This window comes from Streptomyces sp. NPDC085481, assembly GCF_044541845.1.
Lineage (GTDB): Bacteria > Actinomycetota > Actinomycetes > Streptomycetales > Streptomycetaceae > Streptomyces.
The window spans coordinates 1-50,458 of sequence record NZ_JBITTJ010000024.1 but is presented as its reverse complement, the minus strand read 5'-3'; the positions used below and the strand labels follow the sequence as shown (position 1 = coordinate 50,458).

Genomic DNA, 50,458 nt, shown 5'->3' with positions numbered 1-50,458 from the left:
ACGCCCGGTTACATTCCGAACCCGGAAGCTAAGCCTTTCAGCGCCGATGGTACTGCAGGGGGGACCCTGTGGGAGAGTAGGACGCCGCCGAACAACCCGCCCTTTTAGCTCAGTCGGTAGAGCGTCTCCATGGTAAGGAGAAGGTCAACGGTTCGATTCCGTTAAAGGGCTCAGAGAAAAGGCCCCCGCCTCATGGCGGGGGCCTTTTTGCGTTCCCGGAGAGAAGGATCGGGAACGGCCCCCCGAAGGGGGCCGGCTTCCTCACTGGTGGTGCGGCTCCGGGATGCGGAGGGCCAGGATGGCCATGTCGTCGGAGGCCGGTTCCTGGGCGAAGCGCTCGACGGCCCGCAGGACGCGGGCGGCGACCGCGCCGGCCGTCAGGCCCGTACAGGACTTGAGGACCTCGGTGAGCCCGTCGTCGCCCAGCATGCGGGTGCCCTCGCGGCGTTCGGTGACGCCGTCCGTGACGCACAGGAGGACGTCGCCCGGGTCCAGGGTGATCGTCTGCTCGTAGAGCTCCAGGTCCTCCATGACGCCGAGGAGGGGCTGCGGGTCCGCCGCGGGGCGGACCGTGCCGTCCTGGCTGAGGCGGAGCGGGAGGGGGTGGCCGGCGCAGACGACCTTCAGGACGGCCGAGCCGTCCTCCTGGGGGCGCATCTCGCCGTACAGGAGGGTGAGGAAGCGGCTGCGGGCGCCCTCGTCGAGGATGGCCGCGTTCAGGCGTTCCAGGACCGCGGGGCCGCCGAAGCCCTCGCGGGCCAGGAGGCGCAGGGCGTGGCGGGCCAGGCCGGTGACGGCGGCGGCCTCGGGGCCCGTACCGCAGACGTCGCCGATGGCGAAGCCGTAGGCGCCGTCGCGGATGGGGAAGAGGTCGTAGAAGTCTCCGCCGACCTCGTTGCCCTCGCCGGCCGCGCGGTAGATCACGTCGACCTCGACGCCCGGGATATCGGGGAGGCCGGGCGGCAGGAGGCTGCGCTGGAGGGAACGGCTGATGGCCATGCGCTCGGAGTAGAGCCGGGCGTTGTCCAGGGCCAGGGCGGCTCGGCGCGAGAGGTCCTCGGCGAGCTCCAGGATCTCCTGGCGGAAGTGGTCGTCGGAGGGCTTGCCGAGGGTCAGCATGCCGATCACGCGGTTGCGGGCCACGAGCGGCAGGACCACGGTCTCGCCGCCGACGGCCGACGCGGTGGCGAGAGTGGTGTTGATGCCGGAGGACAAGGGGCCGGGGCCCTCGCCGAGTTCGCGCACCGAGGCGCTGAGCGCGGCTCGGTGGGCGGCGTCGCCGGGTGCGGTCCAGACGCGGGCACCTGGAGTGGTCACCGGGTCGGGCGGGGAGATCGAGGAGAGCAGGGCCTTCAGGCCGTCGATGAGGTCCTCGTCCTCGTGCAGGACGTAGGAGAGGTACGGGTCCGAGGTCTGGTCCGCGATCGTGTAGACGGCGCACCAGGTGGCCAGGGTCGGGACCGTCATCTGGGCCATGAGGGCCAGGGTCTGGTCGCGGTCGAGGGTGCCGGCCAGGAGGTCGGAGGCCTCGACGAGGAAGCTGAGGGAGCCGCGGCGGAGGCGTTCGAGCTCGCCGAGGCGGGCGGACTCGACGGCCAGGGCGATGCGGTCGGCGGCGAACTGGAGGCGCAGGGCCTCCTCGTTGGAGTAGCGGTTGGCGCCTTCCGCGGCGACGCCGAGGGAGCCGGTGAGGCGGCCCTCGACCTTGAGGGGGACGGTGACGACCGAGCGCATGCCGGTGCCTTCGAGGAGTGGTACGGCGCCGGGGACGGCGGCCAGGTCCTCGTGGACGGCGGGCATGCGGGCGGAGCCGTAGCGGCTGGCGCCGGTCTCCACGGGCACGCGGGCGAAGCGCTGGCGGGCGGAGGGCAGGCCAGTGGTGGCCCGTACCTCGAGTTCGGTCTCGTCGTCGGTGGCGAGGAGGAGGAAGGCGGAGTCGCCGTCGAGCATGTCGCGGGCGCGTTCGACCGTGCGCTGGAGGAGGCCGTCGAGGTCGTCGGGGGCCGGGGAGCCGATGAAGACCTCGAAGGGGTCGGCCGTGGTGCGGTTCTCGTTGCCGGACTCGGAGGAGGCCGGGCGCTGCGGGGTCTGCAGGACGGCTCGCTCGTACTCGCGTACGAGGAGGCAGACGGTGGACGGCTCGCCCTGGGCGTCGCGGACGCGGAGGTGTGAGGCGTACACGGGGATGACGCGGCCGTCGGCGCAGCGGATGCCGTAGCTGCCCTCCCAGCGGGACAGGCGCAGGGCCTCGGCGAGGCCGGTGCCGATGCCGGGGGTGTGCGGCCAGGCGGCGAGGTCGCCGAGGGGTTTGCCGGTGACCTGCTCGGCGCTGTAGCCGAAGAGTTCCTCGGAGTCCTCGTTCCAGGCGGTGATGGCGCCGGTGCGGTCGATCTGGGCGACGGCCACGCGGACGCGGGTCTCGGTGAGGGGGAGGAGCGGGTCGGGCAGGACGGGGCCGGCGGAGCGGGTGCCGACGGGCCGGTCGGGAAGGTCCAGCTGGAACCAGACATGTTTGCGGGTGGGGCTGTACTCGACGCCCCAGCGGCCCGCGAGGGCGGCGCAGAGCAGCAGGCCCCGGCCGTTCTCGCGGTCGGGGCTGCCCATGCTCCGGCCGTGCTGTACGGGGATCTCGCGCTCGGGGTAGCGGTCGGCGACCTCGATGCGGACGCCGTCGTCGGCTCGCAGGCACAGGACGTCGGCGGCGGTGCCGGCATGGATGACGGCGTTGGTGACGAGTTCGCTGGTCAGGACGACGGCGTCGTCGACGACCTCGGCGTATCCCCAGCCCTGGAGGGTGTCCCTGACGAAAGCGCGGGCGGTCGCCACGGACCGCCCGACGGGGTCGAATGTGGCAGCCGCCCGCGCGGTGATCACTGAACTCCTCGTACGCGTCTCGACGCCCGGCTCTGCCATGGTCGGTCTGCCCCTCCCGCTGTCCTTGCTCTTGTCGCGCCTTTCGCGCCGTCGCCCCCGCCGGGCGGACCGGGGCGGTTGGACAGCCGGATGCCAGGTTACTTACCTTCGCTGTCCCAGCGGATGCCGGTCGCCGCTGTTTCCGTCCTTCGGACGTGGGGACCTTGTGCGAAGCTGCCGAACTGTTATGGCCTGGTTCGGCGGCGGTGAAACACTGGGCAAGCTGGTAGCGAGAGACCGAGCGGTATGGTCGACCCCTTCGGGAGGGACACGGTGGAGTCTGGCACGACGGCGCGGCGCGGCGGCGGTTCGCGGGCGCGGGGGTCCTCCCGGGCGGAATCCCAGGGAGGGCGGTCCCGAAACGGTGGGACGGTGCAGGTGGACGCGGCCGCGCTGGAGCGGCTGCTCGCCGCGCTGGTGTCGATGCGGGACGGGAACTTCCGTAAGCGGCTGACGGTCTCGAGTGACGGGATCATGGCGGAGATCTCCGCCGTGTTCAACGAGGTCGCGGACCGGCAGACGCATCTGACCGGTGAGCTGTCGCGGGTGCGCCGGGTGGTGGGCCGCGAGGGCAAGCTGTCGGAGCGGCTCGAGACCGGGGCCGGCGAGGGAGCCTGGGCGGCGGCCGTCGAGGCGGCGAACGCGCTGGTGGACGAGCTGGCGCGGCCGGTGTCCGAGGTCGGGCGGGTGCTGTCGGCGGTGGCCGAGGGTGACCTGGGGCAGCGGATGGAGCTGCGCTCGGAGGGTACGGACGGGACGACGCGGCCGTTGCGCGGGGAGTTCCTGAAGGTCGCGCGGACCGTGAACAACCTGGTCGACCAGCTGTCGGTGTTCGCCGACGAGGTGACGCGGGTCGCCTTGGAGGTGGGGACCGAGGGCAAGCTGGGCGGTCAGGCCCAGGTGCGCGGAATGTCCGGTTCGTGGAAGGATCTCACGGACTCGGTGAACACCATGGCGAACCGGCTGACGGCCCAGGTGCGGGACATCGCGCTGGTGACGACGGCGGTCGCGAACGGTGATCTGTCGCAGAAGGTCACGGCGAACGTGGCCGGCGAGATGCTGGAGCTGAAGAACACCGTCAACCGGATGGTGGATCAGCTGTCCTCGTTCTCGTCCGAGGTGACCCGGGTGGCCCGCGAGGTGGGCACGGAGGGCGAACTGGGCGGTCAGGCCGAGGTGGCCGGGGTCGCCGGTGTGTGGAAGGACCTCACGGACTCCGTCAACACGATGGCGGGAAATCTCACCAATCAGGTGAGGGGTATCGCGGAGGTCACCACCGCGGTCGCCAACGGCGACCTGTCGCAGAAGGTGCGGGTGTCGGCGCGCGGTGAGATCGCGCAGCTCGCCGACACGATCAACCAGATGACGGAGACGCTGCGGACCTTCGCGGACGAGGTGACCCGGGTCTCCGGCGAGGTCGGTGCGCAGGGTCTGCTCGGCGGTCAGGCGCAGGTACCGGGTGCGGCGGGCACGTGGAAGGACCTGACGGACTCGGTCAACACCGTCTTCCGGAACATCACCACGCAGGTGCGGGACATCGCGCAGGTGACGACGGCGGTCGCCAACGGTGATCTGTCGCAGAAGGTCACGGTGGACGTGGCCGGCGAGATGCTGGAGCTGAAGAACACCGTCAACACGATGGTGGACCAGCTCTCCGCGTTCGGTTCCGAGGTGACCCGGGTGGCGCGGGAGGTCGGTGTCGAGGGTCTGCTCGGCGGTCAGGCCGAGGTGCCGGGCGCGGCCGGTACGTGGAAGGACCTCACCGACTCGGTGAACACGGCGTTCCGCAACCTGACGGGTCAGGTGCGGGACATCGCGCAGGTGACGACGGCGGTCGCCAACGGTGATCTGTCGCAGAAGGTCACGGTGGACGTGGCCGGCGAGATGCTGGAGCTGAAGAACACCGTCAACACGATGGTGTCGCAGCTGTCCTCGTTCGCCGACCAGGTGACGCGGATGGCCAGGGACGTGGGCACGGAGGGCCGCCTCGGCGGTCAGGCCCGGGTGGACGGCGTCTCGGGGCGGTGGCGGGAGCTCACCGACTCGGTGAACTTCATGGCCGGCAACCTGACCTCGCAGGTGAGGCAGATCGCCCAGGTGACGACGGCCGTGGCGCGCGGCGACCTGTCGCAGAAGATCGACGTGGACGCCCGTGGCGAGATCCTGGAGCTGAAGAACACCATCAACACGATGGTCGACCAGCTGTCGGCGTTCGCCGACCAGGTGACCCGGGTGGCCCGTGAGGTGGGTACGGACGGGCGGCTCGGCGGTCAGGCGCAGGTGCCGGGCGTCGCCGGTGTGTGGCGCGACCTGACGGACTCGGTGAACGGCATGGCCGGGAACCTGACGGCCCAGGTGCGCAACATCGCGCAGGTCGCCACCGCGGTCGCGAGGGGCGACCTGTCGCAGAAGATCGACGTGGACGCGCGCGGCGAGATCCTGGAGCTGAAGAACACCCTCAACACGATGGTGGACCAGCTGTCCAGCTTCGCGGAGCAGGTGACCAGGGTGGCCCGTGAGGTGGGCACGGAGGGCATCCTGGGCGGTCAGGCCGAGGTGCAGGGGGTCTCCGGCACCTGGAAGGACCTGACCCAGTCGGTGAACTTCATGGCGAACAACCTGACCTTCCAGGTCCGTAACATCGCCGAGGTCACCACCGCGGTCGCCCGTGGCGACCTGTCGAAGAAGATCACCGTCGACGCCAAGGGCGAGATCCTGGAGCTGGTGACGACCGTCAACACGATGGTCGACCAGCTGTCGAACTTCGCCGACGAGGTGACCAGGGTGGCCCGCGAGGTGGGCACCGAGGGCATCCTCGGCGGCCAGGCCCGGGTGCGCGGGGTCACCGGCATCTGGAAGGACCTGAGCGACAACGTCAACCTGATGGCCAACAACCTGACCAGTCAGGTGCGCAACATCTCCCGGGTCTCCGCGGCCGTCGCCAACGGCGACCTCACGAAGAAGGTCACGGTCGAGGCGCGCGGCGAGGTCGCCGAGCTCGCCGACACCGTCAACACCATGGTGACGACGCTGTCGTCGTTCGCCGACGAGGTGACCCGAGTGGCCCGTGAGGTGGGCACGGAGGGCGAACTGGGCGGCCAGGCGCGGGTTCCCGGCGTCTCGGGCACCTGGAAGGACCTGACCGAGTCGGTGAACTCGATGGCCTCCAACCTGACCGGTCAGGTGCGGCAGATCGCCGCCGTGACCACGGCCATCGCCAAGGGCGACCTCACCAAGAAGATCGACATCGACGCGCGCGGCGAGATCCAGGAGCTGAAGAGCACCATCAACACGATGGTCGACCAGCTGTCGAACTTCGCCGAGGAGGTCACCCGGGTGGCCCGCGAGGTGGGTACGGACGGCCAGCTGGGCGGCCAGGCGCGGGTCCGCGACGTGGACGGCACCTGGCGGGACCTGACGGAGTCCGTGAACGAGATGGCCGGGAACCTGACCCGCCAGGTGCGGGCGATCGCGGCCGTCGCCACGGCGGTGACCCGCGGCGACCTCAACCTCAAGATCGACGGTGTGGACGCGGCGGGCGAGATCCAGGCCCTCCAGGAGAACATCAACACCATGATCGCCAACCTGCGCGACACCACCCTCGCCAACGAGGAGCAGGACTGGCTGAAGGGCAACCTGGCCCGTATCTCCGGTCTCATGCAGGGCCGCCGGGACCTCGAGGACGTCGCCTCGCTCATCATGAGCGAGCTCACGCCGGTCGTGTCGGCGCAGCACGGGGCCTTCTTCGTGGCGATGCCGACCGGCTCGTCCAACAGCGACGCCGAACCGGTGGGTGAGGGGGAGGGCTCGTACGAGCTTCGGATGCGCGGTAGTTACGGCTACTCGTCCGGCTCGATGCCGACCTCGTTCCGGCCGGGTGAGACGCTGATCGGGACGGCCGCGGAGGAGAAGCGGACCATCCAAGTCAACGTGCCGCCGGGCTATCTGAAGATCTCCTCCGGTCTCGGCGAGGCCGCGCCGGCCCATGTGATCGTGCTGCCGGTGCTGTTCGAGGGGCGGGTGCTGGGCGTGATCGAGCTGGCCTCGTTCCAGCCGTTCACCCAGATCCAGCGGGACTTCCTCAACCAGATCGCCGAGCTGATCGCCACCACGGTCAACACCATCAGCGTCAACACCCGTACCGAAGTGCTGCTCCAGCAGTCGCAGGAGCTCACCGAGCAGCTGCGCGAGCGGTCCGCGGAGCTGGAGCACCGGCAGAAGGAGCTGCAGAACTCCAACGCCGAGCTGGAGGACAAGGCCGAGCTGCTGGCCCGTCAGAACCGGGACATCGAGGTGAAGAACACCGAGATCGAGGAGGCCCGGCAGGTCCTGGAGGAGCGCGCCGAACAACTCGCGGTCTCCATGCGCTACAAGTCCGAGTTCCTGGCCAACATGTCGCACGAGCTGCGCACCCCGCTCAACTCGCTGCTGATCCTGGCCAAGCTGCTGGCGGACAACACCGACACCAATCTGACGCCCAAGCAGGTCGAGTTCGCCGAGACCATCCACGGCGCCGGCTCCGACCTGCTCCAGCTGATCAACGACATCCTCGACCTGTCGAAGGTGGAGGCGGGCAAGATGGACGTCTCGCCGACCCGGATCGCGCTGGTGCAGCTCGTCGACTACGTGGAGGCGACCTTCCGGCCGCTCACCGCGGAGAAGGGGCTCGACTTCTCGGTGCGGGTCTCGCCCGAACTGCCCGCCACGCTGCACACCGACGAACAGCGGCTCCTCCAGGTGCTGCGCAACCTGCTGTCGAACGCGGTGAAGTTCACCGACACCGGCGCCGTGGAGCTGGTGATCCGCCCGGCCGGCGCGGACGTGCCGCAGTCGATCCGGGAGCAGCTCCTGGAGGCCGGGACGCTGCGCGACCCGGAGGCGGACATGATCGCCTTCTCGGTGACGGACACGGGCATCGGCATCGCGGCCGGGAAGATGCGGGTCATCTTCGAGGCGTTCAAGCAGGCGGACGGCACGACCAGCCGGAAGTACGGCGGTACGGGCCTGGGCCTGTCGATCAGCCGGGAGATCGCCCGGTTGCTCGGCGGCGAGATCTACGCGGCGAGCGAGCCGGGCCGCGGCTCGACCTTCACGCTGTACCTGCCGCTGAGCCCGAGCGAGCCCGCGCAGTCCGGGTACGGGCCGGAGCAGCACGACCAGACCGGTCACCCGGAGGGCTACGGGGAGGGTGGCCTGGAGTCCGGTGACGGTCTGGTGCACTTCGCACCCGCACCGCCGCACACCGAGGCCCGCTCCGGGGCAGGCGCGCTGTTCCGGCACCGGCGCAAGGCGGTGGAGCAGCGGGCGGCGGTGCCCGGACAGTCCGTACAGCACGATCAGTCGGCCGGGGAGGACCGGGCCGAACCCGAGCCGCGGCGGACCTTCGCCTTCGCAGGCGAGAAGGTGCTGATCGTCGACGACGACATCCGTAACGTCTTCGCGCTCACCAGCGTCCTGGAACAGCACGGCCTCGCGGTGCTGTACGCGGAGAACGGCCGCGAGGGCATCGAGGTCCTGGAGCAGCACGACGACGTGTCGGTGGTGCTGATGGACATCATGATGCCGGAGATGGACGGGTATGCGACGACGACCGCGATCCGGCGCATGCCGCAGTTCGCCGGGCTGCCGATCATCGCGCTGACCGCCAAGGCGATGAAGGGCGACCGCGAGAAGGCCATCGAGTCCGGGGCCTCGGACTACGTGACCAAGCCGGTGGACCCCGACCACCTGCTGACGGTGATGGAGCAGTGGATGCGCGGGGAGGGGCGCTGACCGACGGTCGCCAAACGGGTGTGAGAGGCCGGAGGACGGGGAACCTTCTGGTCTCCCGCCGCGTTCGGACTACGGGCACGAAGCTGCGTGCTCCGTGACAATGCGGTGACAGGGTGTGGCGACGGGCGGGGTGCGGCTACGATGACCGGCACAAGGACGGACGGCGCATGGGAGTCGTCTTCTGGGGCGGCGCCCGGTGCTTCCCCCGGCTCGCCGAGCCGGAGCGAACCAGTGCCGGGGCGAGGAGGACGGGGCATGGTGCAGAAGGCCAAGATCCTCCTGGTCGATGACCGGCCGGAGAATCTGCTGGCGCTGGAGGCCATTCTCTCGGCGCTCGATCAGACGCTGGTGCGGGCATCGTCCGGGGAGGAAGCGCTCAAGGCGCTGCTGACCGACGACTTCGCGGTCATTCTGCTGGATGTCCAGATGCCGGGAATGGACGGTTTCGAGACGGCCGCGCACATCAAGCGGCGCGAGCGGACCCGGGACATCCCCATCATCTTCCTCACCGCCATCAACCACGGCCCCCACCACACCTTCCGTGGGTACGCGGCGGGCGCGGTCGACTACATCTCCAAGCCCTTCGACCCGTGGGTGCTGCGCGCCAAGGTCTCCGTGTTCGTCGAGCTGTACATGAAGAACTGTCAGCTCCGTGAGCAGGCCGCGCTGCTGCGGCTCCAGCTCGAGGGCGGCAGCCCCGGCGGCCACGCCAAGGAGTCCCCGGGCCTGCTCGCCGAGCTCTCCGCCCGCCTCGCCGCGGTCGAGGAGCAGGCCGAGGCGCTGTCCAAACAGCTCGACGACGACTCCGCCGACGCGGCCGCCGTCGCCACCGCCGCGCACCTGGAGCGCAAGCTCACCGGACTGCGCCGGGCGCTCGACGCCCTGGAGCCCGGCACGGGCGGCGCGCCCACGCTTCCCTCGCAGAACTGACCGCAGGCCATGCAGGCGCCCGCCGTGAGCGGGCGTCAGTTCGGCGCCCCACAGGGGCGACACGAACGGGTGAGCTGTTTTCCCGGCGGCCTGCACCGGTAACCTCAGCATCATGGCCTCACGTACGTCCGGCAAGGGTTCCCAGGGCACGGCGGGCACCGCGAAGCCGCGCGCCGGCCGTACGACCGGCACCGCGAAGAAGGCGGCGCCCGCCAAGTCCCCCGCCAAGCCTCCCGCGAAGAAGGCGCCGGCCAAGAAGGCCGCGCCCGCCAAGCGCGCGCCCGCGCGCAAGGCCGCGGCGAAGAAGGCCGCACCGCGCCCGGCGCCGTCCCCGACCGGGGGCGTGTACCGGCTCGTACGCGGCCTGTGGCTGGGTCTCGCGCACGGCGTGGGCGCGATGTTCCGGGGCATAGGGCGGGGCGCCAAGGGCCTCGACCCGGCCCACCGCAAGGACGGCCTCGCGCTGCTGCTGCTCGGTGTGGCCCTGATCGTGGCCGCCGGGACCTGGTCCAGTCTGCGCGGGCCCGTCGGCGACCTCGTGGAGATGCTGGTCACCGGCGCCTTCGGGCGCCTCGACCTGCTCGTACCGCTGCTGGTCGGCGCGATCGCCGTGCGGCTGATCCTCTACCCGGAGAAGCCCGAGGCCAACGGCCGGATCGTGATCGGCCTGTCCGCGCTCGTCATCGGCGTCCTCGGGCAGGTCCACATCGCCTGCGGCTCGCCGGGCCGCGGCGACGGCACCGAGGCCATGCAGGACGCGGGCGGGCTCATCGGCTGGGCGGCCTCGAAGCCGCTGGTCTTCATGATGGGCGAGGTCCTTGCGGTGCCCATGCTGGTGCTGCTCACGATCTTCGGGCTGCTCGTCGTCACCGCGACCCCCGTCAACGCCATCCCGCAGCGGCTGCGCGCCCTCGGCGCCCGGCTCGGCCTCGTCGAGCCGGAGTACGAGCCCGAGGAGGGCGCCGGACGCGAGGGGTACGACGGGTACGGCGAGGACTGGCGCGACGAGGGCCCCCGGCCGGCCCGGCCGGGCCGCCGGCGCGCGCCCGGCCAGGGGCAGGAGTACGACCCCGACCGGGCGGAGGCCGCGGCCCTGCAGCGGCGTGGCCGCCCCCGCCGTACGCCCTCCTCGTCCGCCTTCGACACCAGCGGGCTCGACCCCGTCGACGTGGCCGCCGCGGCGGCCGCCGCGCTCGACGGCGCGGTACTCAACGGCATGCCGCCGTCCCCGCTGGTCGCCGACCTGACCCGGGACGTCACCGCCGAGCGGGCCGCCGCCGTGGCCGCCGCCGCGGCCGGGGCCGCCCCCGAGGCGCCCCAGGCCCCGATGGCCCCGGTGCCGACCGCACGGGGCGCCGCCAGGGACCGCTCCGGCGGGGGAGTGCCGGACCTGACGAAGCCGGCGCCCGAGCCCACCGACCTGCCGCCGCGGGCCGAGCAGCTCCAGCTCTCCGGCGACATCACGTACTCGCTGCCCTCCCTGGACCTCCTCGAGCGCGGCGGCCCCGGCAAGACCCGCAGCGCCGCCAACGACGCGATCGTCGAGTCGCTCACCAACGTCTTCGCGGAGTTCAAGGTCGACGCGGCCGTCACCGGCTTCACGCGCGGGCCGACGGTCACCCGGTACGAGGTCGAGCTCGGCCCGGCCGTGAAGGTCGAGAAGATCACGGCCCTGACGAAGAACATCGCGTACGCGGTGGCCTCACCCGACGTCCGGATCATCTCGCCGATCCCCGGCAAGTCCGCCGTCGGCATCGAGATCCCGAACTCCGACCGGGAGATGGTCAACCTCGGCGACGTGCTGCGTCTGGCCGCCGCCGCGGAGGACGACCACCCGATGCTGGTCGCGCTCGGCAAGAACGTCGAGGGCGGCTACGAGATGGCCAACCTGGCGAAGATGCCGCACGTCCTGGTCGCCGGCGCCACCGGCTCCGGCAAGTCCTCGTGCATCAACTGCCTGATCACGTCGATCATGATAAGAGCGACCCCCGAGGACGTCCGGATGGTGCTCGTCGACCCCAAGCGGGTCGAGCTCACCGCGTACGAGGGCATCCCGCACCTGATCACGCCGATCATCACCAATCCCAAGCGGGCCGCCGAGGCGCTGCAGTGGGTGGTGCGCGAGATGGACCTGCGCTACGACGACCTGGCCGCATTCGGCTTCCGGCACATCGACGACTTCAACCAGGCGATCCGCGACGGCAAGGTGCAGCCGCCGCTGGGCAGCGAGCGCGAGCTGCAGCCCTACCCGTACCTCCTGGTGATCGTCGACGAGCTGGCCGACCTGATGATGGTCGCCCCGCGTGACGTCGAGGACGCGATCGTCCGCATCACCCAGCTGGCGCGTGCGGCCGGCATCCACCTGGTGCTGGCCACCCAGCGGCCCTCCGTGGACGTCGTCACCGGTCTGATCAAGGCGAACGTGCCCTCCCGGCTCGCCTTCGCCACCTCCTCGCTCGCCGACAGCCGGGTCATCCTCGACCAGCCCGGTGCCGAGAAGCTGATCGGCAAGGGCGACGGGCTGTTCCTGCCGATGGGCGCCAACAAGCCCGTCCGCATGCAGGGCGCCTTCGTCACCGAGGCCGAGGTCGCGGCCGTCGTGCAGCACTGCAAGGACCAGATGGCGCCGGTCTTCCGGGACGACGTCACCGTCGGCACCAAGCAGAAGAAGGAGATCGACGAGGACATCGGCGACGACCTCGACCTGCTGTGCCAGGCCGCCGAGCTGGTCGTCTCGACCCAGTTCGGCTCCACCTCGATGCTCCAGCGCAAGCTGCGCGTGGGCTTCGCGAAGGCCGGCCGGCTGATGGACCTGATGGAGTCGCGCAACATCGTCGGGCCGAGCGAGGGGTCGAAGGCGCGGGACGTGCTCGTCAAGCCGGACGAGCTGGACGGGGTACTCGCCGTGATCCGCGGGGAGCCGGAGAGCTGACGGGGCCGCCGGATCGAGACCGGGTCGAGACTCACTCGTAAGGGAACACGGGCAACCGTTTCCCTTGGGCGTACGTCAAGTTGGAGGGAGGGACGGGTCGATGTCCCAGCCTCATGGCGTACAAACGACACCCGCCCGGTTGCCCCACCCTTTCGTACCACCCATAGACTGAACGTCCAGCAGGTGGCTACACGCTCGAAAGGCGCTCTCGTGTCCATCGGCAACTCCCCCGAATCCCCCGAGGACGACCGGAACTTCCCGGCAGATGACCGGGATTCGATCGGTCGTGCCCTCCAGCAGGCCCGTGTCGCCGCTGGTCTCACCGTCGAAGAGGTCAGCGCCTCCACCCGTGTGCGCGTCCCGATCGTGCACGCGATCGAGGAGGACGACTTCTCGCGCTGCGGCGGCGACGTCTACGCCCGCGGGCACATCCGCACGCTCGCGCGCGCCGTCGGTCTCGATCCGGCATCGCTGATCGAGCAGTACGACGCCGAGCACGGTGGTCGTCCCGCCCCGACCCCCGCCGCCCCCCTCTTCGAGGCGGAACGCATCCGCCCCGAGCCGCGCCGCCCCAACTGGACCGCCGCCATGGTGGCGGCCATCGTGGCCGTCGTCGGCTTCGTCGGTTTCACGATGTTCAACGGGACCGACGGCCAGAACGGGACCGCCGCGGTCGCGGAGGGCCCGGCGCCGGCGACCAAGACCACCACCCCCAAGCCGGTCAAACCGGCCGACCCCAAGCCCGTGCCCTCCGAGAGCGTCATCGCGGCGGTCCCGCAGGACAAGGTCACCGTCAAGCTCACCGCGACCGACGACAAGAGCTGGATCTCGGCCAAGGCGCACGACGGCAAGCTGCTCTTCGACGGACTGCTCCTCGCGGGCGAGTCCAAGACCTTCCAGGACGACGAGCGCATCGATCTGGTCCTCGGCAACGCCGGGCCGATCGAGCTCTACGTCAATGGCAAGAAGGTCGAGGACTCCTTCGAGTCCGGCCAGGTCGAGCGCCTGTCGTACACCAAGGGAGACCCCGAGGCCGGCTGAGCCGTGTGACGGCCGTCGCGCAGGTGAACCCTGCGCGACGGAGGTACGGCCGGGACAAAGTAGTCTTGAGTCCATGCCCGAACGCCGTACCGTCGCCCTTGTCACTCTCGGCTGCGCCCGTAACGAGGTGGACTCGGAGGAGCTCGCAGGCCGCTTGGCAGCGGACGGCTGGGAGCTCGTCGAGAACGCCGAGGACGCCGATGTCGCCGTCGTCAACACCTGTGGGTTCGTCGAAGCCGCCAAGAAGGACTCCGTCGACGCCCTCCTCGAAGCCAATGACCTGAAGGACCACGGCCGCACCCAGGCCGTCGTCGCCGTCGGCTGCATGGCCGAGCGCTACGGCAAGGAGCTCGCCGAAGCCCTGCCGGAAGCCGACGGAGTGCTCGGTTTCGACGACTACTCCGACATCTCCAACCGCCTCCAGACCATCCTCAGCGGCGGCAGCGTCGAGGCGCACACCCCGCGTGACCGGCGCAAGCTGCTGCCGCTGTCCCCGGTGGAGCGCCAGCAGGCCGCCGCGTCCGTGGCGCTGCCCGGGCACGGGGCAGTGGACGCCCCCGAGGCGCCCGCGGCCGAGGCCCCCGAGAACGTGCCGGCCGACCTGCCCGAGGGCCTCGCCCCGGCCTCCGGCCCGCGCGCGCCGCTGCGGCGCCGGCTCGACACCAGCCCCGTCGCCTCCGTGAAGCTGGCCTCCGGCTGCGACCGGCGCTGCTCCTTCTGCGCCATCCCGTCCTTCCGCGGCTCCTTCGTCTCGCGCCGCCCCTCGGACGTGCTGAACGAGACGCGCTGGCTCGCCGAGCAGGGCGTGAAGGAGATCATGCTGGTCTCCGAGAACAACACCTCGTACGGCAAGGACCTCGGCGACATCCGCCTCCTGGAGAGCCTGCTGCCCGAGCTCGCGGCGGTCGACGGCCTCGAACGGGTCCGGGTCAGCTACCTGCAGCCCGCCGAGATGCGCCCCGGCCTGATCGACGTGCTCACCTCGACCGAGAAGGTCGCCCCGTACTTCGACCTGTCCTTCCAGCACAGCGCGCCCGACGTGCTGCGGGCGATGCGCCGCTTCGGCGACACGGACCGGTTCCTGGAGCTCCTGGAGACCATCCGCTCCAAGGCGCCGACCGCGGGTGCCCGCTCCAACTTCATCGTCGGCTTCCCCGGCGAGACCGAGGCGGACTTCGCCGAGCTGGAACGCTTCGTCACCCACGCCCGCCTCGACGCGATCGGCGTCTTCGGCTACTCCGACGAGGACGGCACCGAGGCCGCCACGTACGAGCACAAGCTCGACCAGGAGGTCGTCGACGAGCGTCTCGCGCACCTGTCCCGGCTCGCCGAGGAGCTGACCGCCCAGCGCGCGGAGGAGCGGATCGGCGAGACCCTGGAAGTACTGGTCGAGTCGCTTGACGACGAGGACGGCTGGATCGGCCGGGCCGCCCACCAGGCGCCCGAGACCGACGGCCAGATCGTCCTCACCGCCGACTCGACCGAGGGCCTCGAGCTGGTCCCGGGCCGGATGGTCAGGGCCAAGGTCGTCGACACCGAGGGCGTCGACCTGGTGGCCGAGTGTCTTTTCGAGGAGGCGGGCAGATGACCGGAGTCCCGGCATCCGCGACGGGCGGGACCGGTAGGCCGGCGCCGCCCCGCGGCAAGCTGGGCGCTGCGGCCGTCAACCAGGCCAGCCTGTGGAACATCGCGAACATCCTCACCATGATCCGGCTGGTCCTCGTGCCCGGCTTCGTGGTGCTGCTGCTCATGGAGGGCGGGCACGACCCCGCCATGCGGGCCTGGGCGTGGGCCGCGTTCGCCGTCGCCATGATCACCGACGTCTTCGACGGGCACCTGGCGAGGACGTACAACCTGGTCACGGACTTCGGGAAGATCGCCGACCCGATCGCCGACAAGGCGATCATGGCGGCCGGTCTGATCAGCCTGTCCGCGCTCGGCGACCTGCCCTGGTGGGTGACGGGAGTGATCCTCGCCCGTGAGCTCGGAATCACGGGGATGCGGTTCTGGGTGATCCGGCACGGGGTCATCCCGGCCAGCCGCGGCGGCAAGATGAAGACCCTCGCGCAGGGCACGGCGGTCGGGATGTACGTGCTCATGCTCACCGGTCCACTCGCCACCTTGCGCTTCTGGGTGATGGCGGTGGCCGTCGTGCTGACGGTGGTCACCGGTCTGGATTACGTGCGGCAGGCGGTCGTACTGCGCCGCAAGGGGCTCGCCGCGGAGCGCGCGGCGGCGGGCAGGCCCGGCTCGGACGCCGACGCGGGGGCCGGCCCGGAGGCCGACGCACGATGAACGAAGCCGCCCGGGTGCTGGAGCTGCTCGCGGAGCGTGGTCACACGCTGGCCGCCGCGGAGTCCCTCACGGGCGGTCTGGTGGCCGCGGAGCTCACCGGGGTACCGGGAGCATCGAAAAGCTTCCGCGGCTCCGTCACGGCCTACGCCACGGCCCTGAAGGAGCAGCTGCTCGGCGTCGACGGGACTCTTCTGGCGGAGCGCGGCGCGGTCGATCCGGAGGTCGCGCTGCAGATGGCGGCGGGTGTCCGGGCCCGGCTCGGTGCCGACTGGGGCATCGCGACGACCGGGGTGGCGGGGCCCGAGCCGCAGGACGGCCAGCCCGTGGGGACGGTGTACGTGGCCGTCGCCGGGCCCGCGGGAGAGGGCGCCGGAGCCGGGAAAGTGGCCTCGCTGCGGTTGAACGGCGATCGCGCGGAAATCCGTACAGAGACCGTACGGAGCGTGCTCGAATTGCTCCGTGAGTCGCTCGGCGGAGAACGCCCGGGAAATGCGCGGGCACAGGATACGGAACAGAACGGGGGAGATTGATGTTTGCAGCCATGAGTGAACACGACATCGCTCCCCGCACGGCCGCGGCGCGAGGCGGTACGGTGGGGCGTGAAGGATGCGGCTACGCGGTCCGAGGAGGGAGCCACCGATGATTCTGCTCCGTCGCCTGTTGGGTGACGTGCTGCGTCGGCAGCGCCAGCGCCAGGGCCGTACTCTGCGCGAAGTCTCCTCGTCCGCCCGAGTCTCACTCGGCTATCTCTCCGAGGTGGAGCGGGGGCAGAAGGAGGCTTCCTCCGAGCTGCTCTCCGCGATCTGCGACGCGCTGGACGTACGGATGTCCGAGCTCATGCGTGAAGTGAGCGATGAGCTGTCGTTGGCCGAACTGGCCGAGTCGGCAGCGGCGAGCGAACCGGTGCCGGCGCCGGTACGCCCGATGCTCAATTCGGTGTCGGTGACGTCGGTGGCAGGTGTGCCCACCGAGCGGGTGACCATCAAGGCGCCCGCGGAAGCGGTGGACGTCGTCGCCGCCTGAAACCGAAGTGGGGCGGAGCCCCGGTCGGTGCCCTGGTAGGGGTGCCCGGCCGGGGCTTTTCTCTTGCCGGGTGCACGGCGGTTCGGTCGGCTGCCGGTTGAGATGCCGGATTCCGGCAAGGCGTGCATGGTGGGGGAACGTACGACTGTTTGGAGATTCCGCATGTCTGTCGTGAAGAGCTCCCTGTCCGAGACCGCCCTCAAGACGGTCGGCAACGCCCTGCAGGGGGCACTGGTCGATCTGGTCGATCTCGCCCTGGTGGCCAAGCAGGTCCACTGGAACGTCATCGGGCCCCGCTTCCGTTCGATCCACCTCCAGCTCGACGAGGTCGTCAACACGGCCCGGCTGCACTCCGACACGGTGGCCGAGCGCGCCTCGGCGATCGGGGTGACCCCGGACGGGCGTGCGGCCACCGTGGCCTCGGCGAGTGCGATCGGCACCGTCCCGGAGGGCTGGATCAAGGACGTGGAGGCCGTGGGCATCCTGGTGGCCGCCTTGGGCGCGGTCGCGGCGCGGATGCGCGAGCGGATCGATGCCACGGGGGATCCGGACCCGGTGAGCCAGGACATCCTGATCGGCCTCACGGCCGACCTCGAGAAGCATTCGTGGATGTTCCAGGCGGAGAGCGCCTGATCATGGGATACGCGTCCCGTGCGCCGGGTCTGCCTCTTGTGCGCCCTCCCGCCGGGTGATCCTGCCGGACTAGCGTCGACCGGAGGAGGCGGCCATGGTACGGCGACGGGTTCCGCTGGTGACGCTCACGTTGGTCGCGGTCGGACTGGTGGCCGGTGGGCTCTGGTGGTGGGCGGTGGTGCGTCTGCTGCTGGTGCCGGGGGAGACGGGGCCTGTCGAGGGGGCGGTGGCCGCGGGCGGGTGGGGGTTGAGCCTGCTGCCGGTGCACGTGGCCGCCTCTTCCGGGCGGTCGTCTTCGGGGCGGTCTTCGGGGCACCCTTCGGGGCGGTCTTCGGGGCGATCCGTCACCAGGGCATCGCGACGCCGCCGTTGGGGCGCAGGATCTGGCCCGTCGTGAACGACGAGGCGTCACAGGCCAGGTGGAGGACCGCGTGGGCGATGTCCTCGGGTTCGCCGACCCGGCCGAGCGGTGAGACACGGACCATCGCCGCTTCCGCCTGCTCCTGGGCGGCCGGTTCGTGTCGGTCCGTCATGGGAGTGCGGATCCAGCCGGGGGCGACCGCGTTGACCCGGATGCCGTGCCGGCCGACCTCGGCGGCCAGGGTCTTGGTCAGCTGCACCACCGCCGCCTTGGCGACGCTGTAGCAGAGCAGACCCGGGCTCGCGGCGTCCATCGCGCCGGAGGCCATCGTGACGATGGAGCCCGGCACGCCGTGCTCGATCATCGAACCGGCCGCCTCCTGGCAGGCGTGCAGCACGCCCTTGAAGTTGACCGCGAGGACCCGGTCGAGGTCCTCCTCGCGGGTCTCCAGGACCGTGCTCGTGTGCATGATCCCGGCGACGGCCGCCATGACGTGCAGCGGACCCGCGGCGCGGACGGCGGTGGCGAGGGCCGTGCGGTCGCTGACGTCGAGGGCGTGGGTGTGCGCGGTGCCGCCCTGCCGGTCGATCCTGGCCGCGGTCTCCTTCAGGCCGTGCTCGTCGCGGTCCGCGCAGTGGACGCTCGCCCCGGCCTCGGCGAGGAGTTCGGCGGTCGCGCGGCCGATGCCGCTGGCGGCGCCGGTGACGAACGCGGTGCGGCCGGTGAGGTCGTACGCGGTGAGGGCCATGACCGGACCGTACGACCGGATCTGACGGTCCGTCAATTAGTGGGAGGGCTCCTCTTGCGGTCCCTTCTGGCAGCCGGGGCACCAGTACGTCACCCGGTCGGCCAGCTCCGCCCTGCGCACCGGGGTGCCGCAGCGCAGACAGGGACGGCCCTCGCGGCCGTAGACGTAGAGCCGCTCGGTGGGGCGGCGGGTCGTGGTGGTCCGGCGGTCGGGGCGGTCCTTGTTGGCCTCCAGGAGCCGGCGCGCGGTGGCCACGAGGCGCTCGGGGATGCCCGGGGCGAGCTCACCGACCGGCAGCCAGGGCGTGACGGCGGCGAGGAAGGCCAGCTCCGACTTGTACACGTTGCCGATGCCGGCCAGGTTCCGCTGGTCGAGCAGAGCCTCGCCGAGCGGGCGTGCGGGGTCCGCGGCCAGGCGGCGTACGGCCTCCGCGGGGTCCCAGTCAGGGCCGAGGAGGTCCGGGCCGAGGTGGCCGACGGCATGCTCCTCCTCGGCGGTACGGATCAGCTCCAGGACCGGGAGGCGGTAGCCGTACGCGGTGAACTCCGCGTTCCCGAGGATCGCGCGGATCTGGTGCGTGGGGCCCCCGCGTGGCCGCTCACCGGTGGCGTACACCCGCCAGGCCCCGTCCATCCGCAGGTGCGAGTGGAGCGTGAGCCCGCCCTCGATCCGGGCCAGCAGGTGCTTCCCGCGCGGGGTGACGTCGAGGACCCGGCGGCCCGTGAGGTCCGCGGTGGCGAACCGGGGCACGCGCAGGTCCGACCGCTCGAGCACCCGCCCGGCGAGCGCCGAGTCGAGCCGGCGGGCCGTGTGCCAGACCGTGTCTCCTTCGGGCATGGGGCCATGATCCCTCCGCCGGTACGAGCGGCGCAGTCGGGCCGGTCCTGCTGGTCCGGGGTGAGCGGGCCGGTCAAGTTGGTCCGGGGCGAGCGCCGGCCCCGGAGGGCGGGTCAGGCGCGCAGGCGGAGGCCCCGGGGGGTGGCGTGGAAGCCGGCGGCCTCCAGGGGGCGGGAGAGCGCTGAGGTCAGAGCGGTGGCGCCGTTGATCCGCTCGACCGTCACCGTGCCGAGGGAGCCCGCGGAGGCCGATGCCGCGAGGGCCTCCGCCGCCGCGCGCAACACAGGGGAGTCCGGGTCGGTCGGCCAGGAGAGCAGGGTCTTGCCACCGCGCTCCATATAGAGCGTGAGCTCGCCGTCGACCAGGACGACCATCGCCCCGGCCTTGCGGCCGGGCTTGTGCCCGGCGTCCGTCGGCGGCTCGGGCCAGGTGAGCGCTGCTCCGTACGCGTTCGCCGGGTCGGCGGCCGCCAGGACCACGGCCCGGGGTCCTGCGCCCTCCTCGGCGCCCCGGTCACGGGCGTTGGCCGCCGCGCGCAGCCGGTCGACGGCGCCGTCCATGGCGAACTGGGCCGCGCCGAGGCCCTCCACCACATAGCCACGGCGCGCCTGCCCGCTGTCCTCGAAGGCCGACAGGATGCGGTAAGTCGCCGAGAAGCCGCCCTCCACGCCCTCGGCGGCCACCGCGCCCCGGGTGACCACGCCGTGCCGGTCGAGCAGCGTACGGGCCAGGGCGTGCGCCCGGTGGGTCGGCTCCGGTTCCAGCGCGGGCAGCAGGGACCAGCGACCGCTGACCGTCGGCGGGCCCGTACGGGAGGCGGGGCGGGCGGAGGCGCTCAGCGTGCCGTACCGGCCGCGCGGGACCGTGCGGCGGGCGCGGTGGGCCGTGGAGCCGGCCGTGCGGCCCGAGCCGAGCAGGGAGCGCAGGGGGGCCAGCGTGTCGTTGGTGAGCCGGCCCGACCAGGCCAGGTCCCACAGCGCGTCGGCGAGCTGCGGGTCCGTGGCGTCCGGGTGGGTGGTGGCCCGCACCTGGTCGGCGATCTGGCGGAAGAACAGCCCGTACCCGCCGGTGAGCGCCGTCAGGACCGACTCGTGGAGCGCGGTGAGCTCCAGCGGGTGCGGCGGCGGCAGGAGCAGCGGGGCCGCGTCGGCCAGATAGAGCGAGATCCAGCCGTCCTTGCCGGGCAGCGCGCCGGCGCCCGCCCAGACGACCTCACCGGTCGTCGTCAGCTCGTCGAGCAGCGCCGGGGAGTAGTCCCGCACCCGGGACGGCAGGATCAGCTTCTCCAGGGCCGAGGCCGGCACCGGAGCGCCCTGGAGCTGCTCGATCGCCCGGGCCAGACCGTCGATCCCACGCAGGCTGTTGCTGCCCAGGTGCTGCCACTGGGGCAGGAAGGTGGCGAGGGCGGCCGGCGCCACCGGCTCCAGCTCGTGCCGCAGGGCCGCGAGCGAGCGCCGCCGCAGCCGGCGCAGGACGGCCGCGTCGCACCACTCCTGGCCGATGCCCGAGGGGTGGAACTCGCCCTGGACGACCCGGCCGGAGGCGGCCAGGCGCTGCAGGGCGCCATCGGTGACCGCCGCGCCGAGGCCGAAGCGGGCGGCGGCCTGCGAGGAGGTGAACGGGCCGTGGGTCCGTGCGTACCGGGCGAGGAGGTCGCCCAGCGGGTCCTTGACCGGCTCCGTGAACGCCTCGGGCACGCCGACCGGCAGCGCCGTGCCGAGCGCGTCCCGCAGCCGGCCCGCGTCCTCGATCGCCGCCCAGTGGCCGGCGCCGCCGATCCTGACCCGGATCGCCCGCCGCGCGCGGGAAAGCTCCTGGACCCAGTCGGCCTCGGCGCCCCGGGCGGCCAGCTCCGCGTCGGTCAGCGGCCCGAGCACCCGGAGCAGGTCGGCGACCCCCTCCAGGTCCTTGATCCGCCGGTCCTCGGTCAGCCACTGGAGCTCCTGCTCGAGCTCGGCCAGCACGTCCGCGTCGAGCAGCTCCCGCAGCTCGGCCTGGCCCAGGAGCTCGGCGAGCAGCCGGGAGTCCAGGGACAGCGCGGCCGCCCGTCGCTCGGCGAGCGGCGAGTCGCCCTCGTAGAGGAACTGGGCGACATAGCCGAACAGCAGCGAGCGGGCGAACGGGGACGGCTCGGGGGTGGTGACCTCGACCAGGCGGACCCGGCGGGATTCGAGGTCACCCATCAGCTCGGTCAGGCCGGGGACGTCGAAGACGTCCTGCAGGCACTCGCGGACCGCCTCCAGGACGATCGGGAAGGAGCCGAACTCGCTCGCCACCTGGAGCAGCTGAGCCGCCCGCTGCCGCTGCTGCCACAGCGGGGTGCGCTTGCCCGGGTTGCGCTTCGGCAGCAGCAGGGCGCGCGCCGCGCACTCGCGGAAGCGGGAGGCGAACAGGGCCGAGCCGCCGACCTGGTCGGTGACGATCTGCGAGATCTCGCCCTTGTCGAAGGCGACGTCCGCCGCGCCCACGGGCGCCTGCTCGCTGTCGTACGTGGTGTCGCCGAGCCGGCCCGGGTCCACCGGCTCGTGGTCGAGCAGGTCCAGGCCCATCAGGTCGGCGTCCGGCAGCCGCAGCACGATGCCGTCGTCGGCGTGCATGACCTGGGCGTCCATCCCGTACCGCTCGGCGAGCCGGGCGCCGAGGGCCAGCGCCCAGGGGGCGTGCACCTGCGCCCCGAAGGGGGAGTGGATGACGACCCGCCAGTCGCCGAGCTCGTCCCGGAACCGCTCCACCAGGATCGTCCGGTCGTCCGGCACATGGCCGCAGGCCTCGCGTTGCTCGGCGAGATACGCGAGCACGTTGTCCGCGGCCCACGCGTCCAGGCCGGCCGCGACCAGCCGCAGCCGGGCGTCGTCGGGCTGAAGGGAGCCGACCTCGCGCAGGAACGCGCCCACGGCACGGCCCAGTTCGAGCGGCCGGCCCAGCTGGTCGCCCTTCCAGAACGGCAGCCGGCCCGGCACGCCCGGCGCGGGCGTGACCAGCACCCGGTCGCGGGTGATGTCCTCGATCCGCCACGAGGTCGTACCCAGCGTGAAGACGTCGCCCACCCGCGACTCGTACACCATCTCCTCGTCCAGCTCGCCGACCCGGCCGCCGCCCTTCTTGGGGTCGGAGCCCGCCAGGAACACCCCGAACAGGCCCCGGTCCGGAATCGTGCCGCCCGAGGTGACGGCGAGGCGCTGGGCGCCGGGGCGTCCCGTGACCGTGCCGGCGACCCGGTCCCACACCACGCGCGGGCGCAGCTCGGCGAAGGCGTCCGAGGGATAGCGCCCGGCCAGCATGTCCAGGACCGCCGTGAACGCGGACTCCGGCAGCGACGCGAACGGCGCGGCCCGGCGGACCGTGGCGAGCAGGTCGTCCACCTGCCAGCTGTCCAGGGCGACCATCGCCACCAGCTGCTGGGCCAGCACGTCCAGCGGGTTCGCCGGGATGCGCAGCGACTCGATGGAGCCGCTGCGCATCCGCTCGGTCACCACCGCCGACTGCACCAGGTCGCCCCGGTACTTCGGGAAGACCACCCCGGTGGACACCGCCCCCACCTGGTGTCCCGCGCGGCCCACGCGCTGGAGCCCGGAGGCGACCGACGGCGGCGACTCCACCTGCACGACCAGGTCCACCGCCCCCATGTCGATGCCCAGTTCCAGGCTGGAGGTGGCCACCACGGCGGGCAGCCGGCCCGCCTTCAGGTCCTCCTCGACCTGGGCGCGCTGCTCCTTGGAGACCGAGCCGTGGTGTGCGCGCGCGAGCAGCGGCGGAGCGCCTTGGGCCGCGCCCGACTGGGCCATGATCTCGGCGGGCGGTGACCCGTCGGGCAGGGCCTCGCCGGTGGCCCGCTCGTACGCGATCTCGTTCAGCCGGTTGCACAGCCGCTCGGCCAGGCGACGGGAGTTGGCGAAGACGATCGTGGAGCGGTGTGCCTGCACCAGGTCGGCGATCCGCTCCTCCACATGCGGCCAGATCGACGGCTTGTCGCCGCCCTCCGGCCCGCCCGAGGCATCGGAGGACGGGGAGCCTCCCAGCTCGCCCATGTCCTCGACGGGCACGACCACGGAGAGGTCGAACTCCTTGCCGGACGGCGGCTGGACGATCTCGACCTTGCGCTGCGGCGAGAGATAGCGGGCCACTTCCTCCACCGGCCGGACCGTCGCCGACAGGCCGATCCGGCGGGCGGGCCGGGGCAGCAGCTCGTCGAGCCGCTCCAGGGACAGCGCCAGATGAGCGCCCCGCTTGGTGCCGGCCACCGCGTGGACCTCGTCCAGGATGACCGTCTCGACGCCCAGGAGAGCGTCGCGGGTGGCCGAGGTCAGCATGAGGAACAGCGACTCGGGGGTGGTGATCAGGATGTCCGGCGGCCGGGTCGCGAGCGAGCGCCGCTCGGCGGGCGGGGTGTCGCCGGAGCGGATGCCCACCTTCACGTCCGGCTCGGGCAGGCCGAGGCGCACGGACTCCTGGCGGAGGCCGGTCAGCGGGGAGCGCAGATTGCGCTCGACGTCGACGGCGAGGGCTTTCAGCGGCGACACGTAGAGCACGCGGCAGCGCTTCTTCGCGTCGGCGGGCCGGGGCGTGGCGGCCAGCCGGTCGAGCGAGGCCAGGAACGCGGCGAGCGTCTTGCCGGAACCGGTCGGGGCCACGACGAGCACGTCCGAGCCCGCGCCGATGGCCTGCCAGGCGCCCTCCTGGGCCGCCGTGGGCGCGGTGAAGGCCCCGGTGAACCAGCTGCGGGTCGCGGGGGAGAACGAGTCGAGCGCGGACCTGACCATGCCACCCATCGTGCACCCCGCCACTGACAACCGCCCGGACCTGGGGAAACCGGCTCGTGGAGGGATGCGGGGGTGGCGCAGAATGAAGGGATGGCGAGCAGTGACCGGAGGAGCGCGGACGCGGCGGCCGGTGGGGCCCGGAGGCCCGCGGCCGGTCGTGTCCAGGGCCGGGAGCCCGGTCGTGTCCAGGGCCGGGAGCCCGCTCGTGTCCAGGGCCCGGCGACCGGTCGCGCCGAAGGGGCGGTGTCGTCCGCACGTGTCCAGGGCCCCGCACGCGGTCACGACGAGGGCGCGGCGGTCGCGCAGGGTGAGCGGGCGCGTTACTGGCGGCCCGCCGGGCTTCCCGGGGTGGACCTGCTGCACGCCCACTACGTCCGCAAGTCGTTCTCCCGCCACACCCACGAGAGCTTCGTCTTCGCCGCGATCACCGAGGGCGTCGAGGCCTTCCACTACGGCAGCGACCTCGTCCAGGCCGGGCCGGGCCAGATCGCCCTGGTCAACCCCGACACCCCGCACACCGGGCACGCCGGGGTGCCCGAGGGGTGGACCTACCGCACGATCTACCCGGACGCCGAGCTGATCCGCTCCATCGCGGCCGACACGATCGCCCTGCGCGGCGACGTCGGCTTCACCGAGCCCGTCGTCGACGACCCGTACGCAGCCCAGCTCGTGATCGGGGTGCACCGCGCCGCCGAGGAAGGCAACGCGCTCGCCGCCGACAGTCTGCTGCGGCTGGTCACGGCACGGATGCTGCGCAGCCACGGCGGCCGGGTCAAGCCGCTGGCCCCCCGCGCCGCCGGGGCGCGCGAGGCCGCGCGTGCGCGGGCCGTCCTGGAGGAGCGGATGGCCGACCCGCCGACGCTCGAACGGCTCGCCGCCGATCTCGGCACCAGCCCCTTCGCCCTGCTCCGGGCCTTCCGCACCGCGTACGGCATGCCGCCGCACACCTGGCTGACCGACGCCCGGGTACGGCGGGCCCGCCGCCTCCTCGACACGGGGACGCCCCCGGCGGAGGCGGCCGTCGCCGTCGGTTTCACGGACCAGCCGCACCTGAACCGGCACTTCACGCGGAGCGTGGGAGTGCCCCCGGGGGCGTACCAGCGGGCGCGGGCCGGGCAGCGGGCCCGGTAGCGGGGGCGGGCGGAGCGTTCCGCGGCCGGGCGCAAGAACGTACAAGACCGGCCGGCCCCGCCCCCGTAACGTCGCCGACGTGGCAGAACAGACAGCACAGACAGCGCAGACAGCACCCCCCGTCATACGCGACGAACCCGCCCCCAAGAGCGACGCCGCCGTCGTCCGCGACGCGCTCGGGGTCGGCATCGCCGTCGGGCTCTCCGGCTTCGCCTTCGGCGTGACCTCCGCCGGAGCGGGTCTGAGCCTGCTCCAGACCTGTGCGCTGAGCCTGCTCGTCTTCACCGGCGCCTCGCAGTTCGCGCTGGTGGGAGCACTCGCGGCGGGCGGCAACCCGTTCACGGCCGCCGCCGGGGCCTTCTTCCTCGGCACCCGCAACGCCTTCTACGGGCTGCGGCTCTCCCAGCTGCTCGCGGTGCGTCGGCTGGTCCGGCCGTTCGCCGCCCAGTGGGTGATCGACGAGACCACGGCCGTCGCCCTGGCCCAGCCGGACCGGCGGACCGCCCGCATCGGATTCACCGTCACCGGACTCACGCTGTACGTGCTCTGGAACGTCACCACCTTCCTCGGCGCACTCGGCGCGGAGGCCATCGGCGACACCAATGCGTGGGGCCTGGACGCGGCCGGACCCGCCGTGTTCCTGGCGCTGCTCGCGCCCATGCTCAAGACGGCCACCGAACGCGCCACCGCGGCCCTCGCCGTCCTGCTCGGCCTCGGGCTGCTCCCGGTCCTGCCGGCCGGGGTCCCGGTGCTGGCCGCCGCCCTCGCCGCGCCCGCCGTGCTGTGGGTCAAGGGCCGCCGCAAGGAGGACGCCCGATGAACGTCTGGATCGCCATCGCCCTGACCGCGGCCGGGTGCTACCTGGTCAAGCTGCTCGGCCTGCTGGTGCCTGCCGACACCCTGGAGCGCCCGCTCGTCCAGCGCCTCGCCGCCCTCGTGCCGGTCGCGCTGCTGGCCGCGCTCACGGCCCAGCAGACCTTCAGCGCCGGGGGCGCCCTCACGATCGACGCCCGGGCCGCCGGGCTGGCCGCCGCGGGCCTCGCCCTGGTCCTGCGGGCGCCGTTCCTGGTGGTCGTCGGCGCGGCCGTCGCCGTCACGGCGGGGGTCCGGGCGCTGGGCGGCTGAGGAGCCCCCCTCGGGATCCCTCGGGCAGGCCCTGGCGCCCCGGGACCGGCCCCGCGCCATGAGGCCGGATCCCGGGCGGCCGGGGAGGCGCGTCAGCCGATGCGCCCCGTGACGCGTCAGCCGATGCGCCGCGTGACGGGTCCGCTGATGCGCCGCGTGACGGGTCAGCCGACCGCCGCGTGATGTGCCAGCCGATCTGTCAGCCGATGCGTCCGCCGATGGGTCAGCGGATGCGCCTCCGGCGTGTCAGCCGATCACGCGCCCGTGCGCCCGCAGCGTCCGCAGCGCCTCCACGGTCGCGATCGGCCGCCATTCCAGCGCCGAGCCCGGCGCCCACTGACGCCAGGTGACCGGCCAGCCGCCGTCCTCCTGCTGGCTCGCTGCGAGATGGTCGAGGGAGCGGGCCATCTCCTCGTCCGTGAACCAGCGGCGGGCCAGCGAGTCGGGTACCCGCGCGTAGTCGTACGGGTAGTGGTACTCGCCCGGCGCGTAGCCGTCCGCCACCGGGAAGTCCTCCGGCCGGTCGGGGTCGAGCACCGCGAGCCGCTGCTCGCGCACCATGCGCCCGAGCCGGTCGCTGGCCGCCTGGGCCCTGGCCCGGTCGGGGACCCCGTCGAGGAAGGCGACGGCGGCCTCGACCTCGTACGGATGCGACTTCTCCAGCGACTCGACGGCCGCCCAGCAGAACTCGGTGGCCCGGAACAGCCAGGCGTGCCAGACCTGGTTGCGGTGCAGCAGCCCGACCACCGGTCCGGTGGAGAGCAGCGCGCCGGGCGGGGCGTCGACGACGGGGACGAACGGCGCCACCGGGTAGCCGCGCTGCGAGGGGTGGATCGCGGGCAGCGCGCCCTCGTGCGTCGACACCTCGGTCAGATAGCGGCAGATCCGTTCGATCCGCAGCCCGCCGCAGCGGCCGATCGAGTCGAGCACCCGCAGCGCGTGCGCGGTGTGCAGGGGCTGGCTGACCGGCCCGCGCAGATCGGGTTCGAGGGCGTGGCCGTAGCCGCCGTCCTCGTTGAGGTACGCGGTGAGCGCGGTCTCGACCGGGTCGGCGGAGGCGCGCAGGAAGTGGTAGGCGAACCGGCGCTGTTCGAGGACGCGGGCGGTCAGCCAGACGAAGTGCTCGGCCCGCGCGAGGGGCGACTCGGGCGGCGCGGGCGGGGCGGGTGACTCTGGGGGATATCCGGCCATGTTCCGACCGTAGGCGGGAAAGGTCGCCTGACAAGGGGTACGGCCGGGGCTGCACCCTTGAGGGCGGGATACTGGGGTCATGCGGTTGACGATTTTCTGGGAACGGATGGCCGACCACTTCGGTGCGTCCACTGCGGAGACCTTCGCCACGGACCACGTGATGGCGGAACTCGGCGGTCGTACGGTGAACGAGGCGCTGGACGCGGGCTGGGAGGCGAAGGACGTGTGGCGGGCGGTGTGCACGGCCGTCGGCGTACCGGCCGAGAAGCGATGATCTGAGGGCTCAGGGCCGGATTGTCCGCACGGTGCGCGAGACTGGCGGGGTGGCCCCGACTGATTCGAACGACGAGACCGACGACACCCGTAGGACGACGCCCACCGAGCAGGCCGTCCCTACGGCGGCCCCCACGGCTCCCGGGGGTCCCGTCGCGCCCGGGGGGCCCGCCGATTCCGGGCCTCCGGCCGCTCCCGGGGCTCCGGCGGCGAGAATGCCGCGCTGGCTGCCCCGCGCCCTGGTGCTCGCCCTCGCCCTCTACGCCTGCTTCCAGCTCGGCAGCTGGGCCTTCCACCAACTCGTCGGGCTGCTCGTCAACATCCTGCTCGCCTTCTTCCTGGCCCTCGCCATCGAGCCGGCCGTGGGGCGCATGGCGGCGCGCGGGATGCGCCGGGGGCTTGCCACCTTCATCGTCTTCTTGGCCGTCCTGGTCGTCGGCGTCGGCTTCGTCGTGCTGCTCGGCTCGATGCTCGCCGGCCAGATCGTCGACATCGTCGAGAACTTCCCCAAGTACCTCGACTCGCTGATCAACTGGACCAACCAGCACTTCCACACCGAGCTGTCCCGGGTCGAGGTCCAGGACAGCCTGGTGCGCTCGGACTGGCTGCGGAAGTACGTGCAGAACAGCGCGGCCGGTGTCCTCGACGTCTCGGCGACTCTTCTGGGGGGTCTCTTCAAACTCCTCACGATCTTCCTCTTCGCGTTCTACTTCGCGGCCGACGGGCCGCGGCTGCGCCGTGCGCTGTGCTCCGTCCTGCCGCCGGCCAAGCAGACCGAGGTGCTGCGGGCCTGGGAGATCGCCGTCGACAAGACCGGCGGATACCTCTACTCCCGCGGCCTGATGGCGCTGATCTCGGGCGTCGCCCACTTCGTGCTCTTCGAGATCCTGGGCATTCCCTACGCGCCCGCGCTCGCCGTCTGGGTGGGTGTCGTCTCGCAGTTCATCCCGACCATCGGCACCTATCTGGCGGGGGCGCTGCCGATGCTGATCGCCTTCACCGTGGACCCCTGGTACGCGCTGTGGGTGCTGGTCTTCGTCGTGGTCTACCAGCAGTTCGAGAACTACATGCTGCAGCCGAAGCTGACTTCCAAGACGGTGGACATCCACCCTGCGGTGGCCTTCGGCTCGGTGATCGCGGGCACCGCGCTGCTCGGTGCGGTCGGCGCGCTGATCGCCATCCCCGCCGTCGCCACGCTCCAGGCCTTCCTGGGCGCCTATGTGAAGCGTTACGCCGTGACCGACGACCCGCGCGTGCACGGTCACCGGCGCTATGGGCAGGCCGTCGTCGCCCGCCTCCAGAAGGCGCTGCACCACAAGAAGGAGCAGCAGGAGGACGAGGCCGACGGTCAGTGATAGGACGGGCCCGTCACCCGGTGCCGGAAGGGGTGCCCTGTGATGGACGCGGATCCCCGGGGCCGCGGGTCTTGAGGGACGCGTGCCCGTCCCGCGTCGGACCCGGAGGACACCGCCTAGAGCGGGGTGGTGTCGTCGCCCTCGAAGGGGCCGCCGTGCCCGGGCACGATCAGGTCCGCCGCGGCGAGGACCCGCAGCCGCGAGGCCCGCAGGACGTCGCGGTCCGGGGCCACCGGATCGTCCGCCGGGCCGTTCGCGTGCCACCACAGGTCGCCGGCGAAGGCCACCACGCCCGAGTCCGTGCCCGCCAGCAGCGTGATGTCCTCGGCGCTGTGGCCAGGGGTGAGGATCAGCCGCAGCGACGGGGTGAGTTCGTAGCCCTCCGCGTCCCGGTTCTTCCACTGGTCGCCCTGGTACTCCACCTTGTGGTCGTGCACCCGGGCACGGCCGAAGAGGCCCACGTTCATGGTGTTGTCCGGGTGGTGGTGGCTGAGCACCACATCGGTGATGTCCTCGGGGGCGAGGCCCAGTTCGGCGAGCGGGCCGAGGATGTCGTCGTGGCTCGCCACCATGCCCGGGTCGAAGATCACGTGGCGTCCCGCGTCGGAGACGTACGAGACGGTGGCGGCCACCCCGGGGCCCGTGGAGCCCACGTAGCCGGTGGTGAGGACCTTGAAGGCGGCGCTGCGGCCGAGCGGTGCGTCTGTCATGGCTTTGATCCTTCCGGGTGCGGCAGTGATGCACGAGTGGCACTGCTGCCTCTCATCGCAGGATTCGTGCCATCTGTGCCACACTGCGGGCGTGCCGCCTTTCAAGACCATCGCCGCGTACGCCCCGCCCGGCGTCGGCATGCTCGCCGTGGGCATCGTCACCGAGGTGTTCGGTCCCCACGGAGCGGCGGCGCCCGGCTTCGACTTCGCCCTGTGCGCCGACCGGCCGGGACCGGTGCCCACGGACTGCGGAGTGCCGCTCTCCACCGGGCACGGCGTCGACCGGCTCGCCGCCGCCGATCTGCTGATCGTCCTGCCCGGCGCCGAATTCCGTACCCCTCCGGGTCCCGCCGTACTGGACGCGCTGCGGGCCGCGCACGAGCGCGGCGCCGTGGTCGCGGCCCACTGCGTCGGAACGTTCGCGCTCGCCGCCGCCGGACTGCTCGACGGCCGGCGGGCGACCACGCACTGGCGGTTCGCCGAACTCCTCGCCGGCCGCCACCCCGAGGTCACCGTCGAACCCGACGCGCTCTACGTCGACGAGGGGAACATCGTCACGGGCGCTGGAGCCGCCGCGGGCTTCGACCTGTGCCTCCACCTGCTGCGGCGGGAGCACGGTGCCGCGCTGGCCAACGCCGTCGCCCGGGACATGGTGCTGCCCTCCCACCGCGAGGGCGGGCAGGCCCAGTACCTGACCGCGCCCGTCCCCCAGGACGGCGAGGACGAGCGGCTCGCCGCGGTTCTCGGCTGGGCCCGCGAGCACCTTCACGAGCCGCTGCCCGTCACGGAACTGGCCCGCCGCGCCACCATGAGCAAACGCACCTTCGCCCGCCGCTTCACCGCCGCGACCGGCACCACCCCGCACGCCTGGCTGCGCGGCCTGCGCCTGAGCAGGGCCGAGGAACTCCTGGAGACCACGGACCTCCCGGTCGAGGAGATCGCCCGCCGGGTCGGCTACGGAAGCGCGGCCGTGCTGCGCGAGCAGTTCGTACGGCGCCGAGGCGTGCCTCCCCGTTCCTACCGGCGCGCCTTCACCAGCGCGCCGTAGGGCGGGGCGCCGAAGGCTCGCCGGCTCGGCGCATCAGGCCAGAAGGGATTGCCCTGATGCCTTGGTGTGAACCGGCCACGTCCCGGTGCGCCGCGGCGGCCCTCCTGCCGTGAGCTCCGACACGATGGCGCACACCGAGGAAAGGGAGCACCGTGAGTCTCAGCCGCCGGACCGTACTTCGAAGGGGAGTCCAGGCGACCGCGATCGGCCTGACCACGACCTGGGCGGGAGGGCACACCGCCGCCGAAGCGGCCGGCTTTCCGGGCGTCCCCGCTCCAGCTCCTGCTCCCGCTCCCGATGCCGCGGCCTGGCGCGCCCTCGCCCGCAGCCTGAGCACGGGGGCGAAGCTGTACCGCCCGACGAGCGCGGACTACCGCCGGGAGGCCCTGCCGGACAACCTCCGGTACGCGGGCGTCCTGCCGGCCGGCATCGTCGCCTGCGCGACGGAGGCCGATGTGCAGGCCTCCGTACGCTGGTCGGCGGCGCACCATCTGCCCTTCGCGCCGCGCTCCGGCGGTCACAACTACGCCGGTTACTCCACGACCCGCGGCCTGCTCATCAGCCTGCGCCGGATGAACGGCGTAGCGGTCCACGGCACCCGGCTCGTGCTCGGTGGCGGCGCCACCAACTCGGACGTCTACGCCGCCAGGGCCGCCAACCTCTACTTCCCGGGCGGACGCTGCCCCGGAGTGGGCGTCGCGGGCCTCACCCTCGGCGGCGGCCTGGGCTTCAACGACCGTAAGTGGGGCCTGACCTGTGACCGGCTCGCCCAGACGCGGGTGGTCCTCGCGGACGGCTCGCTCGTCCAGGCGGCGGTCGCCGAGAACCCCGACCTGTTCTGGGCCTGCCGGGGCGGGGCGGGCGGCAACTTCGGCATCAACACCGGCTTCGTCTTCGATGCCACCTCGGTGGCCGACCAGGTGGCGACGGTCTTCGAGCTGTCCTTCGACCTGAAGGCGGCGGTCCGCCTGATGGACGTGGTCCAGGAGATCCTGCGGTCCGACCGCGGCAACGACTTCGACATCCGGATCGGGTTCAAGAATCCCGGCGACGGAACGCCCGCCGCCATCGCCCTGCTGGGCCAGCGGCTCGGTACGGAGGACGAGCTGCGCGCGCTGCTTGCCCCGGTGCTCGCGCTCGGGCCGTCGAAGCGGTTCATCGAGCAGCGCCACTTCTGGGACGCCCAGGACCGCCTCATGGAGCGGCCGGGACCGGGCAGCGCCACGGCCTCCAAGTCCCTGGTGCCGAACCGCTGGCTGGGCCAGGGGATCGTCGAGTCCATCGTCGAATGGGTCCGGGCCTGGCGCCCCGGCGCGCCCGGGAACGCCGGCTACGTCACGCTCTTCGCGATGGGCGGCAGCAGCGGCGAGCCGGCCGCCCACGACACGGCGTACCCGCACCGCGACGCGACCTTCGTCATCGACATCGGCACCCACTGGGACCCCGCGACCCCGCCCGAGGCCGTCCGGGACCTGCTCGCCCAGACCCGCGCCATGCACCGTGTCCTGCGCCGCGACCTGAAGACCTCGGCGGCGTACGTCAACTTCCCCGACCCCGACCTGCGCCAGTGGCAGACCGCTTACTACGGCCCCAACTACGACCGTCTGGTCGAGGTCAAGCGCCGGTACGACCCCACCGGCCTGTTCCGCTACGACCAGGCGGTCGGCGCCGGGTCCGCCTGAAGGTGCTGCGCGGCCTCGACGGCGCTGTAGGAGGAGGCGAAGGTGAACGCGCGCGGGGACGGTCCGTGTGCCCGCAGGTCCGCCAGTCGTTCCAGGGCCTCGTCGACGGTCGGGACGTGGCCGGCGGGAACCCACCAGAGCACGAGGTGCGCCTCGACGTGCCGTTGGAACCATTCGCGCCGCCGTCGCATGACCTCAAGGTGCCCGCTGCGGTAGGCGAAGTCCCACAGCGCCTCCTGCGTCTCCCACACCGACAGGTTGACGATGACGTCCTCACCGGCCGGACGCAGGCCGGTGGCGTCGGCCGCACCCTCCTCCACCAGCCGCCACACGAAGCCGGGCGCGCCGTCGGCGGCGGCGTTGACCGGATCGAGCAGCTCGACGAACGGCGCCACGCGCGGGTCGTCGAAGGGGTGGAGGAGCGTGGCGATGTTGAGCTGGGCGAGGTGGGCGGCGGGCGCGGATGCGGTCATGGCCTCATCCCAGCACGGCGCGGTTTTCTATGTCAATCACCATTGTTTTTAGAAGCCTCGACCACCACGCAGCACTCCCCGGGCCGGGCGTCCATGCGGGCGCGGACGGGGCCGTCCGTGCCGAGCAGCCCCTCCAGCAGTGCGAGGTTCATGCCGCAGACGAGCGGTGGGAAGCGTTCGGCGACGGCGTGGAAGGGGCAGTTGCGCATGCGGACGACGGGTCCGGCCGACCCGGTCGCGCCCTCGGGCCCCTCGGGGCTCCCGTTGGCTTCCAGGTGCGGTTCGTAGCCGCGGTCGGCCAGTGTCCTCATGGCCTCTTCGAGGTCGCCGCAGGGAGCCGCCGAGCCGCGCAGGGCCTCGCCCCGGCGGCGTGCGGCCGCGCAGAGCCCGGCGTCGAGCCCGGCCTGTTCGGCGGCCTCGGCGAGCAGCTCGGCGGCGGTGCGGTAGTCGCGGGCGGGCAGCGACACCGACCGCTCGGCCCGCGCCCGGGTGTACACCTTGGCGGGACGGCCCGCCCCCGGCCCCGAGCGCCCCGTCAGGCGGCGGCTGCCGCTCTCCAGGAGCCCCGCCTCGGTCAGTCTGTCCAGGTGGTGCGCGGCGAGCGTGCGTGCCACCCCGGCCGCCTCGGCGGCCTCGTTGCGGCCGACCTCGCGGCCCTGCGCCACCACGAACTCGTACAGGCGGCGCCGCACGGGATCCTGCAGCATGGCGATCGCGTCGATGTCGTTCACCAGGCCATTCTAGGAACAACGCGGGTTGGAGATAGAAGCGCGGCCGCCCTGTCGGGTCGCTCTCACGGGTCGGCGTGGTGCGCTTGACACCAAAATCGAACATCCATTCTCATGGAAGGGCCAGGCCTTGGAACCACCGGGTTGTCGCCGAGTTATCCACAGGTCGGACGGGACGTCGGGGCCCATTGTCAGTGGCAGGGGTTAGCGTCTTTCACATGAAGCGATCGACTCAAGCAAACCGGGTGGAACCCATGGCAGGAACCGACCGCGAGAAGGCGCTCGACGCCGCGCTCGCACAGATTGAACGGCAATTCGGCAAGGGTGCCGTCATGCGCATGGGCGAGCGCTCGAAGGAGCCGATCGAGGTCATCCCGACCGGGTCGACCGCCCTCGACGTCGCCCTCGGTGTCGGCGGCCTGCCGCGCGGCCGTGTCGTGGAGATCTACGGACCGGAGTCCTCCGGCAAGACGACCCTCACCCTGCACGCGGTCGCCAACGCGCAGAAGGCCGGCGGCCAGGTCGCGTTCGTGGACGCCGAGCACGCGCTCGACCCCGAGTACGCCCGCAAGCTGGGCGTCGACATCGACAACCTCATCCTGTCCCAGCCGGACAACGGCGAGCAGGCGCTCGAGATCGTCGACATGCTGGTCCGCTCCGGCGCCCTCGACCTGATCGTCATCGACTCCGTCGCCGCGCTCGTCCCGCGTGCGGAGATCGAGGGCGAGATGGGCGACTCGCACGTCGGCCTCCAGGCCCGGCTGATGAGCCAGGCGCTCCGGAAGATCACCAGCGCGCTCAACCAGTCGAAGACCACCGCGATCTTCATCAACCAGCTCCGCGAGAAGATCGGCGTGATGTTCGGCTCGCCGGAGACCACGACCGGTGGCCGCGCGCTGAAGTTCTACGCCTCCGTCCGTCTCGACATCCGCCGTATCGAGACCCTCAAGGACGGCACGGACGCGGTCGGCAACCGCACCCGCGTCAAGGTCGTCAAGAACAAGGTCGCGCCGCCGTTCAAGCAGGCCGAGTTCGACATCCTCTACGGCCAGGGCATCAGCCGCGAGGGCGGCCTGATCGACATGGGCGTGGAGAACGGCTTCGTCCGCAAGGCCGGTGCCTGGTACACGTACGAGGGCGACCAGCTGGGCCAGGGCAAGGAGAACGCCCGCAACTTCCTGAAGGACAACCCCGATCTCGCCAACGAGATCGAGAAGAAGATCAAGGAGAAGCTGGGCGTCGGCGTCCGGCCCGAGGAGCCCTCGGCCGAGCCGGGTGCGGATGCCGCGAGCGGCCCGGACACGGCGGCGGACGCGGACGACGCGGCCAAGTCCGTTCCGGCACCGGCCAAGGCCGCCAAGGCGACCAAGGCCACTGCGGCCAAGAGCTGAACCGGTGACCGGCCGCACCGAATGGCCGGACGACAGCCCCGACTCGTCGAGGGCCGAGAAGGAGCTGTCGTCCCAGGATCCGGCTGAGCGGGCGCGGGCGATCTGCCTGCGCCTGCTCACCGGGACCCCCCGCACCCGCAAGCAGCTCGGCGACGCCCTGCGCAAGCGGGAGATCCCCGACGAGGTCGCCGAGGAGGTCCTGTCCCGCTTCGAGGACGTCGGCCTCATCGACGACGCCGCCTTCGCCGGGGCCTGGGTCGAGTCCCGGCACCACGGCCGGGGGCTCGCCCGCCGGGCCCTCGCCCGCGAGCTGCGGACCAAGGGCGTCGACGCCTCGCTCATCCAGGAGGCCGTCGACCGGCTCGACTCCGACCAGGAGGAAGCCAGGGCCCGCGAGCTGGTCGAGCGCAAGCTGCGCGCCACCCGCGGCCTCGAACGCGACCGGCGGCTGCGCAGACTCGCCGGGATGCTCGCCCGCAAGGGCTACCCGGAGGGCATGGCCCTACGGGTGGTCCGCCAGGCCCTGGAGCAGGAGGGGGAGGACACCGACGGGCTGGAGGAGACCCTCTGACCCGCCGCCTCCACGGCTAGCCCGCCGCCTCCACGTCCGCCCCTGCCGCCTCTGTCGGCGGCGGCAGGACCGGGAGGCCCGCCTCCTTCCAGGCCTGGAAGCCGCCGATCAGGTCCGTCGCGCGGTGCAGGCCCAGCTGCCGCAGGGACGCGACCGCGAGGGACGAGGCGTAGCCCTCGTTGCAGAACACCACGATCCGCAGGTCGTGGCTGTCCGCCTCGGGCGCGCGATGGCTGCCCAGCGGGTCGAGCCGCCACTCCAGCTCGTTGCGCTCGACCACCAGCGCACCCGGGACCAGGCCGTCCCGCTCGCGCAGGGCCGCGTAGCGGGTGTCGACAAGGAGCGCGTCACCCGTCTCGTACGCCTCGAACGCCGTCCGGGCGTCGATCCGGTCGAGGCCCGCCCGGACCCGCTCCAACAGCTCGTCGATTCCGATGCGTTCGACGTTCTCGCCGCTCACTGCCAGTCCTCCGGACGCTCGACCTGCTCAAGACGGAGCACCGCGCCCGAACGGCTGAAGCGCCGGATCAGCGGCAGCGGAGGGTAGTAGGCGTGCACCGAGACCGCGTGCTCGGCCGTGGACTCGTTGAGCACCTCGTGCACATGGTGCCGGCCGAAGGCACGGCCCCGGCCGGCCGGTAGCTCCCGGCCGCGGTCCACGCCGTCGGCCAGCTCCAGGGTCTTCCAGCCGCTCGCCGGGAGCCGCACCGCGAGCGAGTTCTCCCGCAGGGCGCCGCGCGCGGTGGCGAAGGCGCCGAGCGACTCGGCGTGGTCGTGCCAGCCGGTCCCCGTGCCGGGCGGCCAGCCGATGAGCCAGGCCTCGGCTCCGCCCGGGCCGTCGAGCCGTACCCAGGTGCGGCCTTCGGGGTCGAGGGGGAGCGAGGCGATCAGTTCGGTGTCGGCGGCCGTACGCCGGACGAAGTCCAGCAGATCGGCCGCGGTGGGAGAGCCGTCACGGGAGACGCCACGGGAGCTGTCACGGGATCCGGCGGCGGAGTCGTCGGCCAAGGCGTCGGGCGAGACGGAAACGGGTGTGAGGGAGTGCTGCGTCGTGGGCACGGATGACCGTCCTGAGGTTCGCGAAAGCGCGCACGACCGAGCGGGCGCGCGAAGAAGCGGTAGAGGGCTGCGAATTCAGCAGGACGGACGACACACGCAGCCGGCATAGCGGACCAGGTCCATATGGACCCTCCGCCACAGGCGCACATCGGTGTCGGTCACGTTCCGGAGTAGACCATGCGCGCCTGTGAGGGTCAATTCACGTCCGCCGTGCGGTCGCTGTCGGTGGCAACGTCCTCGACGGCCGGGCTTCCGCCCCGTACCGCGTCCGCCGCCGCGTGCAGCTCCTCCGGGCGCACCCCGGCGAACGCGGCGGCCAGATGGCCGTCCGGGCGCACCAGCAGGACGGCGTGCGCGGGAGCACCGGGGTAGCCCTCCGTCACGAGGAGCTCGGCCGGCGCCGGCAGCGTGTCCACGGCCTCGGCGAGCCGCGGCATCACTCCCGCGCTCATCCAGTGCCGCCGGTCCCACACCCCGGTGCCCGGGGCGACCAGGAGCACCAGGAGCCGCCCCTGTCCCAGCCGGTCCCGGAGCCGTACCGTCGTGCCGTCCGGAGCGGTCACCCGGACGTCCTCGACCGGCGCGCCGTCCGGCGTACCGACCGGGATGCGGCCCTCGGAGCCCGGCGCCGCCAGCGGGGAGTGCGGGTAGGCGGGCGGCGCGCCCAGCGGGCCGCGCCCCAGGTGGCCGTCGGTGAGCAGGGCGTCGTGGCCGCGCCCGCCGCCGGGCAGGTAGGTGCGCAGGCCCCCGCCGCCGCGCAGCACGGGCAGCGACTGGTCGGCCGCCCGCAACCGGGAGGCGACGGCCGACCGGCGCTCGCTCTGGTAGCTGTCGAGCAGGGCGGGCGGGGCGCTCCTGTGATGCCAGGTGTGGGCGAGCTTCCAGGCCAGGTTGTCGACGTCCCGCAGCCCCTCGTCGACCCCCTGGGTGCCGACCGCGCCCAGCAGGTGCGCCGCGTCCCCGGCGAGGAAGACCCGGTCCACCCGCCAGCGCCGGGCGAGCCGGTGGTGCACGGTGTGCACACCGGTGTCGATCAGGTCGTACGGCGGGGTCGCCCCCTCGCACCAGCCGGCCAGGGTGTCGCGGATCCGGGACACGAGCGCGTCGGGCGTGACCAGCTCGCCGCGCGGCGGCAGCAGCCAGTCGATCCGCCACACCCCGTCCGGCAGCGGTCGGGCCGCGATCTCCTCGCCGGCCCCCCGCCACGGCGGCCGGCGGTGCAGCAGGGCCTCGCCCGCCCAGGGAAGTTCGGTGCGCAGCGCGGCGACCGCGTGCCGCTCCACCGCCGTACGCCCGGGGAAGCGGACGCCGAGCAGCTTGCGGACGGTCGAGCGGGCGCCGTCGCAGCCGACGAGGTGGCTGCCGCGCCACCAGGTGCCGTCGGGACCGCGGGTGTGGGCGCTGACGCCGTGCTCGTCCTGCTCCACGGTGTCGACTCGGGAGTCGGTGACCAGGCTGACGAGCTTCTGCCGTGTGATCGCGTCGCGCAGACCGCGCGCCAGGGCGTGCTGGGGGATGTGCAGCGGGGCGGCGGGGCCGTCGGTGCCGTCCGCCGCGCCGGCGTCGCCGGACAGGCCCAGGTCGAGTGTCACGTGCCGCGTCTGTTGCCTGCGGCGCAGGGAGCGCCACCCGACCCAGCGGACACCCTCGTCACGGAGCGTGGTGCAGCCGAGCCGCTCGACCAGGGCGGCCGTGTCGGCGCGCAGGACGACGGTCCGCGCGGGCCTCGGCTCCTCCTTGCCCGGGCTCTCGTCGAGGACGACGCTGGGCACGTCCTGGGCGGCCAGGGCGAGGGAGAGCGCGAGGCCGACGGGCCCCGCGCCCACGATGATCACCGGGTCCACGGTGTGGCTCCTGAAGGCCGTTCGGTCATGCGGGAAGCACAGCAGAGTGTGGCGCGGGCCCGGAGCTTGATCACAGAACGTATGCAACCCACTGCGGGTGCGTGCGTCAAGTGACGGGGGCAGCGGCGCTCGCCACTGCCCCCGGATGATGTCACATACCGTCAGTTCTTCGTGATGCCAGGGCCGTCGGCGCGGTCTGCGTCGGGGTGGCCGGCCTGGGGAGGAACGCCCTGGGCGGCGCCGGCGGCCGGCACCCCGGCCCTGGCCGCCGTGTCGTCGGCCAGGACGCCGGTCTTCGCCCGGCGCCCCCGCTTCTCGATCCACGTGGCGAGCGCCGAGAGCGCGAGGCACATCGCGATGTAGATGGTGCCGATGACCACGATCGTCGACACGTACGGGTACTGGCCGTTGACCTGCGTGTTGGACGCGATCAGACGGGCGGTCTGGAGCAGCTCGGGGTAGAGGATAACGAACCCGAGCGAGGTGTCCTTGAGGGTGACCACGAGCTGGCTGATGATCGTCGGCAGCATGGCCCGGACGGCCTGCGGCAGCAGGACGCTCGTCATGACCTGCGTCTTGCTCATGCCGAGCGCGTACGCGGCCTCGCGCTGCCCGCGCGGCACGGCGTTGACGCCGGCGCGCAGCACCTCGGCCTGGACGCAGCCGTTGTAGATGGACAGGCCGAGCGCCAGCGCCCACATCGAGTAGTCGGTCAGGAAGCCGACCCACACGGCGTAGATCGTGATCAGCAGCGGCAGGGAGCGGAAGACCTCGATGAACGCGGTGGCCGCCCAGCGGACCGGCTTGTGGTCGGAGAGCCGCGCGACGGCGAGCAGCACACCGAGGACCAGCGAGCCGACGGCGGCGAGGCCGAAGGCCTTCAGGGTGGCGAGCACGGCGTCGGCGATGTTCTGCCGGATGCCCGCGTAGTTGAAGATGTCCCACATCTCGGGGGCGAGGTGCCCCTTGTCGCTCAGCCGCATCACGCTGACCGCGAGCAGGGCGAGGATGGCGACCGAGCCGAGGACGGCGTAGATCCGGTTGCGGACCTTCGCCTTGGGGCCGGGGGCGTCGAAGAGAACGCTGGCGCTCATCGGGCGACCTCCATGTTGCGCTCGAGGAGTCGGAAGACACCGCTGATGGCGAAGGTGACGACCAGGTAGGCGACGGCGACCCAGAGGAAGACCGGGGCGATGGCGTAGCCCTGCTCGCTCATCAGGGTCTGCCAGCCGAAGAGTTCGGTGACGCTGAAGGCGCCGGCGATGGCCGAGTTCTTGGTCAGGGCGATGAAGATCGAGCTCAGCGGCGGCAGCACGGTCCTGGTGGCCTGCGGCAGCACGATGAGCCGCAGCGTCTGCGCGAAGCTCATGCCGAGCGAGCGGGCGGCCTCGGCCTGGCCCAGCGGCACGGTGCTGATGCCGGAGCGGACGGCCTCGCAGACGAACGACGAGGTGTAGAAGCCGAGCGCCAGCGAGCCGAGCACGAAGGGGCTCATGCCGGGGAAGAGGATCTCCGGGACGACGAAGAAGAAGACCAGGAAGAGCAGCGTCAGCGGGGTGTTGCGCAGCAGCGTCACCCACGCGGTGCCGAAGAAGCGCAGCGGGGGGACGGGCGAGACCCGGAAGCCCGCGATGACGATGCCGAGGACCAGGGCGATGACCGAGCTGACGGCGGTGATCGACACGGTTCCTATGAATCCGTCGCGGAACTCCGGGAAATGGTCGAGCAGTACGTTCATGAGGACTCCGCGTCGGCAGTCAGCGGCAGGTTACGGGCAGGGGGCGGGGCGCCCCGTAGCACCGGAGGCGTACGGGGCGCTCACGCGAGGTGGTGCGGCGATCAGTAGCGGACGACCGCCGGCGGCGCGGTGTAGGCCGAGCCGGAGAGACCGAGCGTGGCCTCGTAGATCTTCTTGTAGGTGCCGTCGCCCTCGTACTTCTCGAGGATGTCGTTCACCTTGTCGCGGAGGACCTTGTCCTCCTTGCTCATGCCGATGCCGTAGGGCTCCTCGGTGAACGGCTTGCCGACGACCCTGAGCTTGCCGGAGTTGGCGGCCGCGTAGCCCTTGAGGATCGAGTCGTCCGTGGTGACGGCGTCGACCTGCTTGGTGAGCAGCTGCTGGACGCAGTCGGAGTACTTGCCGAGCTCGACGGTCTCCGCGCCGTACTCCGGCTTCTTGATCTCCTGCAGCGGGGTCGAGCCGGTGATCGAGCAGACCTTCTTGCCCTTCACGGACTGCGGGCCGGTGATGCCGGTCTCGTCCTTGCGGACCAGGAGGTCGGCGCCGGCCTTGTAGTACGGGCCCGCGAAGCCGACCTGCGCCTTGCGCTTGTCGTTGATCGTGTAGGTGCCGACGTAGTAGTCGACCTGGCCCGTGGAGATCGCCGTCTCGCGGAGCTTGGAGTCGACCGTCTTCCACTCGATCTTGTCGGCGGAGAAGCCGAGCTCGGCCGCGATCATCTTCGCGATCTCGACGTCGAAGCCGGAGCGCTCCTTGGTCGCCTGGTCCTCGAAGCCGAGGTACGGCTGGTCGGCCTTGGAGCCGATGATCAGCTTGCCGCGCTCCTTGGCCTTCTTGAAGGTCGGTGAGTCCAGGCTCACGCCGGAGGCGACGGTGTACGTGGGGAGCTTGGGGGCGCTGGAGTCGCCGGGCTTGGTGGCGGGCTTGTCACCGGCCGAACCCTCCTTGCCGCCACAGGCGGTCGCGGTCAGCGCGAGCACGGCAACGGCCACGGCCGCGGTCTTGCGGAGCTTCATCGTGAACTTCCCTCAGGATCGTGGTGAGTTGATCGTCAGTGTGCAGCACATCGCCTGTGACGACTAAGGAGTTGCGGGCGCGTGCCCTCAGTGGTGGAGGATCTTCGACAGGAAGTCCTTCGCGCGGTCACTGCGCGGGTTGCTGAAGAACGCGTCCGGGGTCGCCTGCTCCACGATCTTCCCGTCGGCCATGAAGACCACACGGTTCGCGGCGGAGCGGGCGAAGCCCATCTCGTGGGTGACGACCACCATCGTCATGCCGTCCCGGGCCAGCTGCTGCATGACCTCCAGGACCTCGTTGATCATCTCCGGGTCGAGCGCCGAGGTCGGCTCGTCGAACAGGATGACCTTCGGATCCATGGCGAGCGCGCGGGCGATGGCCACGCGCTGCTGCTGGCCGCCGGAGAGCTGTGCCGGGTACTTGTCCGCCTGGGTGCCCACGCCGACCCGGTCCAGAAGGGCGCGGGCCTTGGCCTCCGCCGCCTTCTTCTCGGTCCTGCGGACCTTGATCTGACCCAGCATCACGTTCTCGAGCACCGTCTTGTGCGCGAAGAGGTTGAAGGACTGGAAGACCATGCCGACGTCGGAGCGCAGCCGCGCCAGCTCCCTGCCCTCCTGGGGCAGCGGCCTGCCGTCGATGGTGATGCTGCCGGAGTCGATCGTCTCCAGGCGGTTGATGGTGCGGCACAGCGTGGACTTGCCGGACCCGGAGGGCCCGATGACGACCACGACCTCGCCACGGGCGATCGTCAGGTCGATGTCCTGGAGCACATGCAGCGCGCCGAAGTGCTTGTTCACGTCGGACAGCACGACCAGGTCGTCCGTGGCCGGTACGGCGTCCTCCGAACCCTTGGTCACTGACACTCCGCTCATCGGCTTCTCGCTCCGTCCTGCTCGGTTGGGGAGGACACTAGGCACGCGGTACGAGGACCGTCATCAGATCTGAGCGAAGTTTGAGGATAACGATCCGGTCGCAACCGGACACACTGCGTGAACGGGGCGGCCGGTGCCGTACCGGGTGCATAACGGAAACGTGGGGGTAACGGGGGGACACTTGACTGTGACCGTGACCATCGGCGTTCATGCCCTGGTACACAGGTGGTCATGCGCGTCGCGCGAATGTCACGAGAGATCACGAGAGATTGCGGAGGAGGGCCATGAGACTGCTGCTCGTCGAGGATGACGACCACGTCGCCGCCGCGCTCTCCGCGATCCTCGCCCGGCACGGCTTCACCGTCACCCACGCCCGTAACGGCGAGGAGGCGCTGCAGGCCGTGCTGCCCGCCGCGCACGGCGAGCGCCCCTCGTTCGGAGTGATCCTGCTCGACCTCGGCCTGCCCGACCAGGACGGCTACCAGGTCTGCGGCCGCATCCGGAAGCTCACCACCACCCCCGTGATCATGGTGACCGCGCGCGCCGACGTGCGGTCCCGGATACACGGCCTCAACCTCGGCGCCGACGACTACGTGGTCAAGCCCTACGACACCGGTGAGCTGCTCGCCCGCATCCACGCGGTCAGCCGGCGCACCTCCGCGGGCGAGGACGGCGCGGGCACGGGCGAGGACACCACGCTCACGCTCGGCACCGTCACCATCGAGCTGCCCACCCGCCGGGTCAGCGTCGACGGCGACGCCGTGCCCCTCACCCGCAAGGAGTTCGACCTGCTCGCCCTGCTCGCCCAGCGGCCGGGCGTGGTCTTCCGCCGCGAGCAGATCATCAGCGAGGTCTGGCGCACCAACTGGGAGGGCACCGGGCGCACCCTGGAGGTCCATGTCGCCTCCCTGCGCTCCAAGCTGCGCATGCCCGCCCTCATCGAGACGGTGCGGGGCGTCGGCTACCGCCTGGTCTCCCCGGCCGCGTAACCGCAGACCCGACCGCACGTGCGCACCCGACTCCTCCCGCTGCTCATCGTCCTGATGGCCGGTGTCCTGCTCGCCCTCGGCTTCCCGCTCGCCGCGAGCCTGGCCGCCTCCGAGCAGCAGCGGGTGGTCGTCGACCGGCTCGACGACGCGGCCCGGTTCGCCGCGCTCGCCCAGTTCGTCAGCGAGAGCAGTTTCGGCCCCGACGAGCGCCGCACCACGCTCAGCGGCGAACTCGCCAGCTACCACGACGTCTACGGCATCCGTGCCGGCATCTTCTACCGCGACAACCGTGCCATGGCCGCCGCCCCCGAGGACTGGGTCGTACCGTACGAGGGGGAGGGCAGGCGCGCGTTCAACGAGGCCCTGCTCGGCCGGCGCAGCCACGACCCGCCGCAGGTCTGGCCCTGGCAGAGCCACGCCCGGCTCACCATCGCCTCCCCGGTCGTACGGGACGGGGACGTCGTCGCCGTCGTGGTCACCGACTCGCCCACCGGGCAGCTCCGCTCCCGCATCCTGCGCGGCTGGCTGCTGATCTTCGCCGGCGAGGCGGCCGCCATGCTGCTCGCGGTCGGCGCGGCCTTCCGGCTCACCGGCTGGGTGCTGCGACCCGTACGCGTCCTCGACGCCGTCACCCACGACATCGCCACCGGCCGCATGAAGTCCCGGGTCGCCGCCACCGGCGGACCGCCCGAACTGCGCCGCCTGGCCCGCTCGTTCAACGAGATGGCCGACAACGTCGAGGACGTGCTCGAACAGCAGCGGGCCTTCGTCGCCGACGCCTCCCACCAGCTGCGCAACCCGCTCGCCGCGCTGCTCCTGCGCATCGAGCTGCTCGCCCTCGAACTGCCCGAGGGCAACGAGGAGATCGCCTCCGTACGCACCGAGGGCAAGCGGCTCGCCCAGGTGCTCGACGACCTGCTCGGCCTCGCGCTCGCCGAGCACACCGCCGCCGACCTCAGGCTCACCGACATCGGCGCGCTCACCGACGTGCGGGTGGCCTCCTGGCGGCCGGTCGCCGAGGAGAAGGGCGTGACGATCACCGCCGACACCTCCGCGGTCACCGCCTGGGCCGACCCGGTGGCGCTCTCCAGCGCCCTCGACGCGGTGATCGACAACGCACTGAAGTTCACCCCGGCCGGGGAGGACGTCACCGTCGCCGTACGCCTCGACCCCGGGGGCCGGACGGTCGGCGTCGAGATCGCCGACCACGGGCCCGGGCTCACTGACGCGGAACTGGAACGCGTCGGGGACCGCTTCTGGCGCTCGAACCGGGACCAGAACGTCAAGGGATCGGGCCTGGGTCTCTCCATCGCCAGGGTGCTGCTCGCCGCGGGCGCCGGCACCATCGCGTACGCCCGCAATGAGCCGCACGGTCTCAAGGTGACGGTGACCGTGCCCAGGAACGACCCCCGGACGGGCCGCGACGGGCAGCAGGGTCAGGGCTTCAGCCAGCGGTGATCACGGCTTCGGCGAGCGGTGATCACGGCTTCAGCGAGCGGTAATAGCGCCGGGCGCCGTCGTGGAGCGGAAGCGGTTCGGTGTAGATCGCGGTCCGCAGGTCCACCAGCTGCGCCGGGTGGACCTGGCCGCCGATCCGGTCCCGGCTCCCGATCACGGTACGGGTGAAGCCCTCGACCAGGTCCGCGTCGGTGGCCTCGGTCGTGACCAGGATGTTCGCCACCGCCAGGGTGTCCACCGGGTTGCCGTCCTGGGCCAGCGAGTACGCGTCCGCCGGGATGGTCGCCGAGCGGTAGTGGCGGGTGGAGTCGCCCACGTCGTGCAGGCTCTCCACCAGCTTGGCGTCCAGCGGTACGAGACGGATCGGCAGCCGCTCGGACAGGGCCTGTACGGCCGTGGTGGGCAGACCGCCCGACCAGAAGAACGCGTCCAGCTCATGCCGCTCAAGGAGCCCCGGCATGGTGTCGATGCCGGCCGAGACGGGCCGGATGTCGACGTCCGGGGTGAGCCCGGCCGCGGCCACCACGCGGTCGGCGATCAGCCGTACGCCCGAGCCCGGCTGGCCGACGCCTACGCGCAGCCCGCGCAGGTCGGCCACCGAGCGCACGGTCGAGCCCTTGGGCACGACCAGCTGGACGTAGTCGTCGTAGAGCCGGGCACAGCCGCGCAGCTTCTCGAAGCCGGGCTTGCGGTCCCGCAGGTACTGGGCCACGGCGTCCGCCGTCGCCACGGTGAAGTCGGCCTCTCCGGAGGCGAGCCGGGCGAGGTTCTGCTGGGAGCCCTCGCTGTTCTTCAGCGTTATCGAGACGTCCGGGAGGTCGTGGGCGAGCGCCTGCTGGAGCAGCTCCCCGTACCGCTGGTACACGCCCGTGGGCACCCCGGTGCTGAAGGTGACATGCCCACTCGGCGGCTTCGTGCCGAAAGGAACCAGCCACCACACCAGGGCCCCGACCAGCACCAGGAGCGCCGCCGAGACCTGGAGGACACGGCGGCGTGCGGTACGGGAGAGTGCGGCGGGCATGGCGCGATCCTGCCAGCTCGCTGCCCGTCCTGGCCAGGGCGGCCCCGGCCGGGACGGGCGCTTTCACGATGAGCCACTGATCCACACGGCTCAGTAGGCGAAACCGGACTTCCCGGTCGTGGTCGCCGCGGCAGGGGTGATCCCGCTGCCCGGCGGCAGCGCGCTCACCATCGCGGTCCCGGTGGTGCCGACGGTGGTCCCTCGCCGAGCTGGGCGGCCGCGTAGGCGCCCCAGCCGATCACCCCCACGGTCCTCCTCGACCACGCCGGGGCCGTCCGCACCGTCCCGCTCAACCGATCCCGGCGCCGTCCGGTGGGACCAGGGACGCCGCCTGGCCCCGCAACCACTCCAGGAGTGCGGCGATCCGGGCATCGCGCTCCGGCGGGCGCGGGCTGAGCAGCCCGTAGCCCGTACCGTCCGCGACGAACCCGTACGGGGCCGCCAGCTGCCCCCGTACGAGATCGTCGCGGACCAGTGCGTACGGGCCGATCGCGACGCCCACGCCGGCGACGGCCGCCTGGAGGGCGAGGTAGAAGTGCTCGAAGGTCTGCTGGGAGGCGCTGGTGGCGGTGGTGGCCGTGGGCCCGGTCAGCCGGCGCCAGTCGTCCCAGGCGGCCGGCCGGGTGCTGGTGTGCAGCAGGGTGACGCCCCCGAAGCCACGACCCGTGAGGGTCTCCGCCAGCTCGGGGCGGCAGACCGGCCCGATCCACTCCTCGAAGAGCGGCACCCGGCTCACCCCCTCGGGCACCGGGAAGTCGTCCCGGCGCAGGGCCACGTCCACCGTGTCCCGGGCGAAGGCGACCTGACCGCCGCCCGCCGACAGGTGCAGGGTCAGCCCGGGGACCCGGGACGCCAGGTCCGGCAGGCGGGGGATGAGCCAGCGCATCAGGAGGGTCGGCTCGCAGGACAGGGCGAGCGGGCCGCCCCGCTCCCGGCCGGACACCTCCAGGGCGGCCGCCTCGATCAGGTCCAGCGCGTCCCGGACCGCCGCGGCGAGGCGCCGGGCCTGCGGGGTGGGGCGCAGGGAGCGCGGTCCGCGCTCGAAAAGGGGCGTGCCGAGGGCTCTCTCCAGGTTCTGCACCTGGCGGCTGACCGCCCCGTGCGTGACGTGGAGCTCCTGGGCCGCCTGGGTCATGCTCGCGTGGCGCACGGTCGCCTCGAAGGGGAGCAGGGTGTTCAGCGGGGGCAGGTCGGGTCGGCTCATGTGTGAAATCCCGTCACAGGTGGGGTGAGAAGGAATCGCTTGTCCTGCGGCTTCGTGCTGCGCCAGTGTTGATCGTGTCACCGATCCGCTTCACCGCGACCCTAGGGAGCCGGCCAGCGATGCCCTCCTCCGTCGTCGTCCTCGCCGACGACCTCACCAGCGCCGCCGACGGCGCCGCACCCTTCCGGAGGTCCGGTCACCGTGCCCTGGTCCTCTTCGCCCCGCCCGAGGGCCTTCCCGCCGCTGCCCCGGCCCGCGAAGCCGGGGTCACGGCCGTCGACCTCGGCACCCGCCTCGCCGACGCGACCGAGGCGGCCGACCGGACGCGGTGCGCGGCCGGGACCTTCGCGCGTGCGGACCTGCTGGTCAAGACGGTCGACTCGACCCTGCGCGGCCACGTGGCCGCCGAGATCCGGGCCGCCCTCACCGGCTCGGGCCGCCGCGCCGCGGTCGTCGCCCCCGCCTTCCCCGCGGAGGGACGCACGACGGTCGGCGGCGTCCAGTACGTGCGCGGGGTGCGGGTCGACGAGAGCGAGTTCGCCCGCGATCCCGCGCACCCGGTCCGCTCCGCAGACCTCACCCGGGTCCTGCCGGAGGCCACCGTCGTCGAGCCCGGCCAGCTCTGCGTCCTGTCCGAACTCATCAACACCGGCGGGGTGTTCGTGTGCTCGGCGGCCACCGACGCCGAACTGGACGCCGTCGTCGCCGCCGTGTCGCACCCGGAGGACGTCCTCTGGGTCGGCTCCCCGGGCCTCGCCGCCGCTCTGGCGCGCCGGCACCCCCGTGACCCCGCGGACGCGTTCCCCGAACTGCCCGCCGTGCGACGCCCCCTGACGGTCGTGGGCAGTGCCAACCCCGCCAGCAGGCGTCAACTCGCGGCCCTTTACGAGCAGTCGGGTGCGGCCGGCGCCGACGCCGAAGACCTCACGGCCCCCGTCCTGGCGCTGCACACGCCCGACGAGCCGGGCGCCGACCCCGCAGGGCTCGTCGACCGGCTCGCCTCGGACGCCGGGAAGCTGACCGGAATGGGGCTCGCCGACGGACTCGTCCTCACCGGTGGGGAGACCGCCGCCGCCGTCCTCGGCGCGCTCGGCGCCACCGGCATCGAGCTGTACGACGAACCCGAGCCCGGCATCGCCCGCGGCACCGTGTACGGGCCCGGGGCACCCCGCGTCCCCGTACTCATCAAGGCCGGAGGCTTCGGCGACGACGGCACCCTCGTCCGCCTCTGCGCCCTCCTCGCGGACGGAGCGGCCCGATGACCGGCAAGACGCCGCACCCGACGAGCCGCCCCATCGCCGTCACCATGGGCGACCCCCACGGCATCGGCCCCGAGATCACCGTCCGCGCCTGCGCCGACCCGCGCCGCCGCCCCCCGGTCGTCGTCATCGGCGACCCCGACGCCCTGGCCCGGGCCTGCCGCACCACCGGTACGGAGCTGACGGTGCGGACCATCGACTCCGCCGACGGCGCCGGGCGCACCCCCGGCGTCCTCGACGTCCTCGCGGAAGGCCCCGCCCTCCCGGCGGACCTCGCCCTCGGCACGGTCGACGCCCGCGCGGGCGCGGCCTCCTTCGCGTACGTACGCCGGGGCATCGAACTCGCCCTCGCCGGGGAGGTACGGGCGATCACCACCGCCCCCATCAACAAGGAGGCGCTGCGGCTCGCAGGCCTGCCGTACCCCGGGCACACCGAGATCCTGGCCGAGCTCTCGGGCACCGAGCGGTACGCCATGATGATGGCCAACGACGAGCTGCGGATCGTCCTCGTCACCGTCCACCAGTCGCTGCGCAGCGCGATCGACGCGCTCACCGTCGCACGCGAGCTGGACATCATCCGGCTCACCGACGCGACCCTGCGCGGCGGCACCCGTGCAGGTGAGCGTCCGCCCCGGATCGCCGTCGCCGGTCTCAACCCGCACGCGGGCGAGAACGGCCTCTTCGGCCGCGAGGACCTCGACGTCATCGCCCCCGCCGTACGCGCGGCCCGCGCCGAGGGCATCGACGCGAGCGGGCCGCATCCCGCGGACACCGTCTTCATGCGGGCCCGGGCGGGGGAGTTCGACGCCGTCGTGGCGCAGTACCACGACCAGGGGCTCATCCCCGTCAAGTACCTGGGCCTCGAGCACGGCGTCAACATCACCCTCGGCCTGCCGTTCGTCCGTACCAGCGTGGACCACGGCACCGCCTTCGACCTCGCGGGCACCGGCGCGGCCGACCACACGAGCCTGCTCACCGCCCTGCACCACGCCGACGAACTCGCCCAGACGACCTGAGGACGGCCCTTCGTGGACTTCATCTTCATGCTCACCCGTGACGACCGGACCGTCACCGACTGCCTGCACGTCCTGGACACCGTCCGGGACCTCGGCATCACCCACATCGGCTTCAAGGACGTCGGCGTGGACCCCGCGACCCTGCACCGGCTCCACGAGCAGATCAGGGAGCTGGGCGCCACCAGCCACCTCGAGGTCGTCTCCACAGGCCGCGACCATGCCCTCGACTCCGTACGGGCCGCGATCGACCTCGGCGTCGACTGGCTGATGGGCGGCACCTGGATCGAGGAGACCCTTGCCCTGCTCGCCGGCACCCCGGTGCGCTACCTGCCCTTCGCGGGCGAGCCCCAGGGCCACCCGACGCGACTGGCCGGCTCCCCGGCCCGCATCGCCGACGACTGCCGCCGCGCCGAGGCGGCCGGCTGCGCGGGCGTCGACCTGCTCGCCCACCGCGCGACGGAGGCCGCACCGCTCGACCTCGTCCGGGCGGCGCGCGCGGCCACCACGGGGCGCCTCGTCGTGGCGGGCTCGCTCACCACGGCCGCCCAGATCCGCGAGCTGGCCGAGGCGGGGGTGGACGCCTTCACCATCGGCTCGGCCGCCTTCAACGGCTCCCTGCTGCCGAGCGCCGGAACGCTGACCGCCCAGCTCTCCGTCGCCTTGGAGGCGGCGGCGGAGAGCCGGGCGGTGGTGTGAGCGGGGAGCGGATCAGCCGAAGGACTTGATGGCGCTCCAGTTCACCGACAGGACCGTCTTGACGGCGGCGCCGGTGTTGGTGGTGGACGGGTGGTAGACCTTCATCGTGCCGTCGGTGCCGGAGCGGACCCAGAGGTCGGGGATCCGGTCGTTGTTGACGTCCGGGATGCCGATGACGGCGGTGATGTTGGTGGTGGTCCAGTTGGTGCCGTAGGAGGTGTCGACGCCTTCGCGGGAGGCCGCGGCGGTCTTCAGCGAGTTGATGTCGACGCTGCCGGTGACGGTGCCGGGCTTGCCGTGGCGGATGTAGATGGTGCCGGAGTCGAGGCTGCGCCAGAGCAGGTCGGGCGTTCCGTCGA

Annotated in this window: 42 protein-coding genes, 1 tRNA gene, 1 rRNA gene and 1 pseudogene; 26 read left to right on the top strand and 19 right to left on the bottom strand. The window is 72.3% G+C overall.

The features are described from left to right. Window positions 1–93: ribosomal RNA gene (gene rrf / locus ACIGEZ_RS33455) — 5S ribosomal RNA — on the top strand; the annotation flags it as partial. Between the two features lie 5 nt (window positions 94–98). Next, window positions 99–171 (top strand) — tRNA-Thr (locus ACIGEZ_RS33450). A gap of 90 nt (window positions 172–261) precedes the next feature. Here ACIGEZ_RS33450 and ACIGEZ_RS33445 read toward each other — a convergent pair. Continuing rightward, window positions 262–2,913 (bottom strand): SpoIIE family protein phosphatase, encoded by a 2,652-nt coding sequence (locus ACIGEZ_RS33445; protein WP_399838925.1) that lies wholly within the window; start codon window positions 2,911–2,913, stop codon window positions 262–264. 273 nt (window positions 2,914–3,186) lie between these two features. Here ACIGEZ_RS33445 and ACIGEZ_RS33440 point away from each other — a divergent pair, with 273 nt between their 5' ends. The 10 genes from ACIGEZ_RS33440 to ACIGEZ_RS33395 all read left to right on the top strand — a co-directional run bounded on the left by ACIGEZ_RS33440 (window position 3,187) and on the right by ACIGEZ_RS33395 (window position 17,936). Then, window positions 3,187–8,685 (top strand): HAMP domain-containing protein, encoded by a 5,499-nt coding sequence (locus ACIGEZ_RS33440; RefSeq protein ID WP_399838923.1) that lies wholly within the window; start codon window positions 3,187–3,189, stop codon window positions 8,683–8,685. Between the two features lie 255 nt (window positions 8,686–8,940). Further along, window positions 8,941–9,615: a two-component system response regulator gene (locus ACIGEZ_RS33435; protein WP_399838920.1), complete on the top strand. Its 675-nt coding sequence runs from the start codon at window positions 8,941–8,943 to the stop codon at window positions 9,613–9,615. 112 nt (window positions 9,616–9,727) lie between these two features. Further along, a complete protein-coding gene (locus ACIGEZ_RS33430) occupies window positions 9,728–12,547 on the top strand; it encodes a DNA translocase FtsK (RefSeq protein WP_399838918.1) in 2,820 nt (939 codons plus the stop codon). Between the two features lie 210 nt (window positions 12,548–12,757). Beyond that, window positions 12,758–13,588: a helix-turn-helix domain-containing protein gene (locus ACIGEZ_RS33425; protein ID WP_399838916.1), complete on the top strand. Its 831-nt coding sequence runs from the start codon at window positions 12,758–12,760 to the stop codon at window positions 13,586–13,588. A 73-nt stretch (window positions 13,589–13,661) separates the two neighbouring features. Beyond that, on the top strand, window positions 13,662–15,176 hold the full coding sequence (rimO, locus tag ACIGEZ_RS33420) for a 30S ribosomal protein S12 methylthiotransferase RimO (protein ID WP_399838914.1): 1,515 nt from the start codon (window positions 13,662–13,664) through the stop codon (window positions 15,174–15,176). Then, window positions 15,173–15,883, top strand: a complete 711-nt coding sequence (gene pgsA, locus ACIGEZ_RS33415; protein ID WP_399838911.1) for a CDP-diacylglycerol--glycerol-3-phosphate 3-phosphatidyltransferase — start codon at window positions 15,173–15,175, stop codon at window positions 15,881–15,883. Before rimO ends, pgsA begins: the two co-directional genes overlap by 4 nt. Next, a complete protein-coding gene (locus tag ACIGEZ_RS33410; RefSeq protein ID WP_399838909.1) occupies window positions 15,880–16,413 on the top strand; it encodes a CinA family protein in 534 nt (177 codons plus the stop codon). The genes pgsA and ACIGEZ_RS33410 overlap by 4 nt, the downstream gene beginning before the upstream one ends. 109 nt (window positions 16,414–16,522) lie before the next feature. Beyond that, entirely contained in the window at window positions 16,523–16,906 is a 384-nt protein-coding gene (locus ACIGEZ_RS33405; RefSeq protein WP_019889909.1) for a helix-turn-helix domain-containing protein, read from the top strand. Between the two features lie 162 nt (window positions 16,907–17,068). Continuing rightward, a complete protein-coding gene (locus ACIGEZ_RS33400) occupies window positions 17,069–17,539 on the top strand; it encodes a Dps family protein (protein ID WP_399838906.1) in 471 nt (156 codons plus the stop codon). Window positions 17,540–17,633: 94 nt separating this feature from the next. After that, window positions 17,634–17,936, top strand: a complete 303-nt coding sequence (locus ACIGEZ_RS33395) for a hypothetical protein (RefSeq protein ID WP_399838903.1) — start codon at window positions 17,634–17,636, stop codon at window positions 17,934–17,936. On the opposite strand, the gene ACIGEZ_RS33390 is transcribed toward ACIGEZ_RS33395, so the two are convergent. The 3 genes from ACIGEZ_RS33390 to ACIGEZ_RS33380 all read right to left on the bottom strand — a co-directional run bounded on the left by ACIGEZ_RS33390 (window position 17,884) and on the right by ACIGEZ_RS33380 (window position 24,245). Further along, window positions 17,884–18,648, bottom strand: a complete 765-nt coding sequence (locus tag ACIGEZ_RS33390) for an SDR family NAD(P)-dependent oxidoreductase (protein WP_399838900.1) — start codon at window positions 18,646–18,648, stop codon at window positions 17,884–17,886. The two genes, ACIGEZ_RS33395 and ACIGEZ_RS33390, sit on opposite strands and share 53 nt — an antisense overlap. A 36-nt stretch (window positions 18,649–18,684) precedes the next feature. Further along, window positions 18,685–19,485 (bottom strand): Fpg/Nei family DNA glycosylase, encoded by an 801-nt coding sequence (locus ACIGEZ_RS33385; RefSeq protein WP_399838897.1) that lies wholly within the window; start codon window positions 19,483–19,485, stop codon window positions 18,685–18,687. Between the two features lie 113 nt (window positions 19,486–19,598). Beyond that, a complete protein-coding gene (locus tag ACIGEZ_RS33380; RefSeq protein ID WP_399838895.1) occupies window positions 19,599–24,245 on the bottom strand; it encodes an ATP-dependent helicase in 4,647 nt (1,548 codons plus the stop codon). A 243-nt stretch (window positions 24,246–24,488) separates the two neighbouring features. Between ACIGEZ_RS33380 and ACIGEZ_RS33375 the strand changes: the two genes are divergently transcribed. The 3 genes from ACIGEZ_RS33375 (at window position 24,489) to ACIGEZ_RS33365 (ending at window position 26,501) form a co-directional block, all read left to right on the top strand. Further along, window positions 24,489–25,376: an AraC family transcriptional regulator gene (locus ACIGEZ_RS33375; RefSeq protein WP_399838892.1), complete on the top strand. Its 888-nt coding sequence runs from the start codon at window positions 24,489–24,491 to the stop codon at window positions 25,374–25,376. Window positions 25,377–25,500: 124 nt separating this feature from the next. Continuing rightward, window positions 25,501–26,196 carry an AzlC family ABC transporter permease gene (locus ACIGEZ_RS33370; protein ID WP_399838932.1) on the top strand — a complete coding sequence of 232 codons (696 nt, stop codon included), beginning with the start codon at window positions 25,501–25,503 and terminating at the stop codon, window positions 26,194–26,196. After that, window positions 26,193–26,501 carry an AzlD domain-containing protein gene (locus ACIGEZ_RS33365; RefSeq protein ID WP_399838889.1) on the top strand — a complete coding sequence of 103 codons (309 nt, stop codon included), beginning with the start codon at window positions 26,193–26,195 and terminating at the stop codon, window positions 26,499–26,501. The genes ACIGEZ_RS33370 and ACIGEZ_RS33365 overlap by 4 nt, the downstream gene beginning before the upstream one ends. 246 nt (window positions 26,502–26,747) lie before the next feature. Here the strand turns inward: ACIGEZ_RS33365 and ACIGEZ_RS33360 are convergent, their stop codons facing one another. Next, the gene (locus tag ACIGEZ_RS33360) at window positions 26,748–27,692 is read right to left on the bottom strand and encodes a hypothetical protein (protein ID WP_399838887.1); all 945 of its coding nucleotides are present in this window, start codon (window positions 27,690–27,692) and stop codon (window positions 26,748–26,750) included. A gap of 79 nt (window positions 27,693–27,771) precedes the next feature. Between ACIGEZ_RS33360 and ACIGEZ_RS33355 the strand changes: the two genes are divergently transcribed. Further along, window positions 27,772–27,966: a DUF3046 domain-containing protein gene (locus tag ACIGEZ_RS33355; protein WP_399838884.1), complete on the top strand. Its 195-nt coding sequence runs from the start codon at window positions 27,772–27,774 to the stop codon at window positions 27,964–27,966. Between the two features lie 214 nt (window positions 27,967–28,180). Then, a complete protein-coding gene (locus ACIGEZ_RS33350) occupies window positions 28,181–29,320 on the top strand; it encodes an AI-2E family transporter (RefSeq protein ID WP_399838881.1) in 1,140 nt (379 codons plus the stop codon). 116 nt (window positions 29,321–29,436) lie between these two features. Here ACIGEZ_RS33350 and ACIGEZ_RS33345 read toward each other — a convergent pair whose 3' ends face one another. After that, complete coding sequence (locus ACIGEZ_RS33345; protein ID WP_399838878.1) at window positions 29,437–30,030, bottom strand: MBL fold metallo-hydrolase; 594 nt, start codon at window positions 30,028–30,030, stop codon at window positions 29,437–29,439. A gap of 139 nt (window positions 30,031–30,169) precedes the next feature. Between ACIGEZ_RS33345 and ACIGEZ_RS33340 the strand changes: the two genes are divergently transcribed. Together ACIGEZ_RS33340 and ACIGEZ_RS33335 are read left to right on the top strand one after the other, a co-directional pair. Next, window positions 30,170–31,078 (top strand): GlxA family transcriptional regulator, encoded by a 909-nt coding sequence (locus ACIGEZ_RS33340; RefSeq protein WP_399838930.1) that lies wholly within the window; start codon window positions 30,170–30,172, stop codon window positions 31,076–31,078. A 152-nt stretch (window positions 31,079–31,230) separates the two neighbouring features. Next, the gene (locus tag ACIGEZ_RS33335) at window positions 31,231–32,760 is read left to right on the top strand and encodes an FAD-binding oxidoreductase (protein ID WP_399838875.1); all 1,530 of its coding nucleotides are present in this window, start codon (window positions 31,231–31,233) and stop codon (window positions 32,758–32,760) included. Here ACIGEZ_RS33335 and ACIGEZ_RS33330 read toward each other — a convergent pair. After that, the gene (locus tag ACIGEZ_RS33330) at window positions 32,727–33,233 is read right to left on the bottom strand and encodes a DUF3291 domain-containing protein (protein WP_399838873.1); all 507 of its coding nucleotides are present in this window, start codon (window positions 33,231–33,233) and stop codon (window positions 32,727–32,729) included. The genes ACIGEZ_RS33335 and ACIGEZ_RS33330 overlap by 34 nt on opposite strands. A 32-nt stretch (window positions 33,234–33,265) precedes the next feature. Further along, window positions 33,266–33,964: a helix-turn-helix transcriptional regulator gene (locus ACIGEZ_RS33325; protein WP_399838870.1), complete on the bottom strand. Its 699-nt coding sequence runs from the start codon at window positions 33,962–33,964 to the stop codon at window positions 33,266–33,268. A gap of 251 nt (window positions 33,965–34,215) precedes the next feature. Between ACIGEZ_RS33325 and recA the strand changes: the two genes are divergently transcribed. Both recA and recX read left to right on the top strand, forming a co-directional pair. Beyond that, window positions 34,216–35,352 (top strand): recombinase RecA, encoded by a 1,137-nt coding sequence (gene recA / locus ACIGEZ_RS33320; RefSeq protein ID WP_399838868.1) that lies wholly within the window; start codon window positions 34,216–34,218, stop codon window positions 35,350–35,352. After that, the gene (gene recX, locus ACIGEZ_RS33315) at window positions 35,243–35,923 is read left to right on the top strand and encodes a recombination regulator RecX (protein WP_399838865.1); all 681 of its coding nucleotides are present in this window, start codon (window positions 35,243–35,245) and stop codon (window positions 35,921–35,923) included. The genes recA and recX overlap by 110 nt, the downstream gene beginning before the upstream one ends. Window positions 35,924–35,939: 16 nt before the next feature. Here the strand turns inward: recX and ACIGEZ_RS33310 are convergent, their stop codons facing one another. The 8 genes from ACIGEZ_RS33310 to ACIGEZ_RS33275 all read right to left on the bottom strand — a co-directional run bounded on the left by ACIGEZ_RS33310 (window position 35,940) and on the right by ACIGEZ_RS33275 (window position 42,456). After that, on the bottom strand, window positions 35,940–36,383 hold the full coding sequence (locus ACIGEZ_RS33310; RefSeq protein ID WP_399838863.1) for a rhodanese-like domain-containing protein: 444 nt from the start codon (window positions 36,381–36,383) through the stop codon (window positions 35,940–35,942). After that, complete coding sequence (locus tag ACIGEZ_RS33305) at window positions 36,380–36,931, bottom strand: cysteine dioxygenase (RefSeq protein WP_399838928.1); 552 nt, start codon at window positions 36,929–36,931, stop codon at window positions 36,380–36,382. The genes ACIGEZ_RS33310 and ACIGEZ_RS33305 overlap by 4 nt, the downstream gene beginning before the upstream one ends. 126 nt (window positions 36,932–37,057) lie before the next feature. Then, a complete protein-coding gene (locus tag ACIGEZ_RS33300; protein ID WP_309544753.1) occupies window positions 37,058–37,129 on the bottom strand; it encodes a putative leader peptide in 72 nt (23 codons plus the stop codon). 47 nt (window positions 37,130–37,176) lie between these two features. Further along, window positions 37,177–38,826, bottom strand: a complete 1,650-nt coding sequence (locus ACIGEZ_RS33295) for an FAD-dependent monooxygenase (RefSeq protein ID WP_399838861.1) — start codon at window positions 38,824–38,826, stop codon at window positions 37,177–37,179. Window positions 38,827–38,987: 161 nt separating this feature from the next. Further along, window positions 38,988–39,920 carry an amino acid ABC transporter permease gene (locus ACIGEZ_RS33290; protein WP_399838858.1) on the bottom strand — a complete coding sequence of 311 codons (933 nt, stop codon included), beginning with the start codon at window positions 39,918–39,920 and terminating at the stop codon, window positions 38,988–38,990. Continuing rightward, complete coding sequence (locus ACIGEZ_RS33285; protein WP_399838856.1) at window positions 39,917–40,564, bottom strand: amino acid ABC transporter permease; 648 nt, start codon at window positions 40,562–40,564, stop codon at window positions 39,917–39,919. The genes ACIGEZ_RS33290 and ACIGEZ_RS33285 overlap by 4 nt, the downstream gene beginning before the upstream one ends. 101 nt (window positions 40,565–40,665) lie before the next feature. Then, complete coding sequence (locus ACIGEZ_RS33280; protein ID WP_399838853.1) at window positions 40,666–41,583, bottom strand: glutamate ABC transporter substrate-binding protein; 918 nt, start codon at window positions 41,581–41,583, stop codon at window positions 40,666–40,668. 87 nt (window positions 41,584–41,670) lie between these two features. After that, window positions 41,671–42,456: an amino acid ABC transporter ATP-binding protein gene (locus ACIGEZ_RS33275; protein WP_399838851.1), complete on the bottom strand. Its 786-nt coding sequence runs from the start codon at window positions 42,454–42,456 to the stop codon at window positions 41,671–41,673. A 284-nt stretch (window positions 42,457–42,740) separates the two neighbouring features. Between ACIGEZ_RS33275 and ACIGEZ_RS33270 the strand changes: the two genes are divergently transcribed. Continuing rightward, a complete protein-coding gene (locus ACIGEZ_RS33270; RefSeq protein WP_399838849.1) occupies window positions 42,741–43,445 on the top strand; it encodes a response regulator transcription factor in 705 nt (234 codons plus the stop codon). An 18-nt stretch (window positions 43,446–43,463) separates the two neighbouring features. Beyond that, entirely contained in the window at window positions 43,464–44,903 is a 1,440-nt protein-coding gene (locus tag ACIGEZ_RS33265; RefSeq protein WP_399838847.1) for an ATP-binding protein, read from the top strand. A gap of 22 nt (window positions 44,904–44,925) precedes the next feature. Here ACIGEZ_RS33265 and ACIGEZ_RS33260 read toward each other — a convergent pair whose 3' ends face one another. Continuing rightward, window positions 44,926–45,924, bottom strand: a complete 999-nt coding sequence (locus ACIGEZ_RS33260; protein WP_399838844.1) for a TAXI family TRAP transporter solute-binding subunit — start codon at window positions 45,922–45,924, stop codon at window positions 44,926–44,928. Between the two features lie 289 nt (window positions 45,925–46,213). Next, a complete protein-coding gene (locus ACIGEZ_RS33255) occupies window positions 46,214–47,128 on the bottom strand; it encodes a LysR substrate-binding domain-containing protein (RefSeq protein WP_399838842.1) in 915 nt (304 codons plus the stop codon). Window positions 47,129–47,247: 119 nt separating this feature from the next. On the opposite strand from ACIGEZ_RS33255, the gene ACIGEZ_RS33250 reads away from it, so the two are divergent. Genes ACIGEZ_RS33250 through ACIGEZ_RS33240 form a run of 3 tightly spaced genes read left to right on the top strand, consistent with a single transcriptional unit; the run spans window position 47,248 to window position 50,099 of the window. Then, window positions 47,248–48,390, top strand: coding sequence for a four-carbon acid sugar kinase family protein (locus ACIGEZ_RS33250; RefSeq protein ID WP_399838839.1), 1,143 nt, complete (start codon window positions 47,248–47,250; stop codon window positions 48,388–48,390). Beyond that, window positions 48,387–49,403: a 4-hydroxythreonine-4-phosphate dehydrogenase PdxA gene (pdxA, locus tag ACIGEZ_RS33245; RefSeq protein WP_399838838.1), complete on the top strand. Its 1,017-nt coding sequence runs from the start codon at window positions 48,387–48,389 to the stop codon at window positions 49,401–49,403. The genes ACIGEZ_RS33250 and pdxA overlap by 4 nt, the downstream gene beginning before the upstream one ends. Before the next feature lie 12 nt (window positions 49,404–49,415). Further along, the gene (locus ACIGEZ_RS33240; RefSeq protein ID WP_399838835.1) at window positions 49,416–50,099 is read left to right on the top strand and encodes a HisA/HisF-related TIM barrel protein; all 684 of its coding nucleotides are present in this window, start codon (window positions 49,416–49,418) and stop codon (window positions 50,097–50,099) included. Window positions 50,100–50,111: 12 nt separating this feature from the next. Here the strand turns inward: ACIGEZ_RS33240 and ACIGEZ_RS33235 are convergent. Then, window positions 50,112–50,458 (bottom strand): annotated as a pseudogene (locus ACIGEZ_RS33235) (hypothetical protein); the annotation flags it as partial.

Excerpts from the sequence above, each read along its gene's own strand:
- recX (WP_399838865.1), top strand. The coding sequence starts at position 35,243 with ATGCCGCGAGCGGCCCGGACACGGCGGCGGACGCGGACGACGCGGCCA.
- ACIGEZ_RS33360 (WP_399838887.1), bottom strand. The coding sequence starts at position 27,692 with ATGGCCGGATATCCCCCAGAGTCACCCGCCCCGCCCGCGCCGCCCGAG.
- rimO (WP_399838914.1), top strand. The coding sequence starts at position 13,662 with ATGCCCGAACGCCGTACCGTCGCCCTTGTCACTCTCGGCTGCGCCCGT.
- ACIGEZ_RS33285 (WP_399838856.1), bottom strand. The coding sequence starts at position 40,564 with ATGAACGTACTGCTCGACCATTTCCCGGAGTTCCGCGACGGATTCATA.
- ACIGEZ_RS33390 (WP_399838900.1), bottom strand. The coding sequence starts at position 18,648 with ATGGCCCTCACCGCGTACGACCTCACCGGCCGCACCGCGTTCGTCACC.
- recA (WP_399838868.1), top strand. The coding sequence starts at position 34,216 with ATGGCAGGAACCGACCGCGAGAAGGCGCTCGACGCCGCGCTCGCACAG.
- ACIGEZ_RS33430 (WP_399838918.1), top strand. The coding sequence starts at position 9,728 with ATGGCCTCACGTACGTCCGGCAAGGGTTCCCAGGGCACGGCGGGCACC.
- ACIGEZ_RS33350 (WP_399838881.1), top strand. The coding sequence starts at position 28,181 with ATGCCGCGCTGGCTGCCCCGCGCCCTGGTGCTCGCCCTCGCCCTCTAC.
- ACIGEZ_RS33405 (WP_019889909.1), top strand. The coding sequence starts at position 16,523 with ATGATTCTGCTCCGTCGCCTGTTGGGTGACGTGCTGCGTCGGCAGCGC.
- ACIGEZ_RS33400 (WP_399838906.1), top strand. The coding sequence starts at position 17,069 with ATGTCTGTCGTGAAGAGCTCCCTGTCCGAGACCGCCCTCAAGACGGTC.
- ACIGEZ_RS33255 (WP_399838842.1), bottom strand. The coding sequence starts at position 47,128 with ATGAGCCGACCCGACCTGCCCCCGCTGAACACCCTGCTCCCCTTCGAG.
- ACIGEZ_RS33275 (WP_399838851.1), bottom strand. The coding sequence starts at position 42,456 with ATGAGCGGAGTGTCAGTGACCAAGGGTTCGGAGGACGCCGTACCGGCC.
- ACIGEZ_RS33385 (WP_399838897.1), bottom strand. The coding sequence starts at position 19,485 with ATGCCCGAAGGAGACACGGTCTGGCACACGGCCCGCCGGCTCGACTCG.
- ACIGEZ_RS33290 (WP_399838858.1), bottom strand. The coding sequence starts at position 39,920 with ATGAGCGCCAGCGTTCTCTTCGACGCCCCCGGCCCCAAGGCGAAGGTC.
- ACIGEZ_RS33365 (WP_399838889.1), top strand. The coding sequence starts at position 26,193 with ATGAACGTCTGGATCGCCATCGCCCTGACCGCGGCCGGGTGCTACCTG.
- pdxA (WP_399838838.1), top strand. The coding sequence starts at position 48,387 with ATGACCGGCAAGACGCCGCACCCGACGAGCCGCCCCATCGCCGTCACC.
- ACIGEZ_RS33435 (WP_399838920.1), top strand. The coding sequence starts at position 8,941 with ATGGTGCAGAAGGCCAAGATCCTCCTGGTCGATGACCGGCCGGAGAAT.
- ACIGEZ_RS33250 (WP_399838839.1), top strand. The coding sequence starts at position 47,248 with ATGCCCTCCTCCGTCGTCGTCCTCGCCGACGACCTCACCAGCGCCGCC.
- ACIGEZ_RS33330 (WP_399838873.1), bottom strand. The coding sequence starts at position 33,233 with ATGACCGCATCCGCGCCCGCCGCCCACCTCGCCCAGCTCAACATCGCC.
- ACIGEZ_RS33270 (WP_399838849.1), top strand. The coding sequence starts at position 42,741 with ATGAGACTGCTGCTCGTCGAGGATGACGACCACGTCGCCGCCGCGCTC.
- ACIGEZ_RS33395 (WP_399838903.1), top strand. The coding sequence starts at position 17,634 with ATGGTACGGCGACGGGTTCCGCTGGTGACGCTCACGTTGGTCGCGGTC.
- ACIGEZ_RS33410 (WP_399838909.1), top strand. The coding sequence starts at position 15,880 with ATGAACGAAGCCGCCCGGGTGCTGGAGCTGCTCGCGGAGCGTGGTCAC.
- pgsA (WP_399838911.1), top strand. The coding sequence starts at position 15,173 with ATGACCGGAGTCCCGGCATCCGCGACGGGCGGGACCGGTAGGCCGGCG.
- ACIGEZ_RS33355 (WP_399838884.1), top strand. The coding sequence starts at position 27,772 with ATGCGGTTGACGATTTTCTGGGAACGGATGGCCGACCACTTCGGTGCG.
- ACIGEZ_RS33340 (WP_399838930.1), top strand. The coding sequence starts at position 30,170 with ATGCTCGCCGTGGGCATCGTCACCGAGGTGTTCGGTCCCCACGGAGCG.
- ACIGEZ_RS33380 (WP_399838895.1), bottom strand. The coding sequence starts at position 24,245 with ATGGTCAGGTCCGCGCTCGACTCGTTCTCCCCCGCGACCCGCAGCTGG.
- ACIGEZ_RS33445 (WP_399838925.1), bottom strand. The coding sequence starts at position 2,913 with ATGGCAGAGCCGGGCGTCGAGACGCGTACGAGGAGTTCAGTGATCACC.
- ACIGEZ_RS33260 (WP_399838844.1), bottom strand. The coding sequence starts at position 45,924 with ATGCCCGCCGCACTCTCCCGTACCGCACGCCGCCGTGTCCTCCAGGTC.
- ACIGEZ_RS33280 (WP_399838853.1), bottom strand. The coding sequence starts at position 41,583 with ATGAAGCTCCGCAAGACCGCGGCCGTGGCCGTTGCCGTGCTCGCGCTG.
- ACIGEZ_RS33345 (WP_399838878.1), bottom strand. The coding sequence starts at position 30,030 with ATGACAGACGCACCGCTCGGCCGCAGCGCCGCCTTCAAGGTCCTCACC.